This window comes from Pseudomonas sp. QE6 (assembly GCF_041379005.1).
In the GTDB taxonomy this organism is placed as follows: domain Bacteria; phylum Pseudomonadota; class Gammaproteobacteria; order Pseudomonadales; family Pseudomonadaceae; genus Pseudomonas.
The window spans coordinates 6,005,063-6,059,643 of the sequence record NZ_CP166873.1 but is presented as its reverse complement, the minus strand read 5'-3'; the positions used below and the strand labels follow the sequence as shown (position 1 = coordinate 6,059,643).

The following is a 54,581-nucleotide window of genomic DNA, read 5'->3' as shown; positions in this document are numbered from 1 at the left end:
GCCGCTGCTGGTTGCCGGCCTGACCCTGATCGGCGTGTTCGCCGCGATCTACCACCCGGTGGGTACCGCGATGCTGGTGGCCCATGCGCAGAACCGTGGTCACGAGATCGGCATCAACGGCATGTGGGGCAACCTCGGCGTGGCCTTCGCCGCGTTGCTGACCGGCTTTCTCACCGCCCACTTCGGCTGGCGCGCGGCGTTCATCCTGCCGGGCGCCGTGGCGGTGTTGATCGGCATCGGCTTCGCCTGGCAGGTCCGTGCCGAGGCGCCGGTGGCGGTGCAGCATCCGGCGCCACGGGGTGTGGGCGGGCAGAGACTGTCGATGCCCCGGGTGTTCGGCGTACTGGCGCTGGTGACGGCCACCGGCGGCGTGGTGTTCAACGCCAGCACCGTGACCTATCCGCGCCTGTTCCAGGTGCGTCTGGAAGAACTGCTGGCCTCGCCGGAAAGCCTCGGTGTGGTGGTCAGCCTGGCCTATGCCTTTGGCGCCGTGGCGCAGTTGATCATGGGGCGGCTGCTGGACCGCTTCAGCCTCAAGGGCCCGTTCCTGCTCATGACCTTCTGCCAGGGCCCGCTGCTGGTGGCGCTGGCCTATGCCGAAGGCTGGCCGGTGGCGGTGGTCGGTGCGCTGTTCATGTTCGCGGTGTTCGGCCAGGTGACGGTGAACGACGCGATGGTCGCCAACTTCGTCGCGCCGCAGTGGCAGGCGCGGGTGTTCGCCCTGCGGTACTTCGTCTCCTTCGGCGCTAGCGCGGCGGCGATTCCGCTGATCAGCTATATCGAGCCGCGCCAGGGTTTGGCCGGGTTGTACCTGATCCTGGCGGTGCTCGGGGTGGTTACCTTCCTGGCGGCGGTGGTGTTCCCGCGCACGGCGGCACATGCGCCGAAGGTGGCGACGGCCTGAAACGAAAAAGGGGCGCCCGAGGCGCCCCTTTTTCATGCCTGACCGAAGATCAGACCAGCTCGATCGCCACCGCGGTGGCTTCGCCGCCGCCGATGCACAGCGAGGCGACGCCACGCTTGCCACCCTTCTTCTGCAGGGCGTTGATCAGGGTGATGATGATCCGCGAGCCGGTGGAGCCGACCGGGTGGCCCTGGGCGCAGGCGCCGCCGTAGACGTTGACCTTGGCGTGGTCCAGGCCGTGTTCGCGCATGGCGAGCATGGTGACCATGGCGAAGGCTTCGTTGATCTCGAACAGGTCCACGTCATCCTTGCTCCAGCCGGCTTTCTTGAACAGGTTGGTCATGGCGCCGATCGGGGCGAGGGTGAACTCGGCCGGGTCCTGGCTCTGGGTGGCGTGGGCGACGATCTTGGCCAGCGGCTTCAGGCCACGGCGCGCGGCTTCTTCGGCGGTCATCAGGACCAGCGCGGAGGCGCCGTCGGAGATGGAGCTGGCGTTGGCGGCGGTGATGGTGCCGTCCTTCTTGAACGCCGGCTTCAGGCCCGGGATCTTGTCCAGGTTGGCGGTCAGCGGCTGCTCGTCGTCCTTCACCACGGTCTCGCCCTTGCGGGTGGTCACGGTGACCGGAACGATTTCCGAGTCCAGCGAGCCGTCCTTGATGGCAGCCTGGGCACGCTTGAGGGATTCGATGGCGTAGGCGTCCATTTCCTCACGGGTCACGCCGTACTTGTCGGCGGTTTCCTGGGCGAAGGAGCCCATCAGGCGGCCGGTGCGGGCGTCTTCCAGGCCGTCGAGGAACATGTGGTCCTTGATCTCGCCGTGGCCCATGCGCAGGCCGGTGCGGGCCTTTTCGATCACGTAGGGCGCGTTGGACATGCTTTCCATGCCGCCGGCGACCATCACGTCGTTGGTGCCCGCCTTGAGCAGGTCGTGGGCCAGCATCACGGCCTTCATGCCGGAGCCGCAGAGCTTGTTGATGGTGGTGCAGCCGGTGGCGGCGGGCAGGCCGGCGTTCAGCGCCGCCTGGCGGGCCGGGCCTTGCTTCAGGCCGGCGGGCAGTACGTTGCCCATGATCACTTCCTGCACGTCCTCGGGCTGGATACCGGCACGGGCAATGGCTTCGCGGATGGCGACGGCGCCCAGCTCCACGGCGGGAACGCCGGACAGGCTGCCCTGGAAGCCGCCCATGGGAGTACGGGCGCCGCTGACGATGACGATCTCGGACATGAAACTACCTCTTTGCTCTTGTTGTAGGAGCCCGCGTATGACCGGCTGCGCGTCGGCAGAGCTGCGTTGGAAGCAGGCCATACCCGTACTCCGGGTAAGGGGCCGGCCGTGAACGACCGGGCGGGATGGATTCTACCGCGTGACTGGATGTGGCCAAAGAGTCATTGGCAAATCACTCTTTTGACTGATGAACGGACACCGGGAGGCCTCTAGAGTCGCAATCATCCTGATGTATTCCTTCTGGAAATCCAGCCGTGAGAGTGTCCCGCCATGCTGAAAACCCGCGTCATCCCTGCTGCACAGAATGCCTACCAGTACCCGTTGCTGATCAAGAGCCTGCTGCTTTCGGGCAGCCGTTATGAAAAGGGCAGGGAGATTGTCTACCGCGACAGCGTGCGCTACAGCTATGCCACCTTCAACGAGCGCGTGGCGCGGCTGGCCAACGTACTGACCGAGGCGGGCGTGAAGGCCGGCGACACCGTGGCGGTGATGGACTGGGACAGCCATCGCTACCTGGAATGCATGTTCGCCATCCCGATGATCGGCGCGGTGCTGCACACCATCAACATCCGCCTCTCGCCCGACCAGATCCTCTACACCATGAACCACGCCGACGACCGCTTCGTGCTGGTCAACAGCGAGTTCGTGCCGCTCTACCAGGGCATCGCCGCTCAGCTGACCACGGTGGAAAAGACCCTGCTGCTCACCGACGGCGCCGACAAGAGCTGCGCGCTGCCCAACTGCGTGGGCGAGTATGAAACCCTGCTGGCGGCGGCCAGCCCGCGCTACGCCTTCCCCGATTTCGACGAGAACTCGGTGGCCACCACCTTCTATACCACCGGCACCACCGGCAACCCCAAGGGCGTGTACTTCACCCACCGCCAGCTGGTGCTGCACACCCTGGCGATGGCCTCGACCATCGGCAGCCTGGACAGCATTCGCCTGATGGGCACCGATGACGTGTACATGCCTATCACCCCGATGTTCCACGTCCACGCCTGGGGCGTGCCCTACGTGGCCACCATGCTGGGGGTGAAGCAGGTGTATCCGGGCCGCTACGAGCCGGAGCTGCTGTGCAAGCTGATCCGCGAGGAAAAGGTGACCTTCTCCCACTGCGTGCCGACCATCCTGCAGATGATGCTCAACGCCGCCAGCGCCAAGGACTACGACTTCGGTGGGCTGAAGATCATCATCGGCGGCAGCGCGCTGAACCGCGCCCTGTATGACGCCGCCAAGGCCCGTGGCATCCAGCTGACCGCCGCCTACGGCATGTCCGAGACCTGCCCGCTGATCTCCTGCGGCTACCTCAACCAGGAGCTGCGCGCCGGCACCGAGGATGAGCGCACCACCTACCGGATCAAGGCCGGCGTGCCGGTGCCGATGGTAGAGGCGGCGATCATGGACGAACACGGCCAGCTTCTCCCGGCCGACGGCGAATCCCAGGGCGAACTGGTGCTGCGCGCACCCTGGCTGACCCAGGGTTACTTCCAGGAACCTCAGAAGGGCGAGGAACTCTGGGCCGGCGGCTGGATGCATACCGGCGACGTCGCGACCCTCGACGGCATGGGCTTCATCGACATCCGCGACCGTATCAAGGACGTGATCAAGACCGGCGGCGAGTGGCTGTCGTCGCTGGAGCTGGAAGACCTGATCAGCCGGCACCCTGCGGTGCGCGAAGTCGCCGTGGTGGGCGTGCCCGATCCGCAATGGGGCGAGCGCCCCTTCGCCCTGCTGGTGCTGCGCGAGGGCCAGTCGCTGGACGCCAAGGGGCTGAAGGAGCACCTCAAGCCTTTCGTCGAGCAGGGGAACATCAACAAGTGGGCGATTCCGTCTCAGATAGCCGTTGTTACTGAAGTTCCCAAGACCAGTGTCGGCAAGCTCGACAAGAAGCGTATCCGGGTAGACATCGCCCAATGGCAGGAGGCCGGCAGCGCCTTCCTCTCCACGGTTTGAGCGACGACCGGTTGGTCAGTGTGTGAAGCATCCGTGCCAAGCAAGCGCTTGGCGCGGCGCGGGCCAGTGATGACGCCGTCTCTGGCCCGCGCGACTGTCTAGTCAGGGCCTTACTGAGAGAAATCACACTTTCGAGCGATCAAGGTGTGTAACGCCGCCGATATAGTCGCCGCTACTCATAACAAAAATCACATGGAGTAGCGTCGATGAAAACCATGCAACATATCTGGCGACTGGCGCGGTTGCCGCTGGCCGTCAGCCTGGCTTCCTCGCTGGCGACCCCCGCTTCCGCCGTCAGCTTCAACATCGGGGAAATCGAAGGTTCGTTCGACTCGTCGCTGTCCGTGGGGGCCAGCTGGTCGACGGAGAACCCGAACAAGAACCTCATCGGCGTAAACAACGGCGGCAAGGGCCTGTCCCAGACCTCCGACGACGGCCACCTGAACTACAAGGCCGGCAAGACCTTCTCGAAAATCTTCAAGGGCATCCACGACCTCGAGCTGAAATACCAGGACACCGGCGTATTCCTGCGCGGCAAGTACTGGTACGACTTCGAGCAGAAGGACGAGGACACCGAGTTCAAGCCGCTCAGCGATCACAATCGCAAGGAAGCCGCCCAGGCCTCCGGCGCCGAACTGCTCGACGCATTCATCTACCACAACTACACCATCGCCGAACTGCCGGGCACCGTGCGCCTGGGCAAGCAGGTGGTGAACTGGGGTGAAAGCACCTTCATCCAGAACGGCATCAGCGTGATCAACCCGTTCGACGTGACCGCCTTCCGCCGTCCGGGCTCCGAGATCAAGGAAGCCCTGGTGCCGGTGAACATGTTCTACCTGTCGCAGAACCTCACCGACAACCTCTCCGCCGAAGGCTTCTACCAGCTGGAGTGGGACCAGACGGTGGTCGACAACTGCGGCACCTTCTTCTCCCAGCCGGACGTCGTCGCCGATGGCTGTACCCAGAACCTGGCGGTGCTGACCAACAACAAGACCTCGATCAACACCCTGAACGCCCTGCTCGGCCCGAGCCTGGCGCTGACCCCCTCGCCGTGGGACGAAGGCATCGTGGTCAAGCGTGGGCCGGACCGCGACGCCCGCGACAGCGGCCAGTACGGCCTGTCGCTGAAGTATTTCGCCGACAGCCTGAACACCGAGTTCGGCGGTTACTACATGAACTATCACAGCCGCCTGCCGATCTTCAGCGGCCGTGGCGCCGATACCGCCAAGGTGGCGCAGATCAACCAGCTGATCACCAACATCGCCGCCATCAGCCCGTCCCTGGCGGCCCAGGCCGGTGCGGCGGCCATGGCCGGCAACTCCAGCTATTTCATCGAATATCCGGAAGACATCCACCTGTACGGCCTGAGCTTCTCCACCACGCTGCCCACCGGCACCGCCTGGCAGGGTGAGATCAGCTACCGCCCGAACGCTCCGGTACAACTGAACACCACCGATATCCTGTATTCCGGCCTGGACCCGGTGGCCATCGGCGGCAACCACGTCTACAACAACGCCTCGGTGCTCAACGGCAACGCCGGTGAAGACCTGCACGGCTACCGCCGCAAGGAAATCACCCAGCTGCAGACCACCTTCACCCACTTCTTCGACCAGGTCATGGGCGCCGAGCGTCTGACCCTGGTGGGCGAGGTCGGCTGGACCCACGTCGGCGGCCTGGAAAGCCAGAGCAAGGCGCGCTATGGCCGTGACCCGGTGTTCGGCCCCGGCCCGCTGGCCGGTTCCCTCAACGGCCGTCCGACCTGCGAGGCGCTGAACGCCTCCACCCTGGGTACCACCAACGCCAACAACGTCAGCCGCAACTGCGAAAGCGACGGCTTCACCACCGCCGATTCCTGGGGCTACCGCGCCCGCGCCATCTGGGACTACAACGACGTGTTCGCCGGCGTGAACCTCAAGCCGAACGTGGCCTGGTCCCATGACGTGGACGGCTACTCCCCCGGCCCTGGCGGCAACTTCGAGGAAGGCCGCAAGGCGGTCAGCCTGGGTGTCGACGCCGACTACCTGAACACCTATACCGCGAGCCTGGCCTACACCACCTACTTCGACGGCAAGTACAGCACCGTCGATGACCGCGACTTCGTCAGCCTCAGCTTCGGGGTGAACTTCTAAACCGGCCGTTCAACCGGTATCCGGCCCGCACACGCGGCGGGCCACCCGCCGGTCGGTCGAACCGGCCGGCGGTGCAGCAGATACAACCCGCGACCCGTCCCGCAAGGGGCGGCCACCGCGGTGGGCACAGACTCAACGAGGACGATAAACGCATGAGAACAACAAAGATCCTGCTGCACACCGGCGCGCTGGCACTCAGCCTGCTCGCCTCCCAGGTGATGGCGGCCGTCTCCGCCGATGAAGCGGCCAAGCTCGGCACCACCCTGACCCCGATGGGCGCGGAAAAGGCCGGCAACGCCGACGGCAGCATCCCGGCCTGGACCGGCGGCCTGCCCAAGAACGCCGGCACCGCCGACAGCAAGGGCTTCCTCTCCGACCCGTTCGCCAGCGAGAAGCCGCTGTTCACCATCACCGCGCAGAACATGGACCAGTACAAGGACAAGCTGACCCCCGGCCAGCAGGCCATGTTCAAGCGCTACCCCGACACCTACAAGATGCCGGTGTACCCCTCGCACCGCACTGCCAGCGTACCGGACAGTGTGCTGGCGGCGACCAAGAAGAACGCCACCACCACCACCCTGGTGCAGGGCGGCAACGGCCTGCAGAACTTCCAGACCGCCAACCCCTTCCCGATTCCGAAGGATGGCCTGGAAGTCATCTGGAACCACATCACCCGTTACCGCGGCGGCCACGTGCGCCGTCTGGTGACCCAGGCCACCCCGCAGGTGAACGGCTCCTACTCGCTGGTGTACTTCCAGGACGAGTTCGTCTTCCGCACCGACCTGAAGGACTATGACGCCAGCAAGCCGAGCAACGTGCTGTTCTACTTCAAGCAGCGCGTGACCGCTCCGGCGCGCCTGGCCGGCAACGTGCTGCTGGTGCACGAGACCTTGGACCAGGTGAAGGAACCGCGCCTAGCCTGGCTCTACAACGCCGGCCAGCGTCGCGTACGCCGTGCCCCGCAGGTGTCCTACGACGGTCCTGGTACCGCCGCCGACGGCCTGCGTACCTCCGACAACCTGGACATGTACAACGGCGCGCCGGACCGCTACGACTGGAAGCTGGTGGGCAAGCAGGAGCTGTACATCCCGTACAACAACTACAAGCTCGATGATCCGAAGCTCAAGTACGCCGACATCATCAAGCCCGGCCACCTGAACCAGGACCTGACCCGCTACGAGCTGCACCGCGTGTGGCACGTGACCGCCACCCTGAAGCCGGGCGAGCGCCACATCTATGCCAAGCGTGACTTCTACATCGACGAGGACACCTGGCAGGCCGTGGAGATCGACCACTACGACGGTCGCGGCACCCTGTGGCGCGTGGCCGAGGCCTTCAACCAGTACTACTACAACTACCAGGTACCGTGGTACACCGCCGAAACCCTGTATGACCTGCTGTCCGGTCGCTACCTGGTGCTGGGTCTGAAGAACGAGGAGAAATCCGCCTACGACTTCAACTACAGCGCTTCGGAAAGCGACTTCACCCCGGCAGCGCTGCGCCAGGAAGGCGTTCGCTGATCCCCCGATCCCCACGGGTGGTTCCGCGGTGAGAAAAGACCGGCCTTCGGGCCGGTTTTTTTATGGGCGATCATCCAGCGGATGAATGGGGATGCGGAATGTCGGAAGGCTTCTGGTCATCTTGTGGGCAACGGTAACAAAATCGGCTTCAAATACCGCTCGCGAGCGGCTAGGCTCCGTCCACATAGAAACAAGAGCTAGAGCAAGAGCCAGGCTGATGACCGACTTCTCGACTCTGCCACGACTGACCGAGGTTCCCACCAGCACAGGGGGCAGCCGTTTTTTCCGGCCGCCGCTGCCGCATGGCCACGTCTCGCGCTCGCGGCTGTGCGAGCGCATGGCGTCCGGGCTGGAGGGACGGCTGATTCTGGTGTCTGCGCCGGCGGGGTTCGGCAAGAGCTCACTGGCCATCGAGTTCTGTCAGACGCTGGAAAGCCAATGGCGCAGTCTGTGGCTGGGGCTCAGTGCCAGGGACAGTGATCCGGGGCGTTTCCTCGAACGCCTGCTGGAAGGCTTGCGCCTGCACTTTCCCATGCTGGGCGAGGAGGCGCTGGGCATCCTGAAGATGCGTCAGCGGCACCAGCCGTTCGCCTTCGAAGCCTGGCTCGACGACCTGCTCGACGAACTGGTGGACTGCCTGTCCGTCGAGCGCCCGCTGCTGCTGGTGCTCGACGACTACCACCTGGCCCAGGGCGCGGTGCTCGACCGCTGCCTGCAATTTCTCCTCAATCACCAGCCGCCCGGCCTGGTGCTGCTGGTCACCAGCCGCCAGCGTCCCGACTGGCACCTGGCCCGCCTGCGCCTGTCGCGGCACCTGCTGGAATTCAGCGAACAGGACCTGCGCCTGACCGCCGAGGAAACCGCGCGTCTGGTATCCGCCAACGGCGCGCAGCTGGACGACAGCGCCCTGGATAACCTGGTCGAGCGCAGCGAAGGCTGGATCGCCGGCCTGCGCCTGTGGCTGCTGGCCCACGGCGACGAACTGGCGGCGAAGGTGCCCGATCTTTCGGTGCACGGCGCCGAGGAGCTGATCCGCGATTACCTGCTGGAAGAAGTGATCGACAAGCAGCCGCCGGAGGTGCAGGTCTTCCTTTACCAGACCGCGCGCTTCGAACGCTTCTCCGCCGAACTTTGTGATTCCCTTCGCGACTCCCATGACAGCGCTTCGATCCTGCGTCATCTGCAGCAGCACCAGGTGTTCCTGGTGCCGTTGGACGAGCAGGGCCAGTGGTTCCGCTATCACCACCTGTTCTCCGACCTGTTGCTGGCGCGGCCGCTGCCCGGCTCCGGTCCTTCGGCGGCGGCGCTGCATCTGCGTGCGTGCCGCTGGTTCAGCACCCAGGGCTTGTTCGACGACGCCGTGGAGCAGGCCCTGCGCGCCGGTCACCCGGAAGTGGCGGCGAACCTGGTGCAGAGCCTGTCCGAGGAGCAACTGCTGGCCGAACAGAACGTCGCCACGCTGCTGCGCTGGAAGATGGACCTGCCCGACAGCCTGCTGGCCAGCACGCCGCGTCTGATCGTGCTGTACAGCTGGGCGCTGGCGCTGGCCTGCCAGCTGGACGCCGCCGAGGAACTGGCGCTGCAACTGTCGCGCTTCCTGCCGGCGGCCGACCCGGCCACCCAGCGCGACCTGATGGCCCAGTGGCAGGCGCTCGCGGGTGTCGTCGCCCGGGGCCGCGGTGATATCGCCACCGCCGAGCGACATTGCGAGGAGGCCCTGCAAGGGCTCGGGCCGGAGCGCTTCGGCCCGCGCCTGCTGTGCCTGTCGACCCTGAGCAACCTGGCCATTGTCCGCGACGACCTGTGGCGCGCCCGCAACCTGAACCGGGATGCCCTGGAGCTGGCGCAACGTTTCGGCAATCCGCTGTTCGAGGCCATGGTGCATTACGACCGCGCCCGCGTCCTGCAGGCGCGCGGCGAGGTGCTGCGCGCTGAAGAGGAGGTTCGCCAGGGCCTGGCGCGACTCTCCGGGCTGTCAAGCCAGCGCCGCTACGCCGTGCGCGGCCGGCTGATGCTCTATCAGGGCTATCTGCGCAGCCTCGCCCTGCAGCCGGACGAGGCGCGCAAGTGCCTCAAGGCCGGAATCGAGGAAGCGCGTGCCTGCCGGGACATCAGCCTGATCATCGGCTTCTGCGTGCTGGCCAGCCTGGAAGGGCGGCTGGGCAACTACACCCGCGCCTTCGCCCACCTGGCCGAGGTCGAGCGGATGATGCACGTGTGGGACGTGCCGCCGGTCTACTACCTGTCGGCCATCACCCTGATCAAATGCGAGCTCTGGCTCGGCCAGGGGCAGACCGAACTGGCGGCCGCCTGGCTGGAGCGCCTGCGCGACACCTACACCGGCGACGAACCGGCCACGCCGCCGGAGTGTTCGCCGCAGCTGCCGCGCCATGTGGAAATGCTCCAGTCCCAGTTGGAGCGCCGCGAAGGCCGCACGGCCGATGCCGAAGCGCGGCTGCGCGCCGTGGCCAGCGGCGCCCTGCAAGGCGGTGCGCAGTTGCAGGCGCGCTTCGCCCAGGGCCAGCTGGTCGCCTTGCTGCTGCAGGACGGTCGCGAGCGCGAGGCTTCCTTCGAGCTGGGCGAGTGCCTGGATGGCCTGGCCGTGGGCCTGCTGATCCCGTTGCATGAGGTGCTGCTGCAGCATCCGGAATGGCTGCGTGAGCAACTGGCCGTGCGGGCTTCCTCGCCGGCCATGGAGGCCCTGCGTGAACGTTTGCCGGCCCCGCCGGAGCGCTGCGCGGCGCTCACCGACTGCCTGAGTGGTCGCGAGCTGGCAGTGCTGGAACTGATTGCCCAGGGCTGCTCCAACCAGGAAATCAGCGATCGGCTGTTCATCTCCCTGCATACGGTCAAGAGCCACGCGCGGCACATCAACGACAAGCTCGGTGTGGAGCGCCGCACCCAGGCGGTGGCGCGGGCGAAGGAGATGGGGTTGTTGCGCTAGGGGGGATTCCGCTGCCCGTTGGTTCCCTCACCCCAGCCCTCCGGGAGAGGGCTGGGGCGAGGATGGCCAAAGCATGATTGGAGATGGAGCTTTCAGCTCGCTCCACCGGCTTCTTCGTGACTCGGGGCTTGCCCCGGCATCACATCACCCCTTTCTTCTTCTCCGGCTCCGCCGGCGCGCTCAAATCCAGCCCTTTCGGCACTGCCTGCCCCTTGGCTGGAGCGGCCAGCTGTTTCTGCACGTCATCCTGGATCGCCTGCAGCACCGGCAGCAGGTCGCGCATGTTCTCGCGCACCTCGGCATAGGCATGCTTCTGCGCCAGCTCGTCTACCCGCATCAGCAACTGCGCGCGGACTTCCGCCGGCAGGTGGATGAACAGTTCGGGCATCTGCTTGGACAGCTCGGCGCTATAGAGCACCAGGTCCTGGCGGTCGAACTGGGCGGTGAGGCCGAGGTAGTCCAGTGCGCTGCTGGTGAGCATCGAGGCGGCCGCCTTGGCTTCCTGCATGCCCTGCAGGCGCACCGGGTTGCGTTGCTCGTTCTGCGCCAGGGTCATCCAGAACTCCACCGTCAGGTTGAACAGGATCGCCTGTTCGCGCAACGAGTAGCTCATCAGGCCCAGCGCCTCGGCACCGTAGGGCTGCTTGGCGGCGCGGAAGTCGAAGTACAGGCGCATCAGCTCCTTGAGCTTGAACAGCACCTCGCGCGCCTCGTTCTGCCGCAGCTCCAGCGGGGCGTAGATGTTCAGCTGCGGGCGGAAGTTCTCCTCGCTGACCATGCGCTGGTAGATCGGCCCGGTGAACTCGCCGCTGCGTCGGGGCAGGCCATTGGCCTGGGTTTCGTCGATCTTCTTCAGCGCGTCGATCAGCAACTGATAGTCGGCGCTGGTCCAGGGGCGTTTGATGTCCGGGATCTTCTGCCCGAGGTAATACAGGTCGGCGCTGAAGGCGGGGCGGCAGAGAACCAGCAAAAGGATGGCCAGCGGCCAGAGCAGACGGCGTGGTAGGTTCGGCACGAACGGGCTTTCCTTGCGCGGGGAGCGGTCGGCCTAGGTTAGCGATGCCGAAGGTTGGCGTCATCCCGCGCCTTGGTTGGGTGATGCAGGGGAGGGGAGATGGAGTCGGCAGCGGTCAACGCGGTCTTCGAGGACCTCGGCGGTATCGGCGCGGTGGCGCGCCAGAGCGACGGGCCGCTGGTGGGGCATCTGCAACGGGCCAACATCCAGTTGGCGAGCATTTCGGTGTTCGTCGCCAAGGGGCTGGCCGATACCACGGTGAACGACCTGCTGGACGCCGCGAAGGTGTCGCGGCGCACCTTCTACAAGTACTTCCAGAGCAAGCTCGACGTGCTCGAAGGCATCTACCGCACGGCGGTGCAACTGCTCTTGATGCGCTTTCGCGAGATGCGCACCGACGCCGGCAGCACCGACGCCTGGCTGCGGGCGATGGTCGAGCGCTTCTTCGACTATCACCTGGCGGTGGGGCCGATCATCCGCCTGATGCACGAGGAAGCGCTGCGCACCGACTCGCCTCTCGCCGCCCATCGCGCCGAGGCGCACCGTGAGCTGCGGGCGTTGCTCGAAGAGCGCTTCCAGGGCGAAGGCGTGCGGCACGCGGCGCTGACCTACCAGGCGCTGATCTGGGCGCTGGAGGCCACTTCGCTGGAGCTGCTGGGCAAGGGCGGCGACATGCCGCTGGGCGAGGTGAAGCAGGTCATCGGTGACCTGCTGGTGACGACGCTCTGCTCACGCACTACCTAGGTTGGGCGCGGTGGAAAGTGGGTTGTGGTGTGATCCCGGTTCGAGAACAACAAGCACGGGAGTCACTCGTCCATGTCCGCCACCCTGTCTCTGCAACCGCCACTGGCCGAGGGCCTGGCTCGCTACGGCTTCGGCGCCCTGTCGCTGGCCGCGCTGAAGGACCGCTACGCCGCGCCGGAAACCGGCTCGCGCTTCATCAACGTCGACGGCTTCGACATCCATTACCGTGACGAAGGCAGCCGCGACAAGCCGGTGCTGGTGATGGTCCACGGCGTGATGGCGTCGCTGCACACCTGGGACGGCTGGGTCGCCGAACTGGCCGAGCACTTCCGCATCATCCGCCTCGACGTGCCGGGCTTCGGCCTTACCGGCGGCGGCCGCGATCGCGAATACAGCGGTGAGCGCCTGGTGAAGGTGTTCGGCATATTCCTCGACCGCCTGGACCTCAAGCACGTTTCCATCGCCGGCAACTCCCTGGGCGGCTACATCGCCTGGAACTATGCGCTGGCGCAGCCGCACCGGGTGGAGCGGCTGATCCTGATCGACCCGGCCGGCTACTACATGCAGAAGGTGCCGCTGATGATCGCCAGCGCCGTGTTGCCCGGCGCCGGCTTCCTGATGCCGATGTGGATGCCGCGCGCGCTGGTGGCCCAGGGCATCAAGGAGGTCTACGGCGATGCGCGCAGGATCAAGCCGGGTGTGATCGACCGCTACTACGACATCAGCCGCCGTCCGGGTAACCGCCGGGCGATGATCGATATCTTCCGCGTGCTGGTGAAGGCCAACCGCGAGGAGCTGACCGGCACCCCGACCCGCGTGGCGGGGCTCAAGGTGCCGACGATGCTGATGTGGGGCGAGCGTGACCGCTGGATCTCGCCGCGCCACGTGCCGATGTGGCAGCGCGACGTGCCGGGGATCGAGGTGAAGGTCTATCCGGGCGTGGGGCATATCCCGATGGAAGAGATTCCCCAGGAGTCGGCGGCGGATGCATTGCGTTTCCTGCATGCCTGAGCGCTGACCGCTCCATGAAAAAGCCCGGCCAAGTGCCGGGCTTTTGCTTTCCTAGAGCCCCTCACCCTAACCCTCTCCCGCAGGCGGGAGAGGGGACCGTTCGGTTTAGGAGGAAACCTTGGCGTAAGCCGGCACGGTCTGCCCCCTCTCCCTCCGGGAGAGGGCTGGGGTGAGGGGAAATGCCGGCACTGACTTTCCCGAAGAAGACAGTTGCTCCTAAAGGCGCGTCGCACCGGATCGTTTCGTAGGAGCGGATCTTATCCGCGAAACCGGCCGATAGGCCGGCATCTCGAAAACAACACCGCCCCGACAAGGCGGGGCGGCGGTTGCAGCGGCGAACAACTCAGCCCGCGTGTGCCAGCGGCTGCGGGTCGTACTCCCGGCGCACCTCGTGCAGCAGGTCGAGGTTGTTGTGTTGCCAGGGATGGAAGTCGGTCTTGAAGAAGTCCAGGTACTCGCGGACCAGCGGGCGGAACACGCCGTGCTTGCCCCAGCTCCACTTCAGCCCGTCGCGCCAGACCCGCCAGTTCCACAGCAGGCCGTCCTTGCGCAGCATATGGGTGAGGCCACGGAAGGTGTCGAGAACGAAAAAGAAGGTCGCCATGATCATCGCCCGGCGCAGCAGCTTGCGGCTGCCGCAGACCTGGTTGTAGACGTCGAAGGCCACCGCCTTGTGCTCGGTTTCTTCCAGCGCGTGCCAGCGCCACAGGCGTTGCATCACCGGGTCGGCGCCCTCCATCGTGCGCGGCTCGGTCAGCAGCCCGTTGGCCATGATCGCGGTGATGTGCTCCAGGGCGGCGGTGGCGGCCAGCTGGCGCCTGGCGGGGAATTTCTTCTGGGTGAAGCGGATGCGCGCCTGGGCCAGCTTCTCGATGCGCGTGATGTCGTAGCCCTGCTCGCGCAGACGCTGGCTGTATACCAGGTGCTCGCGACTGTGGTGACCTTCCTGACCGATGAAGCCACGGATCTGCTCCTTGAGCACCGGGTCGGTGATGTCCTCGCGGAACTGCCGCACCGAGTCTATGAAGAAGCGCTCGCCGTCGGGGAACAGCACCGACATCGCATCGAACAGATGGGACTTGAAGGCGTCCCCGCCATGCCAGTGGCGCGGCAGCGGATCGGGCAGATCGAAGTCCATATGCCGGGGCTTGATTTCCAGTCCCGCGGGGGTGGTGCTGGCCATGGCGGCTCCATTGTTGTGGTTGTCCATGGTCAGTACTGTGGGCTTGTGGGGAAAGCGTCACAAGGTTATTGTCTGCCAACTTTCCGGTCATATCCGGCCAGCGGTCGACACAAGAAAAACGATGAAACAACCGCTCAATTTCACCGCCGAACTGGTGCCCGTCGCCTATGCGCAGGCCCTGCTCGATCTTGCCGAGGAACTGGGCGTGCCCCGCGCGCGCCTGTTCGAGCTGGCCCGCGTGCGCCCCGAGGTGCTGCAAAGCCCCAATGGCCGCCTGTCTTTCGTCGACTTCCACCAGCTCTCCAGCGCGGCCCTGGCGCATTGTAATGAACCGGCCTTCGGCCTGTTGCTGGGACAGCGGCTGAACGTCTCCACCCATGGCATTCTCGGTTATGCGGTGCTCTCCAGCGCCAACCTCGAACGGGCCATCGGTTTCGCCCTGAAGTATTACCGGGTGCTTGGCCTGGCCTACGACCTGGAAATGGTGGAAGACGGCGGCGTTTCCTATCTGCGCGCCAGTGAGTCGATCCCGCTCGGGCCCACCAGCCGCTTCGCCGCCGAAGGTCTGATGACCAGCCTGCACACCATCGCCCGCTTCCTGGTCGGCGAGCCTCTGCAAGGCGTCAGCGTAGGGTTTGCTCACGCCGAGCCCGACTATGTCGAGCGCTATGCCGAGGTGTTTGGTTGCCAGGTGCTGTTCGACCAGCCGTTTCACTTCATCGGTCTGCCCAGCGAGTACCTGGCGCGGCCCATGGCCCTGGCCAACCCGGCCACCGTGCAGATGTGCGAGCAGCAGTGTGAGGCCCTGCTGGCCACGCTGGACGTGCAGGAGGGGCTGCTGACCCGCATCCGCCGCCTGCTGCTGGCGCGTCCCGGCGAGTTCCCCGACCTGGAGGCCGTGGCCGGCGAGCTGCACACCAGCGGCCGCAGCCTGCGTCGACATTTGTCGAACCTGGGCACCACCTACCAGGAAGTGCTCGACGACGTGCGCAAGCGCCTGGCCCTGCAGTACCTCACCACCACGCACCTGCCGCTCTACGAGATCGCGCTGCTGCTGGGCTTCAACGACCCGTCGAACTTCCGTCGTGCGTTCCGCAAGTGGACCGGCAAGCTGCCCACGGACTACCGTCGCGATACCTGACTCATGACTCGCCAGGGTAGGGTGGAATCGGCGAAAATGCCGGTCCGCCCAAGCCATCGAGTAAGCCTGTGATGAGTGAGCAGCCCGCGCTGATCCGCGAAACCTTCCCCGTCGGCCCGTTGCAGTGCAACTGCACCATCATCGGCGACCCGCTGACGAAGAAGGCCATCGTCGTCGATCCGGGCGGTGACCACGAACTCATCCTGCAGCGCCTCGACGCGCTGGGGCTGAAGGTGGTCAGCATCATCCACACCCACGCGCACCTCGATCACTTCCTCGCCTCCGGGCAGATGAAGGAGAAGACCGGCGCGACCCTGCACCTGCACAAGGACGACCAGTTCCTCTGGGACAACCTGGAGATGCAGTGCCGCATGTTCGGCGTGCCCTACACCCCGGTGCCGTCGCCGGACCAGTGGCTGGCGGATGACGAGGAACTGGCCTGCGGTTGCGGCGTGGCGCTGCACACGCCGGGGCATACGCCGGGCTCGATGAGCTTCTGGTTCCCCAAGGACAAGCTGCTGATCGCCGGCGACACCCTGTTCCGTCGCAGCATCGGCCGCACGGACCTGTGGGGCGGCGACTACGCCACTATCGAGCGCTCCATCCGCGGGCGCCTGTATTCGCTGGACGAAGAGGCCACCGTGGTGACCGGTCACGGCCCGGATACATGCCTGGGCGACGAGATGCGCGAGAACCCCTTCATTCGGGCCTGATGGCGCGCGTTAAGGAAAATTGAATCTTTTCGCTGTTGTATGATCTAACCAGCGCCCAATCGGGCGATTTCGTTATCCAGGAGTCTTCCTTCATGTTCACTGCACGTAGTCTGTCCATGGTTGCGGCTGCCACCGTCCTCGCTCTCATGGCCGGTTGCGCTTCCCAGAACCCCTATGATCCCAACACCCAGGCCCCGGCCGAGGGTGGCATGAGCAAGACCGCCAAGTACGGTGCCCTGGGCGCGCTGGCCGGCGCTGTCGCCGGTGCCGCGATCAACCACGACAACCGTGGCAAGGGCGCGATGATCGGCGCTGCCGCCATCGGTGCCGCCGCCGCCGGTTACGGCTACTACGCCGACAAGCAGGAAGCCAAGCTGCGCCAGCAGATGCAGGGCACCGGTGTCCAGGTCGAGCGCCAGGGCGATGACATCAAGCTGATCATGCCGGGCAACATCACCTTCGCCACCGACTCGGCGAACATCGCCCCGTCCTTCTACACTCCGCTGAACAACCTGGCCAACTCCTTCAAGGAGTTCAACCAGAACAGCATCGAGATCGTCGGCTACACCGACAGCACCGGCAGCCGCCAGCACAACATGGACCTGTCCCAGCGTCGTGCGCAGTCCGTGGCCGCCTACCTGACCTCCCAGGGCGTGGACTCCACCCGCGTGAGCACCCGCGGCATGGGCCCGGACCAGCCGATCGCGTCCAACGCCGACGCCAACGGCCGCGCGCAGAACCGCCGCGTCGAAGTGAACCTGAAGGCCCTGCCGGGCGCGCAGACTCAGCAGTACCAGCAGTAAGCGCCGCCCATGAAAAAGCCCGCCGATTGGCGGGCTTTTTCATGGGCGTCTTTTTTTGGGTAATTCGTGTCACGGTTGTACGCGCTACGTTCCTGGGTTGCACGTGGCACGGGGCTCGCTCCTACAAAAAACTCACGCTTTGGCAGCGGCCGGGAACTCGCGGTGCAGCTGCGCCAGTATCTGGTCCTTGCGCTCCCACAGCTGGTTCACCCACAGCTGGAACTCGGCGCGGTAACCCTCGTCCTGGTCATAGCTCTTGCCGACGAACTGGCGCGGAATCTCCAGCTCCTCGAAGCGCACCACCACTTCGCGCAGCTTGCCGGACAGCAGGCACCAGAAGGTCGGGCGGCCGTCGGGGTAGTGGATGGTGACGTTCACCAGGGTGCGCAGCTGCTCGCCCATGGCGTCGAGGACGAAGGCGATGCCGCCGGCCTTGGGCTTGAGCAGGTAGCGGAAGGGCGAGGCCTGCTCGTCATGCTTGTCCTGGGTGAAACGGGTGCCTTCGAGGAAGTTGAAGATCGACACCGGGATGCGGCTGAACTTGGCGCAGGCCTTGCGGGTGGTCTCCAGGTCCTTGCCTTTCTTCTCCGGGTGCTTGGCGAGATACGCCTTGGTGTAGCGCTTCATGAAGGGGAAATCGAGCGCCCACCAGCACAGGCCGATGATCGGAACCCAGATCAGCTCCTGCTTGAGGAAGAAGCGCAGCAGCGGCACGCGGCGGTTGAGCTGGTACTGCAGGACGAGGATGTCGACCCAGCTCTGGTGGTTGCTGGTGACCAGGTAGGAGTGTTCGTACTCCAGGCCTTCCAGGCCCTTGACGTCCCAGCGGGTGTCGCGGACCAGGTTCATCCAGCCCTTGTTGCAGCCGATCCAGCCTTCGGCGATCAGGCTCATGATCTTGCTGCAGACGCTTTGTGCGGCTGCGAACGGCAACAGGATCTTCACCAGGGTCATGCTGAACAGCAGGGTTGCCCAGCACAGCGTGCTGACGAACAGGATGAGGCTGGCGAGGATGCCGCGCAGGGTGGCAGGAAGAAAACTCAACATCGAGGAATGGTCCTTGTACGTGGGCGCCCGGTCCACCGGGCGCGTGAAGCGTTCTCGGGCACATCCTCGTGCCGTGGTTGTCAGCCGTCCCTGCCGCTGTCGGCCTGGATCGCGGTGAGCGCGATGGTGTAGACGATGTCGTCCACCAGCGCGCCGCGCGACAGGTCGTTCACCGGTTTGCGCAGCCCCTGCAGCATCGGCCCGATGCTGACGCAGTCGGCGCTGCGCTGGACCGCCTTGTAGGTGGTGTTCCCGGTGTTCAGGTCGGGGAACACGAACACGTTGGCGCGTCCGGCCACCGGGCTGTCGGGTGCCTTCTGGCGACCGACGCTGGCGATGGCGGCGGCATCATACTGCAAGGGGCCATCAATCAACAGATCGGGGCGTTTTTCCTGCGCGATGCGTGTGGCTTCGCGCACTTTCTCGACATCTGCGCCACTTCCGGAGTCGCCGGTGGAGTAGCTGATCATCGCCACCCGCGGCGTGATGCCAAAGGCTTGCGCGGAGTCGGCACTCTGCAGGGCGATCTCCGCCAGGTCACTGGCCGAAGGATCGGGATTCACCGCGCAGTCGCCATAGACCACCACCTGGTCGGGCAGCAGCATGAAGAACACCGAGGACACCAGGTTGTAGCCGGGCGCGGTCTTGATCAGCTGCAGCGCCGGGCGAATGGTGTTGGCGGTGGTGTGGATGGCGCCGGAGACCAGGCCGTCCACTTCGTCCAGGGCGAGCATCATGGTGCCCAGCACCGTGTTGTCTTCCAGCTGCTGCTCGGCCATCGGCGCGTTCAGGCTCTTGCCCTTGCGCAGTTCGACCATGGGCTCGACATAGCGGCTGCGCACCAGGTCCGGGTCGATGATCTCCAGGTCCTCGGGCAGCACGATGCCGAGCATCTGCGCCACCGCCTGCACGTCGTCGGGCTTGGCCAGCAGCACGCAGCGGGCGATGCCACGCGCATGGCAGATCGAGGCGGCCTGCACGGTGCGCGGTTCGCTGCCCTCGGGCAGGACGATGCGCTTGCCCGCGCGGTTGGCGCGCTGGGTCAACTGGTAGCGGAACACCGGCGGTGACAGGCGCAGCTCGTGGGGCGCGCCGCAGCGGTCCTTCAGCCACTCGAAGTCGATGTGTCCGGCGACGAATTCGGTGACGCGCTCGGCGCGCTCGCGGTCGTCCACCGGGATTTCCTTGTTCATCCGGGTGAGGTCGCCGGCGGTGTCGAAGGAGCCGGTCTTCACCGTCAGCACCGGCAGGCCGCTCTGCAGCGCGCTGCGGCACAGTTCCATGATCCGTGCGTCCGGCGTCAGCCCCGAGCACAGCAACAGGCCGGCCAGCGGCACGCCGTTCATGGCGGCCAGGCAGGCGGCGAGGATGATGTCGTCGCGGTCGCCCGGCACCACCACCAGCACGCCGGGCTTGAGCAGGTGCACTGTATTGGGCGCCGAGGGCGCGCAGAGGATGATCTTCTGCACGCGGCGTTGTTCGTAATCGCCGGCGTTGAGCACGCTGGCATCCAGCAGGTCGGCCACGTCGCGGGTGCGCGGGGCGTTCATCTCGTCCTGCCAGGGAATGCAGCCGAGCAGGCGCACGTCGCCGTCGCGCAGCAGCGGCGAGTGTTCCTTCAGGCGTTCGCCGAACAGGCGGGCGGCGGCCTCCGCGTCGCGCGGTGCGTCGTCGCTTTCGCCGCCGCGCACCTTGTTCACGATCAGTCCGGCCAGGTTCGGGTCGCGCGGGCCGCCGAACAGCTGGGCGAGGATTTCGATGCGGTCGGACAGTTCCTTCACCGTCTCGTTGTCCGGCGCCGACACCAGGATCACCTCGGCGTCCACGCTGCGCGCCAGGTGCCCGTTGATGCGCGCGGCGTAGCTGGCGTGCTTGGTCGGGACCATGCCCTCGACGATCATCACGTCCTTGCCTTCCGCCGCCTGGTTGAACATCCCGACGATCTCCTCCAGCAGCTCGTCGAGCATGCCGTCGCCGAGCATGCGCTCGACCTTGGCCAGCGACAGCGGAGTGGGGGCATTGAGACCGTGGGTGCGGGCGACCAGCTCGCTGGAGCGTTCCGGGCCATCGTCGCCTGCGTGGGGCTGGGCGATGGGCTTGAAGAAACCGACTTTCAGGCCGGCGCGTTGCAGGGCGCGGATCAGGCCCAGGCTGGTGGACGTCAGGCCGACACCGAAACCGGTCGGCGCGAGGAAGAAGGTGTGCATCCGGGCTCCTTAAGCCGTGCGGGAAAGGGCGCTGCCCTTGTGGGGCAGGCCCTGGAATCTTCAGTCGAGGACGGCCAGGGTGTCGAGTGCGATCTGCCGTTCCTCGTTGGTGGGGATCACCAGCACCCGGGGATGGCCGGGCAGGTGGATCGGCCCGCCGACGCCGCGCACGCAGCGGGCGTTGGCTTCGCCGTCGAGTTCGAGATTGAGTACATGCAGGTGCTTCACCGTGAGGTTGCGCACCAGGGCCGAGTTCTCGCCGATGCCGCCGGTGAAGATGATGCCGTCCAGGCGCGGCAGCGCACAGGTCAGCGAGGCGAGGGACTTGGCCAATCGGTAACAGAATACTTCGATGGCCAGCGCCGCGCCGGCGTGGCCCTGTTCGCGGGCGTGCTCCAGGGTGCGCATGTCGTTGGACAGCCCCGACAGGCCGAGCAGGCCGCTGTCGTGGTTGAGCATGTGGTCGATCTTCTCCAGGCTCCAGCCCAGGGTGCGGGCCAGGTGGCTGTGCAGGTTCGGGTCGACGTCGCCCGAGCGGGTGCCCATCATCAGGCCTTCCAGCGGAGTCAGGCCCATGCTGGTGTCGCGGCTCTGGCCGTTGGCGATGGCGCAGGTCGAGCTGCCGTTGCCCAGGTGCGCCGACAGCCAGTTGCTGTCGCCCACCGCCAGCCCGCTCATTTCCGCGGCCATGTGGCTGACGTAGCGGTGGCTGGTGCCGTGGAAGCCGTAGCGGCGCACGTGCTGCTCGCGGTACAGCGGCTCGGGGATGGCGTAGCGGTAGGCGCGCTCGGGCAGGCTCTGGTGGAAGGCGGTGTCGAACACGGCGATGTGCGGCAGGTTCGGGTAGAGCGCCATGGCGGCGTCGATGCCCAGCAGGTTGGCCGGGTTGTGCAGCGGCGCGAGCGGCGAGGTTTCGCGGATCGCGCCCAGGACTTCGTCATCCAGCCGCGAGGCCTGGGTGAAGCGTTCGCCGCCGTGCACCACGCGGTGGCCGATGGCGTGCAGCTCGCCCTGGGCGGCCTCGTTCACCAGCGGCAGCAGGCGGGCGAGGGCGGCCTGGTGGTCGCCGCCGGGGAGTTCCAGGGTCTGCGGCTGCGCGTCACCCTCGCCCTGCCAGCGCAGGCTGGCGCCGGTGGAGCCGAGGCGTTCGGCCAGGCCGTGGAGGATGAAGTCGTCGCGCCCCTCTCGAACCAGGGCGAATTTGATCGAAGAACTACCGCAGTTGATCACCAGGATGTTGCGTGCCGGCATGCCTACTCCTTGTCGCTGTTCTGTTCCTTGGCGCACCAGCCGCAGGGGAAGAGCCGGCCGATCTGCGCTTGACGTTGCTGCGGGTCCAGCACCCAGGGCCGGGATTGCCAGGGTGGCTGGTGCCGCAGGTGCTGGGTATGGCCGCAGGACAAGACTGCCACCCAGTACCCGTCTTCATCCTGATGAAAGTCAAGCAGGCGCGGGGCGTCCGCGTTGTCCCGTCCGTCCGTCTTCGGGTCGCATTCGGGGGCGTCGCAGCGTAAACTTGCGCGCTCAACTTCTATATCAGAAAGGTTTCGCACCATGCAGATCGCGGCCAACAAGGCGGTTTCCATCGACTATACCCTGACCAACGACGCAGGTGAGGTCATCGACAGCTCCGCCGGCGGCGCTCCGCTGGTCTACCTGCACGGTGCCCACAACATCATCGCCGGCCTGGAAAAGGCCCTGGAAGGCAAGCAGGTTGGCGACGAGCTGGACGTCACCATCGAGCCGGCCGACGCCTACGGCGAGTACAGCGCCGAACTGGTTGCCACCCTGACCCGTGAAATGTTCGAAGGCGTGGACGAGCTGGAAGTCGGCATGCAGTTCCACGCTTCCGCTCCGGACGGCGGCATGCAGATCGTCACCATCCGCGACATCGACGGCGACGACGTGACCGTCGACGGCAACCACCCGCTGGCCGGCCAGCGCCTGAACTTCAAGGTGAAGGTGGTCAACGTGCGTGACGCTTCCGCCGAAGAAGTCGCCCACGGCCACATCCACGGCGAAGGTGGTCACCACCACTGATCGTTTTCACCGGTCGGATATGACCGGGTGAAGCCATCATTGAGCTGCTAAGCTCATCTGGGAAAGGCGCCTTCGGGCGCCTTTCTCATGCAGCCTTTCTAGTGCAACAAGGCCAGGGCATTTTTTCCCGTATCGATTGGGATGGCGCAGAGCGACGGACCCGCTGTCCGCCCCTGCGCGGGCACGCTGTGCCTACCTCTTCAAGGAGTAAGCAATGAGCGCTTTTCACGGTCTGACGCTGCAAGGGCTCGACGGCCAGGATCTGCCGCTGGCCCCGCTCAAGGGCAAGGTCGTGCTGGTGGTCAACGTCGCCTCGAAGTGCGGCCTGACTCCGCAGTACGCCGGTCTGGAGAATCTCTACCAGCAATACAAGGATCAGGGTTTCGTGGTGCTCGGCCTGCCGTGCAACCAGTTCGCCGGGCAGGAGCCTGGCAGCGAAGCCGAGATCCAGTCGTTCTGTTCGCTGAACTACGGGGTCAGTTTCCCGATGTCCTCCAAGCTGGACGTCAACGGTTCGGAACGCCATCCGCTGTACCGGCTGCTGGCCGGTGAGGGCGCCGAGTTCCCCGGCGACATCACCTGGAACTTCGAAAAGTTCCTGCTCGCCCCGGACGGCCGCGTGCTGGCGCGATTCAGTCCGCGCACCGCGCCGGACGATCCCGCGCTGGTGCATGCCATCGAGAAGGCGCTGGGCGCCTGATCCTTCCGGCGGGAGAGGGCGCTTGCGCCAATCCCGCCGGCATTTCTCCCACTCGACTTGTTCCGCGCCGAGCGTGGCGGCTTAATCGGGCGACCTGCCCGAGGAGTCCGTCATGAGCCGTTTCGCCGCCGAATCATCCTGCCTGCCCGCAACCCCCGATGCGTTGCGCGCGCTGATCGAACAGCGCCGCGCGGTGCGGCGCTTCCTCGATGAACCGGTGCCGGACGTCGTGCTGCGCGATTGCCTGGAGCAGGCGGTGCTCGCGCCCAACGCCTGCAACCTGCAGCCATGGAGTTTCCAGGTGATCCGCGATGTCGAGCTGCGCCGCAAGCTGGTGCCGGTGTGCCTGGGGCAGAACGCGGCGCGCACGGCGCCGGTGCTGATCGCCGTGCTGGCGCGCCCGGATACCTGGCGCGAGTCCTGCGCGGCGATCCTCGACCAGTGGCCGGAGCCGCAGGTGCCGGAGAAGGTGCGGGACTTCTACCAGCGCACCGCGCCCTTCCAGTACAACCAGGGAACATTCGGCCTGCGCGGGCTGTTCAAGCGCACCCTCTATGCGTTCGTCGGCCTGCGCCGTGCGCTGATGCGCCAGCCCAACAGCCACGCGGAGATGCGCCTGTGGGCGGTGAAGTCCACCGCGCTGGCGGCGCAGAACCTGATGCTCGCCCTGCAGAGCCACGGCCTCGCCAGTTGCCCGATGGAGGGCTTCGACGAAGTGCGACTGCGCAAGGTGCTGGATATTCCCCGCCGCGCCGTGCCGATCATGCTGCTGGCGGTGGGGCGCGCCGCCGACAATGGCGTCTACAACGCGCGCCTGCGCTTCCCGCTGGAGCAGCGCGTCAGCTGGCACTGACTTCGTCGGGGCGGGTCAGCACGCCCATGCGACCGCCACCGAACGACCAGTCGTCCGCCTCGCTGCTGGTGATCTGTACCATCACGTCCTCGCTGGCGATCCCCAGCCTTTCGCCCAGCAGCGCGTTCAGGTGCCGGTAGAACGCCTGTTTGGTCTGCGCGTCGCGGGGGCGGCCGATGGTGATGGCGATCAGTACGAAGTCATCGCTGCGTGGCCCGCCGAGGTAACCACGGTCGTAGACGAATTCCTCGGGTTCATGCTGGTGGATCATCACGAACTGGTCGTGCGCCGGCACGTTGAAGGCTTCGTGCATGGCGTCGTAGACGGTATCGGCCAGCTCGCGCAGGTACTGCGGTTGCTTGCCTTTGCGCAGGGAGATGCGAACGGTGGGCATGGTGTCACTCCTCGTCGAGACGGTTGAGAGCGGAAGCGGCCGTGGGCCAGCCGCTGTAGAAAGCCAGGTGGGTGATCAGTTCGACCAGCTCCTCGCGGGTCAAGCCGTTGTCGCGGGCCAGTTGGAGATGGAACGACAACTGCTCCAGTCGCCCCTGCGCGACCAGCGCGGCGACGGTCGCCAGACTGCGCTCGCGCGGGCTCAGCTGCGGGCGCTGCCAGATATCGCCGAACAGCACGTCCTCGGTGATCTGCGCCAGTTTCGGCGCCTGGCGCCGCAGGGCGGGGGAAACCCGGGGTGGAAAAGACATTGTGCTGTTCCTCTTCTGTGGCTTGACGGAATCAGGCTAGCGCGGCAGGTTTGTTCGGAAAATCGGGAAATATTTGATCGATGGTTCGATTAATTGGGATGGTTGCCATGGCCCGCATCAACTTCGACCTGGACGTACTGCGCACCTTCGTCACCGGTATCGAGCAAGGCAGCTTCGCCCGCGCGGCGGATCGCCTGGGGCGCTCCACATCCGCCGTCAGCGCGCAGCTGAAGAAGCTGGAGGAGCAGGCCGGCACGCCGGTACTGCGCCGTGAAGGCCGCGGCATGGCGCTGACCGAGGCGGGCGAGACCCTGCTGGCCTATGCCCGCCGCCTGCTGGAATTGAACGACGAAGCGGCCGGCGCCCTGCGCGGCGGCACGCTGGAGGGCCGGGTGCGTCTGGGCCTGCAGGAAGACTTCGGTGAAACCCTGCTGCCCGCCGTACTGGCCCGCTTCGCCCGCGCCCATCCCAAGGTGCGTATCGAGGTGCGCACGACGCGCAACCGGCAACTGATCGAAGGCGTGCGCAACGGCGAGCTGGACCTGGTGCTGGCCTGGGAAACCGGCGAGCGCACGGCGCATATGGAACGCATCGGCGCCGTGCCGCAATGCTGGATCGGCGCGCCCGGCAGCCTGCCCGTGCCCGGTGCGGAACCGCTACCCCTGGTCATGCTGGAGGCCCCGTGCCTGCTGCGCAGCGCGGCGACGGAGGCGCTGGACCGCGCCGGCATCGCCTGGCGTGTGGCGTTCACCAGCGCCGGGCTGTCCGGTATCTGGGCGGCGGTGGCGGCCGGGTTGGGGGTTGGCCTGCGTACGCCCATCGGCTTGCCGGCCAGTGTCGAGCGGCTCGACCCTGAACGCGCTGGGCTGCCGGTCATGGCGCCGCTGGGGCTGTGCCTGCATAGCGGCGAGGCCGAGCCCGAAGCGGTGGTGGCGCGCCTGCGTGAACTGCTCTGCGAAGGCGTTGCCGAGCTGCTGGATAGTCCGGACTTTCGCTGATCCGCTTCTGAGGGAAAATCACCGCGATCAATGATGCTGGGAAAAGCGAGACGACCGGTCATATTCTCGCTCCCCATGAACAGCATCCGACTCGACAAACGCGACCTGATCCTCGCCAAGGGCTCCCTGGCGATGACCCGTTGCGGCTACCACGGCACCGGCGTGCAGGACATCGTCCAGGCCGCCGGCATCCCCAAGGGCTCCTTCTATCACTACTTCGAGAGCAAGGAAGACTTCGCCCTGCAGGCCCTGGAGCACCTCTACGCGCCGCGCCTGGCCCGCTACGCCGAAGCCCTCGGCAACCCGGCGCTGGGCCCGCGTGCGCGCATCCTCACCTATTACCGCGAACTGCTGGCGCACTTCGCCCGCCAGGAAAAGCTTGAATACCACTGCCTCATCGGCAGCCTGAGCTATGAGATGGCCGAGCTGTCGCCGGCCATCGCCGAGCGCATCGACGGCATCCTGCAGCAGTCCATCGATACCCTGCGCGGCTGCCTCGCCGAGGCCCAGCGCGCCGGTGAGTTGCCGGCCGCGGAGAACGTCGAGCACCTGGCTGAGTTCGTCGGCAATGCCTGGCAGGGTGTGCTGGCGCGGCTGAAGGTCAGCGCCTCGCTCAAACCCGTGGAACGTTTCATCGAACGCCTGGAGTACCTGCTTCAGACCTGATCTGCCTGAGTCATCCCAACCCTTCAAAGCCCTTCATAAAAGAATGAGACGACCGGTCGCCTGGCCGTCATGGAGACTTCAATGACCGCATCCGTAGACACCCTGTTCTCGCCCTTCCGCCTGGGCGACCTGGAACTGCCCACGCGCATCGTGATGGCGCCGATGACCCGCAACTTCAGCCCGGGCGGCGTACCCCACGCCCAGGTGGTGGAGTACTACCGCCGCCGCGCCGCCGCCGGTGTCGGCCTGATCGTCACCGAGGGCACCACGGTCAACCACAAGGCTGCCAACGGCTACCCGAACGTGCCGCGCTTCCATGGTGAAGACGCCCTGGCCGGCTGGAAGCAGGTGGTCGACGCCGTGCATGCCGAAGGCGGCAAGATCGTCCCGCAGCTCTGGCACGTCGGCGCCGTGCGCCGCCTGGGTACCGAGCCGGATGCCAGCGTCCCGGGCTATGGCCCCAGCGGCAAAATCAAGGACGGCACCGTGCTGGTCCATGAGATGACCAAGGAAGATATCCAGGACGTCATCGCCGCCTTCGCCCAGGCCGCCCGCGACGCCAAGGCCATCGGCATGGACGGCGTGGAAATCCACGGCGCCCACGGCTACCTGATCGACCAGTTCTTCTGGGACGGCAGCAACAAGCGTACCGACGAATACGGCGGCAGCCTGGCCAACCGTTCGCGCTTCGCCATCGAGCTGATCCGCGCCGTGCGCGAGGCCGTCGGCCCCGACTACCCGATCATCTTCCGCTTCTCCCAGTGGAAGCAGCAGGACTACAGCGCCCGTCTGGTGCAGACTGCCGAGGAACTGGAAGCCTTCCTCAAACCGCTGTCGGACGCCGGTGTGGATATCTTCCACTGCTCGACCCGCCGCTTCTGGATTCCGGAATTCGAAGGCTCCGAGCTCAACCTGGCCGGCTGGACCCGCCAGCTCACCGGCAAGCCGACCATCACCGTGGGTAACGTCGGCCTGGACGGCAGCGAGTTCCTGGCCTTCTTCGGCAACACCCAGGAAGTCGCCCAGCCTTCGGGCATCGAGGGCCTGCTGGAGCGCCTGAACAAGGAAGAGTTCGACCTGGTCGCTGTCGGCCGTGCGCTGCTGGTCGATCCGGACTGGGCGCTGAAGGTGCGCGATGGTCGCCTGGCCGACATCAAGCCGTTCAGCCGTGATGCGCTGATGTCGCTGGCCTGATTCGCGACCTGATGTGAAAAAGCCCCTGGCGCCGACGGTGCCAGGGGCTTTTGGCTTTTCGTAGGAGCGAGGGGGACGCCATCGTTATTGCTCGCGAACCAACCTCCGCTGCGGGGCATGTTCGCGAGCAAGCTCGCTCCTACAGGTCGGCTCCGTGGTTTCGGCTCGCGTAGGAGCGGATCTTATCCGCGATCAGCCGGCAGGGCCGGTGTTGGGGCGGGCGGCCCTGGTATTTCCCTATGGCATTGAGTTCCTGCGCCGCGGATTTCGTGGACAAGCTCCGTTCCTAGATGTGAGGCTCTCTCCCCGGTAATCTGCGTCTGGATTATGACGGTTCATAAATTGTATGAATGCTCTGAAAGCCCCGTCCTAGGCGTTTACAAATCTTTTCCGAGACCCACCTTTCCGCATGCTGACTTAAGGGTCTGAAACGGGCATTGTATGACCGCGTTCACACAACAATAGGCCGGGATACGGCCATAGGAGTAAGCCATGCGGATTGGCTTGGTGGTCGATGCGACCTGCGACCTGCCCCCCGAATTCCTCGCTGCCAACAACATTCGCGTCCTGCCCATCGGCATTCGCCTGGGCGAGCGCCGTATCGTCGATGATCGCGATCCCGACACCACCCTCAAGTTCTACTCCCAGGACCTGCCCAAGGTCGGCCCCGAGGACGGCAGCGAGCCGTTGACGCCGGCGCAGACCCACGACTGGTTCCTGGAACAACTGGTCACCGACTTCGATTACGTCATCTGCCTGACCGTCACCAGCCAGCGCAGCCCGATCTTCGAGCACGCTACCCAGGCGTCCTTCAGCCTGCTGCAGAGCTACAAGGAGCGCCGCACAGCCGCCGGCATCACAGGGCCCTTCGCGCTGCGGGTGATCGACAGCCAGACGGTGTTCGCCGGCCTCGCCGTGCTGGCCGCCGAAGGCGTGCGCCTGCTCGGCGAAGACCAGCATCCCAACGCCGTGCGCACCCGCCTGGAGCAGCTCAGCCAGCAGATGAACACCTTCCTGGTCGCCAGCGACCTGGGGCACATCCGCCGCCGTGGTTTCCAGAAGGGCGACCGCAGCAGCCTCGGCGATCGCCTGCGCGGCGCCTTCCTCGGCATCGGCTCGATGCTCGACATGAAGCCGGTGCTGAGCCTGGTACAGGGCGAGGACAAGCCGGTGTCGGTATCGCCGAACTACGAGAAGTCCGCCGAGCGCCTGCTCAACTTCGCTCGCGCACGGGTCGAGGCGGGCGAGCTGCTGGCGCCGCAGATGTGCCTGAGCTACGCCGGCGATCCTTCCGCGCTGCGCGACCTGCCGGGCTTTTCCGCGCTGGAAGCGGCGTGCCAGGCCAAGGGTGTGCAGGTACACCTGGCGATGCTCAGCCCCACCGGCGGCATCAACCTGGGGGCGGGCGCCATGAGCCTGTCGTTCGCGGCGCAGCCGATCCCCTTCGCCTGACCTCACTTGTTTACGGAAGATCCTCCCACCGGCCCCAGGCGGGTGGTCTTCCCGGACAGCGTCAGGCGGCAGGCTTCCTGTAGATAACTTTCGAAGCGCTCCACCACCGCGTCCCAGGCCTGATGGCTGGCGTGGTGGCGGGCGTTCAGCCGCACCCGGCGCAGGCGCTCGGGGTCTTCCAGCAACCAGCTGGCCGCGTCGAAGAAGCCCTGGTTGTCCCCCGGGCTCGCCAACGCACCGTTGTGCCCATGGCGGATGTGCTGCCCCGCGGCCGCCTGGTCGAAGGCCACCACGGCCAGGCCCGAAGCCAGCGCCTCCAACACCACATTGCCGAAGGTTTCCGACAGGCTGGGGAAGAGGAACAGGTCGCCGCTGGCGTAGTGCCGCGCCAGCTCCTCGCCGCGTTGCAGACCGCAGAACACCGCTTCGGGCAGTTCCTTGTGCAGATGGGCGCGCTGCGGGCCATCGCCGACGATGACCAGACGCAGCTTGAGCTGCGGGTGCGCCGCGCACAGTGCGCGGAAGCTGCTGCCCAGCAGCGTCAGGTTCTTTTCCGCCGCCAGCCGGCCCACGTGCAACACTGCGATATCGCGCTCGCCCAGGCCCCATTCGCGGCGCAGGGCATCGTCGCGGCGGCCGGGCTGGAACAGCTGGCTGTCGACGCCGCGCGACAGCTGCGCCAGGCGCTCGAAGCCACGCCGTTGCAGCTCCAGCGACTGACTGGCGCTGGGCACCAGGGTCTGCTGGGTGCGGTTGTGGAACCAGCGCAGGTAGAGGGTCACCAGGCGCATCAGCGGGCCGAAGCCATAGTGCGCGCTGTACTGCTGGAAATTGGTGTGGAAGCCGCTGATCACCGGAATCCGCAGGCGCCGCGCGGCGCGCAGGGCGGCCAGGCCCAGCGGGCCTTCGGTGGCGATGTAGAGCACGTCGGGGCGCAGCCCCTTCCAGTGGTGCAGCAGCTTGTGCAGGCAGGATTGCCCCCACTGCAACCCCGGATAGCCCGGCAGCGGCCAGCCACGGGTCAGCACCAGTTCGGCGTCGCTATGGCGCCCGCCGTCGCACTGCTGCCGGGGCCGCACCACCTGGATCTGATGGCCCAGGCGCAACAGCCCCGCCGCCAGCCGGCCGAGGGTGTTGGCGACGCCGTTGATTTCTGGCGGAAAGGTTTCGCTGATCAGCGCAATGCGCAGGGGCTTCGTGGTCATGCTCGCAGTGTCGCGACGCGCGGTGGCGCGCCGATGACAATGCGATGATCGATAGGTGACAGGCGGTGACGGGACATCCAGGCAGGAGCCTGTCCGCCTGGATAATTCGCCCTGGTCAGGTGCCGACGCTGCGCCCCTTGCTGGCGATCGTTTCTAGGATTGAGGGTTACCCGGTTGGCGCGGAGCCGGACTCGCTAGCGGCGGCGACGTCGTCCAGCAGGTCGCTCACCTTGTCGAGCCAGCCGGCGCCCTCGGTGGTCTTGCCGGCGTCGTCGACCGCCCCCAGGCTTTGTGCAGCCCTTTCGTTGGCGGCTTCGTGAGCCTGGAGGATCGTCTGCAGTGTCGGTGTGACGGCGGTAGCGGCGCTGAGCGGTTCGGGCAATGGCAGGGCGGCGGCGAGTTTCTGCGCCGGCGCCGTGTCCTTGCTGAAGGCCCGCAGTTCGCTGGCGACTTCCACCATTGGCAGCGCCAGGCCGGTGAGCGAATCGAAGGCGCTGATTTCCGGGAAGCCGACTTTCCCCCGCATTACCGGAATGCCCAGGGAAGGCAGGAACAGGCCCACCAGGTATTTCGGATTTCGGCGTTTGACGCTCAGGCCAATACTGGCGAGTGCGATACCCACTCCGACCACCTGCATTCCTCTCGCCAGCAGGGAGAGGTTTCGGTTGGACTCCTGATCAAAGAAGATGCAGCGATAGCGGAAGTAGTCGCTCCAGAATTCGCGCTCGTTCATCTGGGCGTTCATGAACCAGGCCCGCGAGTCGTGAACCTGATCATCGAACAATGCGATGAGCTGAGCAGATGTCTCGTTGGCCGGGAAGCCTGCCGGGGTAAAGAGCTTCTTATAGGCTTTCTCCCCACCTTCACGCAGCGTGGCGTACTCCTCGGCTTCATCCACGTCGTTGGTCATGTAGATCAAGCCACCCAACAGCACGTTCATTGCCGTGCCGGTACTCCAGCCACCGTCACCACCGAACGACCACTCCGGGATGTAGTCGCGGCGAAACTCCTTGGCGGCATTCGCCAATTGCCGCTGTTCGAGCGGCGGATCGAAGGTCTTGTTGGTGTTCAATGGAGCATTCGCATCGCCGCCGACATCCGCTTCGTATCGCGCCCGAATTGCTTGCGCGTCGTCTCGCTTCTTCTGGTCAGCTTCGCTCAGGACAGGCAAATCTTTGCCGGCTCGGGCAGCGGCATCTTCGGCCAACTGATACTTGTGCAGTGTTTCGAAGGCGTCGACTTCTGCTGGAGTCATATCGCGTTGTTTGCCGCGCGGTTGGGCGTATGGCTGGCGTGCCTGGCCGCCGTAGGCAAATCGATCGATACGCCAACCGGTGATCAGGCAAAGCTCTTTGAACATCACCTGTTCGAGAGGGCCGCTGCTGAGTTGATCGACCCAGGTGTTGAATCGGGTAACCAAACCATCAGCGATGTTGAACTCATCAAATGTGGTCCTAGCCATTACCAACCACGGCCAGTTTTCCTGCTGCTCCGGGTTGAGAGCTATCTGGGGGGCTTGCAATGGTGCTCCTGCCTGATAGGCGGCACTGTACATGTGGTGTAGCGCGACCTGGGACAAAACGAAATTTCCACCAGCGATAGCTTTGCCCTGGTCGCCGGGTGGATACCCACCACCAACGTCGGAGTGCATGCCGGGATAGATGAACTCTTGGGTGCCAGCACGGTAGGTCGAAGGGCAAGCGGAATCGTCGGGGCGCGCCTTTCTACGGATTGAGTCCAGCGGGAAACAGGCTCGTTGCTCGTGGGCGGCGACCAGATGTACACAGCGCTTCAGGAATGTTTCATCGTCAGGCAGTCGCTGTGAGTCATTGGCCCAGCCCATGTGCCCGTCAGCGAACGGAGCCAGATCAGCGACACCTACCGAGGCAACGGTATCGAAGATGCCCAGGAACTCCACACTCAGATCGATGCCGGCAAAGCGGTATCTATCGTCTGCCTGCCGAGTCAGTTCAGCCAGCCAGTTGACGAAGGTACGAGCTTCGGCTGCACCCCGCGAAAAGCCGTAGACATATAACTGAAGACCTAGCAGTTCCGGTTTGGGCCTTGCTGCAATTGCCTGCTCCAACTCTTGCATTTTTGGAGTCATGGCGGCGGCACGGTTGCCTTTGCCATCACTGGCTTGACCCAAGCTAGCCCATTCCAGGGCTTTGCTGGTCGCCATTTCGTCGACCAGCGCCCAAGCATCGCTTTGATCGAGGAACGAGCCGGAAAGGTCCTGATGCAAAACATCCAGAAGGCGTGTCAGCCCCCAGTTAATACGGTTCTCCCCGCCAGTGGCATACATCAGCCCGCCGTCGGATGGCTCAAATTCTTTAATTTCAGGAAACTCCGTGCCAACACCGGCCATGTAGTAGCGGTAAAAGCCTTTCTCGCTGGCGACTTTGCCTTCCATGCCATTGCCGGCTCCAAGAGCTGCGTGATAAAGCCGGGCAACGTTTGTGGTTGTTCTCGGATTGGCTGCGCTGTCCGAAGGCTCGTGGTTGTTGGTGCCATCGAAGAACATGCTTACATGCAACACCTTCGCGCAAGGCAGCATTGTCGGGGAGTCTCCAGCCTTCTGCGCAGCTTCTTTGTCCCGCACGATGGCCTGCGTATAGAGCCGATCCTGCATTCTGCGGTTGGCGGCTACTTCTTTGGGCGTGCGCGGTAGCAGCCCGCCTTCACGCATGTGCAGCGGGCTGCTGACGGCCTGTGCCGCGGTGTTTTTCAAGGGGCTGGGCATGTCGTGGGCTCCTCCATATTGAGCGGTTCTTTGATGGCGTACTGCGGATGCCCGTATGCGTGGAGCGTCGCAATAACTTTCACCTGATCACAGGGAAAGAAGTGCACGACAACAGCACCGACTCTGTCGTAGGGAGGGAGCTCCACCACCGCACGATGTCGGGTGTACTCCGCCTTGGAGGCTTCCATCCTCCGATTCCATGCATCGCTAAAAGGGCGCTCAGGCCATTTCGCATAGGCATAGGGATCAGGGTCCTTCTCCCATTCAATGACTACCTTCAGCCCAGGACGCCATTTCGTCGGTAGAGAAACGCAACACGTCTGGCTCCCGCCCCCTAAATGTGGGCCGAAGTTTGAACCGCCAGCTCCGTTGACGGTGAATCGGTTGATCGCCGCCGAAGTGTGGTTGTAGCCCTCGATAGGGGTTGGAAGATTCTCTGGCGGGGCTGCTGTACAGCCGCCAAACCACGATGTTGCTGCAAGTAGAAGGAGTCGGCGTACGAGGGAACTCAACCGTTTTGGCATGTCGTGGGCTCTTCCATATTGAGCGGTTCGTTATGCCTGTATCCAGGCTGGCCATAGGTGGCATTGCTGGTGGCGACCTTCACCACGTCGCAGGGGAAGAAGTGGACATCGAGTGAGCCGAAGTCGCCGTACGGCTCCAATTCCACTACTGCGCGATGATGGGTGTAGTGAGTTTCATGCTCTGCTGCGGCTTTACTCCAAGCATCCGAATACCTTGGCTGTGGCCAGTATTGGCTCCCATAGGGATCAGGATCCTTCTCCCATTCAATGACTACCTTCAGACCGGGACGCCATTTCGTCGGTAGAGAAACGCAACACGTCTGACTCCCGCCCCCTAAATGTGGGCCGAAGTTTGAACCGCCAGCTCCATTGACAGTGAATCGGTTGATCGCCGCCGAAGTGTGGTTGTAGCCCTCGATGGGCGTCGGAAGGTTCTCCGGTGGGGCTGCCGTGCAGCCGCTGATCCAGACCGCTATTGTGATCAGCAGCGCGTGTTGTACGAGAGAACTCAACCGTTTTGGCATGTCGTGGGCTCTTCCATATTGAGCGGTTCGTTATGCCTGTATCCAGGCTGGCCATAGGTGGCATTGCTGGTGGCGACCTTCACCACGTCGCAGGGAAAGAAGTGGACATCGAGTGAGCCGAATTCGCCGTACGGCTCCAACTCCACCACTGCGCGATGATGGGTGTAGTGAGCTTCATGCTCTGCCATGCGCCTGCGCCATGCATCCGAGAACAGGGGGTCTGGCCACTTCCCGTAGGAGCGTGGATCAGGGTCCTTCTCCCATTCAATGACTACCTTCAGCCCAGGACGCCATTTTGTCGGTAGAGAAACGCAGCAGTTTTGCTTTCCCCCTCCCTGATGTGGACCAATGTTGGGGCCGCCGCCGCCATTTACGGTGAATCGGTTGATCGCCGCCGAAGTGTGGTTGTAGCCCTCGATGGGCGTCGGAAGGTTCTCCGGTGGGGCTGCCGTGCAGCCGCTGATCCAGGACGCTACTGCGATGAGCAGCGCGTGTTGTACGCGGGAGTTCAGCTGTTTGGGCATGTCTTGGGCTCTTCCATGTTGAGCGGTTCTTTAATTGCGTATTGCGGATGTCCATAGACATAGAGCGAGGCGACGACCTTAACTTGATCACAAGGCAGGAAATGCACGACGACAGCGCCGACTCTGTCGTAGGGAGGGAGCTCCACTACTGCGCGATGATGGGTATAGTGAGTTTCATGCTCTGCCATGCGCTTGCGCCATGCATCCGAGAACAGGGGTTCTGGCCACTTCCCGTAGGCGCGTGGATCAGGGTCCTTCTCCCATTCAATGACTACCTTCAGGCCAGGACGCCATTTCGTCGGTAGAGAAACGCAACACGTCTGACTCCCGCCCCCTGAATGTGGGCCGAAGTTTGAACCGCCAGCTCCATTGACAGTGAATCGGTTGATCGCCGCCGAAGTGTGGTTGTAGCCCTCGATAGGGGTTGGAAGATTCTCTGGCGGGGCTGCCGTGCAGCCAGCAAGCCAGGAGCAGGTGATCACAGCCAACGCAGTCTTACAGGCGCGAGTCACGCTGCCTCTGAAATGCCGACTCATACCAGGTCCCTTTGATGTTGTTGTCCGATCCAATCGAGCAGAAACTCATCCCGGTCTGAATCCATGATCTGTTCCCGTTGTGCGGCCCAAATTCCACTGCTGACATGGCGATGCAGCGCATCCTGGCTTGGTAGACCCACATCTCGATGCGTCAATGCCTGGCTGTCGCAGAAGCGCACGGCCTCGCTCCAGGCCACCAGTTCGAACAACTGCGAATCGCTCAGGTGAAGCGCTGGCAAAGGAGAGGGCGTATCTTCAGGGGGCTGCGGCTGTCCGGCCCACTGCTGAGGTTGGCCGGTACTGTCACGCCAGTACCAGGCGATCGCAGGGGCATGGAACCAGGCAGACTGGTTCGGCAGCAAAGTCTCGCAGCAGGTGCGCAAGAGCCTTGGATCGTAGAACCGCAACAACCCGTTATGGCGTTCCTTACCCCAATGAGCCTGGGTGCAGTGCCGCAGATGCGTGGCGAGAGGTTCGAACGGCCATTTGCTGAGCAGGGCAAGTACTCGACCGGCACCCAGCATGTCGATGAGAGAGTGGGCTGCGGCGAGCTGAGCCGGGTCATCCAGACTGATCCGCCGTAAATGCGCACCTTGCTCAGCCAAGGCTTGCTCCGGCGTGTTATCGAATAACCGTGCGTTCAACTGAGGAGTTGATGCCGCAGGAAGCGGTGCGGCCAAGCCCGTGGCGTCGAGCAAAAGGTCAATATGGCCGAGTCGGTTCGCTTGAGCTTCTTCGATCAGATGATCGAACCAGGCCGAGTTTCTGGGTTGCATAGCAGAGTTCTCCGGCCTGAACTTATCGAGGCACCAAGGCTTGTTGCTTGGCGCGTGCCTGCTTCAAGCATTCTTCGCAGACCGCAGGCTGTCCGAGTTTTTCCTCGCAGTTGTTAACCAGGGCCAGAAGGGGCGGTGAGCCCGGTTTGTCGCTGTCGGCTGCGTTAGGCAGAGTGGGTGGCTTGATCGCAATGCCGGAGCCGTTACCAGGCGCTCCGCCGCTGTTGATCTTCACTTGGGCGCCACTGATCGTGACGCCGCCCGGATCGAGCTTGACGAAGCTCCCCCCAGCCTTGAGGGTCAGCTCCATGCCGGCGTCGACGACGATCTTGTCGCCCGCTTTGAGGTGGATTTCATTGCCGGCTTCGATGAACTGTCCGGTGCCGATCCTGATGTGCTGGTTGTTGCCGACGGTGAGATGGTCGTCGCTGCGCAGTTCAACCTTGTGGTCGGCATGGACGGTGCGGTGCTCCTCGGCCTTGAATTCGCTGTAGGTGTTGGCCTCAACGGTATCGTGGCGCTGATGCCCGATGCGGCTGCGCTGATCGTTTTCGACGTTCTCGTCCCAATCCCGCTGGGCATGCACGAAAATCTGTTCCTGGCCCTTGCGATCCTCGATGCGCAGTTCGTTGTAACCGCCGCCGCCGGGATAGCTATTGGTCTTGAACACGCTGCGGGTCTTGTTCGCCGGCAGTGCGTAAGGCACCTGATTCTCGGCGTGATACAGGCAGCCGGAAATTAGTGGCTGGTCCGGGTCGCCTTCGAGGAAGTCCACCAGTACTTCCATGCCCACGCGGGGTATGGCGATGCTGCCGAAACCTTTGCTCGCCCAGGACGATGCCACGCGCAGCCAACAACTGGTCTTGTCATCAGCTTGGCCTTGGCGATCCCAGAAGAACTGCACCTTCACGCGCCCGTATTGGTCGCAATGAATCTCTTCCCCGGCGGGGCCTGTGACCACAGCGGTCTGGCTCCCCAATACGCGAGGCTTCGGATGCCGCAGAGCGGGGCGGAAATACACGTCCCACGGTATCGCCGCAAAGTGGTTGCGATAGCCTTGCTGGAAGTCGCCATGATCACCGCTCTGGTCACTGGTGACCGACTCTTCGAGCACCTGGGGCTGGCGCCCTTCATGATGGACTTCGGTCAGCAGCCAGAGGTCGTTCCATTCCTGCCTGGGATGGTCGGACAGTGGAAGGAAATGGCCTGTCACCAGCATCGGCTGGTCGCTCTCGCCTTCGGCTAGCAGGTAATCGCTGCGATGCCGTTCCAGTGCGCGTTGGTTGAGCTGCCTGCCTCGTTCACGGTCCACGAAGCGGCCCGGGTAGTCGTAGTCTTCCAGGTCGGGCTGCGGCGACTCCTGGGGAGGTCGATAGGTTGCCTCCATCTGTAAGGAGGGTTTCTCGAAGTTGTAGTCACGCCGGGCGACACGGCTGGTTCGGGTATTGAGCTGTACCCCAAAACGCTTGATCACCGGTTCATCGGCAACCAGCCCGGTGTCCTGCACATAGGCAGTTGGGCGGCTTAGTTTCGGGAAGGACGTCTGGTCATCGCCGAAAACCAGCAGATGCTGGTCCGCAGAAAAGACGTGGTGAAAATGGATACCTTCTTCCTCGCAAAGCCTGCTGACGAAAGCCAGGTCGGTTTCATCGTACTGCGTGCAGTATTCGCGAGCGGGGTAGACCGTCGGGCCGAGCTGGAAGCGATAGGTATCGGCCAGGATGCCGTGCCCCTCCAATACCTGGGCAATGATTTCCGGAACCGTGAGGTGCTGGAAGATGCGCTGGTTAACGCTGAAGGCCAGGTATGCCAGCCGGGGAACGATGGTCACCTGGTAGCGGGTCAGGCGTTTGCCGGAGTCGCCCTGGGCGGCACGAAAGACTTGCCCGTGGATGCCCTGGCCGGACTGGGAGAAGGCAAGGTAGGCGGGCTTGTCCAGGAATGCTTCCAGATCGAGGTCGGCTCGTTCGCTGACCAGCTCGATGTCGAAGCCGTACGGTGTATTGAGAGCTTCCTTGCCGGTGAAACCGAGCACCTGGAGATCGTGCTGGAAGCCCTCAATGGTCAGGCTGAAGTGCGGTTGGTTGGCGGGTGCGAACATTCACTGTCCTCTGAGGAGCGCAACCATGCGTCCCGGGGCTGATCGAGCGCATCGGGCCGAAAAGCCCTCGCGTGATGGAGCGCCATGGTAGAGGACAAAAAGTGAGCAACTTCCTGCGCAGTGGTCGTCACTGCCGCGTCAATACTGCTTTTCGTGAGTTTGTAACAAAATAATTCTTGCTGCTCGGCTGCTGAACCTCATCGAGGGAGCGCTCTCACCGCCCCCATCGGCGGGGTGTGCCTCTATTGGCTATTGCACCAGCGCCTTGTCCCCGCCCTCGCGCACCCAGAACAGCACCGCGCCGGCCACGGCGGCGGGCATGGCGACCAGGTTGACCAGCGGGATCAGCAGCGCCAGGTAGGTGATGCCGCCAAAGCCCATGCAGGCCCAGCGCCGCTCGCGCAGCCAGGCGAGCATCTCGTTCCAGCCCAGCTTGTGGTTGTCCGCGGGGTAGTCGATGTACTGCACGGCCATCATCCACACGCCGAACAGTAGCCAGAGCGGCGCGGCGACCAGGTTCAGGCCGGGGATCAGGCTGAGGATGAACAGGCCGAGGGCGCGCGGCAGGAAGTAGCCGAGCTTGCGCAGTTCACGGCCGATGGTGCGAGGCACCATGGCCATCAGTTCGGTCCAGCTGAATTCCGGGAAGTCGTCGGTGCCGCGCACCACCACTTCGACCTTCTCCGCGAGGAAGCCGTTGAAGGGCGCGGCGATCAGGTTGGCGATCATCGTGAAGGTGAAGAACACGATCAGCAGCACCAGCGCGACGAACAGCGGCCAGAGGATGAACTGCAGGAAGCTCAGCCAGTCGGGCAGGCTCGGCATCAGGGCGTCGACCCAGTGACTGAACTCGCTGACCGCGAAGCCGATCAGGCCAACGAACAGGATGAGGTTGATGCTCAGCGGCAACAGCACGAACAGCCGCAGGCCGGGGCGCATCATCAGTTTCAGGCCTTCGCTGAGGTATTGCGGGCCGCTCAGGGTAGACATGGGATTCTCCAGGGGACTCCAGGGTAAAGCGGCTGCGACCTTAGCAGACCCGGCGAAGGGCCGGCGAGCCGTCTGTTTTGCCGGGTGTGTGGTGGTTCAGGCGCGGTGGTAGCGTTGGCAGCGGTTGCGCTCCTGCTTGGCCTGGTACATGGCGATGTCGGCGGCGCCGGTGAGGCCCTCGGCGTCGCTCGCGTCCTGTGGATAAAACGCGATGCCGATGCTCGGGGTGACGAAGTCGATGGTCTGGCCGTTCAGCTCGTAGGGGCTGCCCAGCACCCGCAGCAGGCGCGTGCCCAGGCTTTCGGCCTGCGGCGGTTCGGCGTTTTCCAGGAGCACGGCGAATTCGTCGCCACCCAGGCGGTACGCCTGGTCCGGCTGGCGCAGGCTGTTGTGCAGGCGTTCGCCCACGGCGCTCAGCAGGGCGTCGCCGGTGGCGTGGCCGAAGCGGTCGTTGACCTGCTTGAAGCGGTCCAGGTCGATGTACAACAGGGCGACCCGTTCGCAACGGATGATCGCGGCGGGCAACTGCTCGTCGAACGCCTTGCGGTTGCCCAGGCCGGTCACGGCATCGCGGAAGGCCAGGTCGATCAACTGATTCTGGTAGGCGACGTGCTGGCTGATGTCGCGCAGGATGCCGCGGACGCCGGTGAACACGCCCTGGAGGTCGCGGATCGCCGAGCAGCGCGTCTCGCAGTTGAGCAGGCGGCCGTCGCCGCATTTGAAGGGGGCGGAGAAGGTGGTCTCGCGCTGGTCGTCGCGCACCTGGAGGTAGAGCGCCTGGGCGCGCTGGGCGTCCTCCTCGGGCAGCAGCACGCTGTAGTGACGTCCGACGATCTCCCCGGCCGAGTAGCCGAGCATCCGGCACAGCGCGGCGTTGACGGTGAGCATGATGCCCTTGTCATCCATCTCGAAGTAGCCGTCGCGGATCGCATCGAGGATCGCCCGGTCCCGCGCCTCGCTCTTTTCCAGGCGGTCGAGCATGTGGTTCATCTCGCCGGCGAGCTGGCCGAGTTCATCGTTGCCCAGGCTGCCGAGGCGATGCTGGTTGTCGTCCGGACCTATGCTGGAGACCTCCTGGTTGAGCGTGCGCACGCGGCGGATGATCCAGAATTCCAGCGCCAGGTACGCCAGCAGCAGGGCGGTGGCGAGCAGGGCCAGGGCGAGGTAGAGGAACAGGCGGATCGATTGCCGGCCTTGCAGGTACAGCGGCCGGGGGCTGGTGACCTCGATGCGCATCTGCGGCTGGCCTTTGGAGTTCAGGTACAGCAGCGACATCTGCTGCTTGTTCTTGCCCAGCAGCTCGCGTGGGCTGAGCAGGGTGGCGCCACGGTTGTTGGGGATGTTCAGTGGCCGCCAGCTGCTGTCGGGGCGGGCATCGTCGGCCAGGCGCAGGCGCGCGCCCATCTGGTCTTCCAGGGCGGCCGTCCGCTGCTTGTCGAACAGTACGCCGGCGATCAGCGCGCCGGCGGGTTCGGCGCGCCCGGCGCTGTCGCTGATCGGATAGCTCAGCAGCAACTGCGGCACACCGTCGATCTGCACCAGCTGGTCGATGCTGTGCCGTGTATCGCCCTCCACGTCCAGGGCGCCCAGGTCGAGGGCGGTCTTCAGGATGTCGCGCTGCAGGACGTAAGGGTGGGGCGTGGACGCCCCGGGGAAGCGGCCGGGCAGGTCGTCGAGCTTCCATTGCTGGCCGACGATCCGGCCCTTGCGGTCGACGTACAGCACATAGTCGAAGCCGAGGATGCCGAGCATGTCGACTTCGAGGTTATCGGCGATGAATTTCGCATCGGGGTGCTGCATGAAGGCGTAGCTGCTGTCCCACCAGGCGTAGCTGCGGGCGATGTCGAGGAAGCGCTGCTTCTCGAAGCCGATGCGCTTGTGGACGATACGCACCTCATCGGCCAGGCGCTGGCGATCGCCGCGGTCGAAGCGGTCGAGCAGGATCATGTCCGACAGCATCCAGACCCCGGCCAGGCTGGCGGCGAACAGGGGCAGGAACAGCAGGAGCAGGCGGGCGCGAAGGTTCATGGGGAGACTGGTGGCCATGGGATTTTCTTGATTCTAGACAGCCCGTGGGTAGCTGCAGGTGACATAGGCATGGCCTATGGACGGCATTGAGATTGGCCATTTCTACAGGAGCCGGACGCGGCGGTAAGCTGCGCGCCATGTCCAATCGCACGGGTTCGAGGGTCAATCCGGGCCGCCTTGACCCAAGTCAGGTCGGCCAGGGCTGATCCGGAACTTCCTGACTTATCTCAAGGGTAGTTGGAGATTTCGCAGGACAATGGGTTCCGTGGTTCAGGCCACACCGCATTGCCGAAGGTCTCCAGGCCATGCGGTCCCGCGCGAGAAAACCTTTCAGAGGAGCTGCCGTTCCTCCAACCTTCCCCCTGGTACTTTGGCAGCTCCCTTTTCTTCTGCCTGACGTTCTTCCACCGAGCGTCGTTCTTCAACTGAATACTAGGAGGCTGCGATGTCCGAGAGTCGCCACGCGCGGGTCATCATTCTGGGTTCCGGTCCGGCCGGGTACAGCGCCGCGGTCTACGCCGCCCGCGCCAACCTCAAGCCGCTGCTGATCACCGGCCTGCAGGCCGGCGGCCAGTTGACCACCACCACCGAAGTCGACAACTGGCCGGGCGATCCCCACGGGCTCACCGGGCCTGCGCTGATGCAGCGGATGCAGGAACACGCCGAGCGCTTCGAGACCGAGATCGTCTTCGACCATATCCACGGTGTGGACCTGGCCGGTAAACCCTTCGTGCTCAAGGGCGACAGCGGTACCTACACAGCCGATGCGCTGATCATCGCCACCGGCGCCAGTGCGCGCTACCTCGGCCTGCCCTCGGAAGAGGCGTTCATGGGCAAGGGCGTGTCCGCCTGCGCCACCTGCGACGGCTTCTTCTACCGCAACCGCGAAGTGGCGGTGGTGGGTGGCGGCAACACCGCCGTGGAAGAAGCGCTGTACCTGGCCAACATCGCCAGCAAGGTCACCCTGGTGCACCGCCGCGACAGCTTCCGTGCCGAGAAGATCCTGCAGGACAAGCTTCGCGCGCGCATCGCCGAAGGCAAGATCGAGCTGCGGGTGAATGCCCAGGTCGAGGAAGTGCTGGGCGATGCCATGGGCGTCACCGGCGTGCGCCTGCGCCACAACGATGGCGAGACGTCCGAGCTGAAAGTGGACGGTCTGTTCGTCGCCATCGGCCATACGCCCAACACCTCGCTGTTCGAGGGCCAGCTGGCGCTGAAGGACGGCTACCTGGTGGTCAACGGTGGTCGCGAGGGCAACGCCACCGCGACCAACATCCCCGGCGTGTTCGCCGCCGGCGACGTGGCCGACCATGTCTACCGCCAGGCCATCACCTCCGCCGGCGCCGGCTGCATGGCCGCGCTGGACGTCGAGCGTTACCTGGATTCCCTGTAACGGCCCGAAGAGCCGGCGTGCAGGAAGAGGCCCCGCTTGCGGGGCCTTTTTCTTTGCCTGGCGTTTGCCTCAGGAAAGGCACTCGAACAGCGCAGCCGCACCCTGGCCGCCGCCGATGCACATGCTGACCACGACGTAGCGCGCACCGCGCCGACGTCCTTCGAGCAGCGCGTGGCCGACCAGCCGCGTGCCGCTCATGCCATAGGGATGGCCGAGGGCGATGGCGCCGCCGTTGACGTTCAGCCGCTCGGCAGGGAGCCCCAGGGTCTGCACGCAGTACACAACCTGCGAGGCGAAGGCTTCGTTGATTTCCCACAGGTCGATGTCGTCCACTGTCAGGCGGTTGCGTTGCAGCAGCTTGCGAATCGCCGGGACCGGGCCGATGCCCATTTCGTCCGGCGCGCAGCCTTCCACCACACAGCTGACCAGGCGCCCCAGCGGTTGCAGGCCGTGGCGCTGCAACTGCGCTTCGGACACCACCAGGCAGGCGGCGGAGCCATCCGACAGCGGACAGGCATTGCCGGCGCTGACGGAGCCCTGCGCGAACACCGGCGACAACGCCGCCAGGCCCTCGGCTGTGGTGGCGGGGCGAGGGCATTCGTCCCGAGCCACATCGATCTCGACGAAGGATTGCTCGCCGCTGCTGCGATCCTCGATCCGCTGCATGGTGCGTACCGCTGCGATCTCTTCTTCGAACAGACCTTGAGCCTGCGCCGTGGCGGCGCGTCGCTGGCTTTCCAGGGCATAGGCGTCCTGCGCCTCGCGGCTGACGCCATAGCGCGTGGCGACCACTTCGGCGGTTTCCACCATCGGCATGTAGGCCGCCGGGAGACTCGCCATCAACTGGCGGTCCTGGCGCCGGTAGGCATTCATGTGCGAGTTCTGCACCAGGCTGATGGACTCCACGCCGCCGGCCAGGATCAGGTCCGCGTCGCCGGCCTGGATGCGCTGGCTGGCGATGGCCACGGACATCAGTCCGGACGCGCATTGGCGGTCCACCGTCATGCCGGGCGTGCGCACCGGCAGCGCTGCCGCCAGCGCGGCCATGCGGCCGATGTTGTAGTACTGCGAGCCCTCGGGCAGGGCGCAGCCGAGGATCACGTCGTCGATGAGTTGTGGGTCGAAGTCGCCGCGTTGCAGGACGGCGCGCAGGGCGAAGGCGGCCAGGGTCGGGGCGTCGGTGTCGTTGAAGGCACCGCGGTAGGCCCGGCCGATGGGCGTGCGGGCGTAGCCGGCGATGTACGCCGGGGAGGCAGTCGAGGTCATGGTGGCGGTCCGGGTCAGTGGCGGGCGTCGCGGAAGGGCGCGGTGATCGCTTGCAGTTGCGAAGGGCTCAGGTCGCCGAGGATTTCCCGCAGCAGCAGGCCCTCGGCGTCGATGTCGAACACCGCGTGTTCGGTGATGATCCGCGTCACGCAGCGGCGGGCGGTCAGCGGCAGGTCGCAGCGTTCGACGATCTTGGCGCGGCCGTCCTTGTCGCAGTGCGGCATGGTGACGATCACCTGGCGGGCTTTCTGCGCCAGCTCCGCGCCGCCGCCGATGCCGGCGACTATCTTGCCCGGCACCAGCCAGTTGGCCAGGTCACCGTGCTGGGAGACCTGCAGGGCGCCGAGGAAGGTGATGTCGAGCAGGCCGCGGCGGATGATGCCGAAGGAGGTGGCGCTGTCGACGATGGCGCCGCCTTCGACCACGGTGACGTAGCCGCCGCCGGCGTCGATCAGTTCGGCGTCGAGGTTGTGTTCGCCGGCTTGCGGGCCGACGCCGACGATACCGTTCTCCGAGTGAATCCACACCTGGATGCCATCCGGGACATAGGCGGGAATCGAGGTCGGCAGGCCGATGCCGAGATTCACCAGTTGGCCGTCGCGGATTTCCCGCGCGGCCCGGCGGGCGATGATTTCCCGCGGGTCAGCGAGGGATGGGCTGGTACTCATGGGAGCTCCTTGTGACGGCAACCAGGTGGTGCACGAAGATGCCGGGGGTGTGGATGCTGTCCGCCGGCAGCGCTGCTTCACTGAGGTCGTAGACCTCGGCGATCACGCGGTCGGCGGCCATCGCCATGAGCGGGCCGAAGTTGCGCGCGCTGCCGTGGTAGCGCAGGTTGCCGGCGCGGTCGGCACAATGCCCGGCGATGAATGCGTAGTCGGCGCGCAGCGCCGGTTCGACATAGAGCTGGCGGCCGTCCAGGGACACCGTCTGGCGCGCCTCGCCCAGCTCCTCGGGAATCTCGATGTCGCTGAGGAAGGCCGGCAGGCCAACGCCGGCGCAGCGGATGCGCTCGGCGAACAGGCCCTGGGAGACGAACTCCACTTCCAGTTGGCCGGCGGTGAAGGCCCGCCGCGCCGCGCCACTCAGGCCGAGGTGGGTGGTGATCATCCTGCGGATCGCCCCGGCCTCGATCAGCCGCGACACGCCATAGCCGTCCTGGTTGGCGTCGTTCTTGATGATGGTCAGGTCACGCTTGCCCTGGCGCGCCAGTTCCTCCAGCAGGGAGAAGGGCGTGCCGGGCGAGCCGAAGCCACCGACCATGATGCGGCTGCCGTCCGGCACTTCGGCGATGGCCTGCTCCAGCGAACACAGCTTGTTCATCGGCCGGCCTGCTGCGCCTGGAAGGCGTCGAAGGTGGCGCCGAGCAGTTCGACGATTTCGTCGCACTGTTCGCGGGTGGTGATCAGTGGCGGGGAGATCAGCGTGTGGTCGCCCTGTTCGCCCATCAGCGAGCGGCGCGGGTAGATGATCAGGCCGCGCTCGCGGGCCAGGCGGGTGATGCTGTCGCTGACGTTGGCGGCCAGCGGGAAGGGCGTCTTGCCGGCGCGGTCGGCGACGTATTCCACGGCCTGCAGGTAGCCACGGCCACGCACGTCGCCGACGAACTCGTACTGCGCGCCAAGCGCTTTGAGACGCTCCAGCAGGTAGGCGCCGTTCTCGGCCACCTTGGCCACCAGCCCCTCGTCTTCGATGGCCTGGATCACCGCCAGGGCGGTGGCGCTGGCCAGCGGGTTGCCGGCGTAGGTGTAGCCGTGCTGGAAGCCGCCGGAGGCGAGGATCGGGTCGGTCAGCTCGGCGCGGGTCAGTACCGCCGATACCGGGTAGTAGCCGGCGCCCAGGCCCTTGGCCAGGCACAGGATGTCGGCCTGCACGTCCCAGTGTTCGTAGCCGAACCAGCGGCCGGTGCGACCGATGCCGGTCATCACCTCGTCGAGGATCAGCAGGATGCCGTGGCGCTTGCAGATCGCCTGGATGCGCGGGAAGTAGAGGTCATGCGGTACTTCCGCGCCGGTGCTGGCGCCGCCGATGGGCTCGGCGATGAAGGCGGCGACGTTCTCCGCGCCGACTTCCAGGATCGCCGCTTCCAGTTCGTCGGCGCAGGCGATGGCGTGGGCTTCGGCGCTCAGGCCGGCGGGCACGCGGTACTGGGTCGGCGAGGCGATCTTCGGGTAATGCTGGAACATCGGTTCGAAGGGCTGGGTCAGCGGCGTGTAGCTGGTCATCGCCAGCGCGCCCATGGTCGAGCCGTGGTAGGCCGGCTTGCGGCTGATGAACACCCGACGCTGCGCTTCGCCCTTGGCGTACCAGTACTGGCGGGCGATCTTCAGCGCCGACTCCACCGACTCGGAACCGCCGGAGGAGAAGAATACCCGGTCGAAGCGCTGGCCGGTGAGGTTCACCAGGCGCTCGGCGAGGTCCACCGCCGGCTGGTTCTCGAACTGGGTGCGGTAGGCGAAGGCGACCTTGTCCAGCTGCGCCAGCATCGCCTGGCGCACCGCCGGATGGCCGTGGCCGAGCTGCGCGACGATGGCCCCGGAGCAGGCGTCCAGGTAGCGTCGGCCGTGCTCGTCCCAGGCGTAGATGCCCTGGGCGTGCGCGACGGTCGGCAGGCGCACGGCGGATTGGTAGAACAGGTAGTCGGACATGCGAATCCCCTGGGGGTGAGACGGGTCAGCCGATATCGGCGAGGAAGGAGCGGGTGCGTTGCTGCTGCGGCATGCGGAACACCTCCTGCGGCGTGCCCTGCTCGACGATGTTGCCGTCGGCCATGAACACCACGCGGTCGGCGACCTTCTCCGCGAAGCGCATCTCGTGGGTCACCACCATCATGGTCATGCCGCTGCGGGCCAGGCTTTCCATGACGGTCAGCACGCCGCCGACCATTTCCGGGTCGAGTGCCGAAGTCGGTTCATCGAACAGCATCGCGTCGGGTTTCAGCGCCAGCGCGCGGGCGATGGCCACCCGCTGCTTCTGGCCGCCGGAAAGGTTGCCGGGGTAGACGTCGCGCTTGTCCAGCACGCCGACCTTCTCCAGCAGTTCCTCGGCTTCGGCGCGGGCCTGGCGCGGGTCGATGCCTTGCAACTGGGTCGGGGCGATGGTGATGTTCTCCAGCACGGTCAGGTGCGGGAACAGGTTGAAGTGCTGGAACACCATGCCGACCTTCATGCGCAGACCGTTGAGGTAGTGCTCCTGGGCGCGGTGGCTGCGTCGGCGGTCGTTGATCAGCTGGCCCTGGAAATGGATCTCGCCGCGGGTAGGCTGTTCGAGCATGTTCACGCAGCGCAGCAGGGTGCTCTTGCCCGAGCCGCTGGGGCCGATCAGCACCATCACCTCGCCTTTGCGCACGCTCAGGTCGATGCCCTTGAGCACCTCCAGCGGGCCGTAGTGCTTGTGGATATCTTTCAGCTGGATCTGTACGTCGGCGGTGTTCATGCCCGTCCTCCCTTGAGCAGCAGGCGTCGCTCGAACACTTGCAGCAGCAGGCTGGTGATAGTGGTCAGCAGCGCGTAGATCAGCGCGCAGGCGAAATACAGCTCGAATGGCTTGAAGGTCGCGCCCACCAACTGCTGGGTGCGCATGAACAGCTCGGCCAGGGTGATGGTGGAGACCAGCGAGGTGTCCTTGATCAGGATGATCAGGTTGTTGCCCAGCGGCGGCACGATCAGCTTGAAGGCCTGCGGCAGGATGATCAGGCGCATGGTGCGCACGGTGCCGAAGCCCAGCGAGCGCGACGCCTCGATCTGCCCGTGGGGGATGGCCTGGATGCCGGCGCGGATGGTTTCGGCGTTGTAGGCGCCGACGTTCAGCGCCAGGCCGATCACCCCGGAGGTGAAGGGCGACAGTTCCAGGCCGAACTGCGGCAGGCCGAAGTAGATGATGAACAGCTGCACCAGCAGCGGCGTCGAGCGGATCAGCCAGATGTAGCCGGCGGCGATCCAGCGCAGCAGGGCGTGGCGGGACAGGCGGGCGAGCGCGGCGAGCAGGCCGATCAGCAGGCCGAAGACGATGGCCAGCAGGGTCAGCTCGACCGTGACGCCGGCTGCCTTGAGCAGCATAGGGAGGTAGTGGAGCACCAGGTTGAAGTCGAACATTCTTATTCTCGGGATGGGTCTCTGGAGCCATTCGTGGTGGGCGAATGGCGATTCCTACAAATTATTTTAATACCCAGGTGTTCGATCCAAGACCCATGCCTTGCAAGGGTTTCGGTTGTTCGAGAACACGGGGCGAGTCTTGCATTGACAAAAAAGAGCGTCAATTTATGATCTTTTTTCATCATTTGACCGGCCAGGATGCATCCCCACCATGCGTACCGAGTTCAGCCTGCGCGACCTGGAAATCTTCCATGCCATCGCCACCACCGGTTCGACGCGCCAGGCCGCGGTGCAACTGGGGCTGACCCAGTCGGCGGTGAGTCACGCCCTGGCGCGGCTGGAGGAGTCGCTGAAGATTCGTCTGTTCGCCCGCGAGAACCAGCGCCTGCAGATCACCGCGGCGGGGCGCTACATGCTCAACGAGGCGATCCTGCTGATGGGCAACCTGGCGCGCATCGAGGAGGACCTGTTCGTCCTTCAGGACAGTGGCGTGGCGTCATTGAAGCTGGGCTGTGCGCCGGGACTTGGCCACCGTTTCGGGCCTGGTCTGGTGCAGCGTTACCTGCAGGCCCATCCGGGCATCGCGGTGTCGCTGGACGTGGCGGCCAGCGGACGACTGATCGCCGAGGTGGAGGCTGGGCGGCTGGACATGGCGCTGGTCTCCTACGAGGTGCACGAGCCCAACCTGCTGTTCGCGCCCATGGTCTCGGCGCGCATGCGCGTGCTGATGCCGGCGGCAAGCCCGTTGGCGGAGAAGGCGGAACTGGAACTGGTCGACCTCGACGGGCAGACGCTGATCAAGCCGATCCAGTCCGACCACCTGATTTACCGTGACAACAGCCTGCGCCGCCTGCTGCGCCATGAGCTGCAGTCGAGCCTGTCGTGCATGGGGACGATGATCGAGATGACCGGCGGGCTGAGCCTGGTCAACGCGATCACCGCCGCCGACCTGTGCGAGAACCCGAAGCTGGTCAGCCGGCCCTTCGCGTTGGAGCAGTGGTTCAATTTCTACCTGGTCTACAAGCAGGAGCTGAAGAGCAACCGCCTGATCGGCGACGTGCGTCTGGCGCTGGCGCAGGTGGTCGAGGCGATGCAGATGCGTGAGGATTGTGCCGGGGCGTTGCGCCTGCCGGCAGTGTAGAGCGGGCGGCCGAGGCCGCCCGTCGACATCACGCCTTGCGCCGGGGCGCGAGGAAGCCGTTGAAGAACTGCTCGGCGTTGTCCTGCAGGCTTTCCAGGTGGTAGCCACCCTCCTGCACGATCAGTGTCGGCAGATTCAGCTCGCCGATCGCTTGGCCGAGGCGGCGGAAGCCGTCGCCGGTCACCGCGACCTGGGACTGCGGGTCGAGCTCGTAGATGTCGAAGCCCAGCGACAGCACCAGGGCGTCCGGCTCGAAGCGGCGCAGCGCGGCGATGGCCTGTTGCAGACGGTCGAAGAACACCGACTCGGGCGAGCCGTGGGGCATGCCCAGGTTCAGGTTGTAGCCGTAGCCGGTCCCGGCACCGCGTTCGTCTTCGTAGCCGGCAACCACCGGGTAGAAGTTGGTCGGGTCGCCGTGGATCGACACGTAGAGCACGTCGTCGCGCTCGTAGAAGATTTCCTGGATGCCTTGGCCGTGGTGCATATCGGTGTCCAGCACGGCGACGCGGGCGTGGCCCTTGCGCAGTTCCTGGGCGGCGATGGCGGCGTTGTTCAGGTAGCAGAAGCCGCCGGCGGCGTCGCGCCGGGCATGGTGCCCCGGTGGGCGGCAGAGTGCGTAGGCCTCGGGCTGGCCGTCGAGCAGCGCGTGGGCGCCGGCGATGGCGCTCTGCGCCGACCAGTAGGCGCCGCGCCAGGTCTGCTCACCCACCGGACAGCTGCCGTCGGCCAGGTAGCGCGCGGCCTTGGCCAGGATGCCGCGCAACGGATTGGGTTCGCGGATGAAGACGTTGGAGATCACCTCCTCGCCCCAGTCCTGGCCGGTGGCTTTCCATTCGCCGTGGGCTTCTTCGAGGAAGCGCAGGTACTCGGGGCTGTGCACCGCGCTGAGCGGTCGCATGCCGTAGTCGTCGGGCTGGCGCAGATCGAAGCCCAGCCGTTCGACCGCCTGCAGCAGGCGCCGAGGGCGCTCGGGCACCTCCTGCGGCACCCGCATCTGCCCACGGGACAGGTAGGTGCGGGGATGGTGGAGGTACTGGTCGGGATGGAAGTAGGTCAGCATTGCGCGGTGTCCTTCAACGGATGTCGGTGCCCAGCCATTTCTCGCTGATGCCCTTGTAGGTGCCGTCCTTGTCGAGGTCGGCGAGCGCCGCATTGATCGCGGCCTTCAGCTCGGGGCTGTCCTTGCGCACGGCGATGCCCATTTTCTCCGGGTAGAGCAGGGCGCCTGCCGGGCGCGCGTCCAGGTGGCGGTCGCGAATGGTCAGCAGGCCGGCGATCTTGTCGGTGACGAAGCCGTCGATGCGCTTGTTCTGCAGGTCGAGGAGGATGTCCGGCAGGCCCTTGTAAGTCTTCAGGGTGACGTTCGGCTTGTGCTCGCGCAGCCAGGTTTCGTAGGTCTCGCCCAGGGTGATGCCGATGACCTTGCCGTCCATCTCGTCGATGCCTTGCAGCGGGCTGTCCTTGCGCACGAAGAGCTGCGCGCCGGAGAGGTAGTAGGGCTCGGAGAAGTCCACCGCCTTCATGCGCTCGTCGGTGATCGCCAGGCTGCCGATGATGGCGTCGTACTTGCCGGCGAGCAGGCCGCCGATGATGCCGTCCCAGGCGGTGGTGACCGGCTTGGCGGTGACGCCCAGGCGTTGGGCGATACCGTCGCCGATGTCGACGTCGAAGCCCTGCAGCTTGCCGTCCATGTCGATGAAGCTGAAGGGCGGGTATTTACCGGTGAGGGCGAAGCTCAGTTCGCCTTTCTGCCTGATGCCGTCGAGGTCGCCGGCGTGGGCGGAGAGGTGGGTGAGGCAGGCGGATGCCAGCAGCAGGCAACCGGCCAGGGCGCGCATTGTTCTTGTCATTGGCGGAGCTCCCGGTGGTGGGTGAGGAAGTGCCCGGGAGTGTTCCAATCGCCTCTTTTCGCGTCAATCTATGTTGTTTTTCAATCACATGAGTCGTTTGGCTAAGCACCCGCGCAGGGCTTGGCCCGGACATGAAAAAGCCCCGCATGGGCGGGGCTTTTTCATGGAGCCAACGAACTCAGCCGCGACGCGACAGCGGCTGGCGCTCGAAGTTGACGCCGGCCAGGCCGGTGCTCTGCAGGGCGCGGATGTTGGCGTGGTCGGTGCCATCGGGGTTTTCACGCACGGCGCGGTAGTGCTCGCCGAACGCCAGCAGCGACTCTTCCTGGCTCAGGCCTTCGAGGATGGCGAAGCCCAGGGTCTTGCAGGAGCCTTCGTTCTGCCCGGCGGGGTTTTCCACGGTGCCGTTGCTGAAGGCGCTGGGGGTGTAGCTGTAGTGCTCGGCGATGTACGCCAGGGTGTCGGTGAACAGGTGCTGCTCGCTGCGCAGGCGCGCGCGAAAATCGTTGAGGGTCATCAAGGCAAACTCGTTAGTGCTTCTTCGCGTTATCGAAGGCCGCCTGCTGGGCTGGCGACGCTTCCGTCTGATACTTGGCCTTCCATTCGGCGTAAGGCATGCCGTAGATCTCTTCGCGGGCCTGGTCGGGGCTGACCGCCAGCCCCATGTCGTCGGCCGCGGCCTTGTACCACTTGGACAGGCAGTTGCGGCAGAAGCCGGCAAGATTCATCAGATCGATGTTCTGCACGTCCTTGCGGGTGCGCAGGTGCTGCACCAGGGTGCGGAACGCGGCGGCTTCAAGTTCGGTGCGCTGTTCGTCGGTCAGGTTCAGGGGCTCGGTCATGGCGTATCTCTCATTGGGCGCAACAGAGGCGCATGGCGGGGCTGGCGCGATTCTATAGAGCGAGGCGATCGGCCAGCAACGCCCGTTGGCCGACTGGTACGAGCGTACGGCTTGCGCGACCGACCGGTCAGCGTCGGGCGGCCAGCGCGATGGACACCGACTCGGCGAAACGCAGGGCGTGCGGCTTGTCCACTTCCACTTCAGCGTAGTGCACCGCCGGGTTGCTCATCACCAGGTCGAGCAGTTCCTGGGTCAGGCGCTCGAGCAGGGCGAAGCGGTTTTCTTCCACGTGGGCGATGATCGCCTTGGTGATGGTGCGGTAGTTCAGGGCATGATCGATGTCGTTGACCTGCACCGCATCGCCGGCCGGGTAGAGGATGGTGAGGTTGATCAGCACATCCTGCTTGTTGAGGATCTCGTCCTCCTTGATGCCGATGTAGGTGCGCACGCGCAGATCCTTGACCCGGATTCGCGCCATGCCTGGCTCCAGCTGCGTCATTTCACTTGCTCCGTCCGATCAGTTGCAGGAATTCCTGGCGGGTGGTGTTGGACTCGCGGAACGCGCCGAGCATCACCGAGGTGTTCATCACCGAGTTCTGCTTCTCCACCCCGCGCATCATCATGCACATGTGTTGCGCCTCGATCACCACCGCAACGCCGGCGGCGCTGGTGACCTGCTCGATCGCCTCGGCGATCTGCCGGGTCAGGCTTTCCTGGATCTGCAGGCGTCGGGCGAACATGTCGACGATGCGTGCCACCTTCGACAGGCCCAGCACCTTGCCGGTGGGAATGTACGCCACATGGGCCTTGCCGATGAAGGGCAGCAGGTGATGTTCGCACAATGAGTAGAGCTCGACGTCCTTGACGATGACCATTTCGTCATTGTCCGAGGCGAACAGCGCGCCGTTGACGATCTCCTCCAGCGTCTGCCCGTAGCCGTGGCAGAGGAACTGCATGGCCTTGGCCGCGCGCTTGGGCGTGTCCAGCAGGCCCTCGCGGTCGGGGTCTTCGCCGAGCCCTTTGAGAATCTCACGGTAGTGGCGAGACATGTCTTCGATCATTGGGGGAATCCTCGCGCCCGCGCCGGGCGGGTCATTTCAGGTGCCGGCCGCCGTTGATGGTCAGGGTGGTACCGGTCACATAGGGGCTGTCGAGCAGGTAGCGCACGCTCTGGTAGATCACGTCGGGGCCGGGCTCGATGCCCATGGCGGATTTGGCCAGGGTACGGGCCCGGTAGGCGTCGTCGTCGCCCGGGTTGAACATGATCAGTGCCGGCGCGATGCCGTTGACCTTGATATGCGGGGCGAAGCGCGCGGCGAAGGACAGGGTGAGGTTGTCCAGGCCGGCCTTGCTGGCGCAGTAGGCGATGCGATTGGCGCTGCCCTTGCGGGCGACGTCGTCGGAGAGGTGGATGATGTCCGCCGGGGCGCCGCGCTCGGCCGCGTCGCGTTCGAGCAACGGTGCGCAGCGCAGGTTGATCAGGTAGGGCGCGAGCATGTGCAGGCGGAACAGTTCGCCGAAGGCGTCGGCCTCATGGCCGGGCGCTTCGGTGATCCAGGCCGAGGCGTTGTGGATGATCGCGCGCAGGCGGTCGGTATGGGAATTCAGGGTATCGATGAAGGCGAGGATGCCGGCTTCGTCGGCCAGCTCCGCGTGCAGGCAGGTCGCGCCCAGCTGGCGCAACTCATCGACGCCGGGTTTCTCCTGGCGGTAGGTCGCGATCACTGGATGGCCGTCCTGCAGCAGGCGTTTCGCGCAGTGCAGACCGATGCGTTGGCTGGCGCCGGTGATCAGGATGGGAGCCGGGGTATTGCCCATGCGCGCCTCGTGGAATCGGGGAAAACGGCGCTGCGGGAAATATCCGAGCGGCCGGGTAGGGCAAAACTATACCAGCCCCGGCGCGGCCCGGCACGGATGGGGCATAATGGGTGGCCTTGTCTTGCCTTGTGGGAGTGAACATGAAAGTCGCCATTCTGTCCGGCTCGGTCTACGGAACCGCCGAAGAGGTCGCGCGTCACGCCAAGCGCCTGCTCGAAGCGGCCGGTTTCGAAGCCTGGCACGACCCGCGCGTCACCCTCGATGGCCTGCTGGCGTTCGGCCCCGAGGCGCTGCTGGTGGTGACTTCGACCACCGGCATGGGCGACCTGCCGGACACCTTCCAACCGCTGTACTACGCACTGCGCGACCGCCTGCCGAACTGGCGCGACCGTCCGGGCGGCGTGATCGCCCTGGGCGACTCCAGCTATGGCGATACCTATTGCGGCGGCGGCGAGCTGGTGCGCGAGCTGCTGGTGGAGCTGGGCATGCGTGAAGTGGTGCCGATGCTGCGCCTGGACGGCAGCGAGACGGTGGACCAGGAGACCGACGCCGAGCCCTGGATCGCCGAGTTCATCGCCGCGCTGAAAGCCTGATGCACCCCCGCGCCCGTTATCTGATCGATACCCTGGGGCTCGCCCCGCACCCCGAGGGCGGCTTCTATCGCCGGGTGTTCGATTCGTCCCTGATGGGCGCCAATGGCCGCCAGCAATCCTCGGCCATTTTCTTCCTGCTGCCCGGCGGCACGGTCAGCCGCTGGCACCGCATCGATGCCGACGAACTCTGGCACTACCACGAAGGCGGTCCGCTGGAGCTGCTGGTGGCCGAAACACCGGAAAGCCTGCGCATCGAACGCCTCGGTCCGGTGGGCGAGGGCAGCCTGCCGCAACGCGCGGTGCCCGCCCACGCCTGGCAGGCGGCGCGTTGCCTGGGGGATTACGTGCTGGTGGGCTGCACGGTATCACCGGCGTTCGAGTTCGCCGGGTTCAGGCTGCTGGCCGATGATGCCGATGCGCAGCGGGAGTGGCCGAAGCTGATCGGGGCGTTTCCCGAGTTGCTGTAAAGCGGTTCGCGAGCAAGCTC

Annotated in this window: 53 protein-coding genes (1 of these 53 cut by a window edge); 21 read left to right on the top strand and 32 right to left on the bottom strand. The window is 65.2% G+C overall.

What is annotated here, in order from left to right; translation table 11 throughout:
* Positions 1-904, top strand: the 3' portion of a protein-coding gene (locus tag ACAW63_RS27655; RefSeq protein ID WP_343577449.1) for an MFS transporter. Its footprint begins 281 nt before the window's first position; 904 of the gene's 1,185 nt are visible here — the last part of the coding sequence; the start codon falls outside the window, past its left edge; the stop codon is at positions 902-904.
* Between the two features lie 49 nt (positions 905-953).
* On the opposite strand, the gene ACAW63_RS27650 is transcribed toward ACAW63_RS27655, so the two are convergent.
* Positions 954-2,129: an acetyl-CoA C-acyltransferase gene (locus ACAW63_RS27650; protein WP_371230681.1), complete on the bottom strand. Its 1,176-nt coding sequence runs from the start codon at positions 2,127-2,129 to the stop codon at positions 954-956.
* A 270-nt stretch (positions 2,130-2,399) separates the two neighbouring features.
* Between ACAW63_RS27650 and ACAW63_RS27645 the strand changes: the two genes are divergently transcribed.
* From ACAW63_RS27645 to ACAW63_RS27630, 4 genes are all read left to right on the top strand, one after another.
* Positions 2,400-4,082: a fatty acid--CoA ligase gene (locus ACAW63_RS27645; protein WP_371230680.1), complete on the top strand. Its 1,683-nt coding sequence runs from the start codon at positions 2,400-2,402 to the stop codon at positions 4,080-4,082.
* Positions 4,083-4,288: 206 nt separating this feature from the next.
* Positions 4,289-6,211, top strand: coding sequence for a DUF1302 domain-containing protein (locus ACAW63_RS27640; protein WP_371230678.1), 1,923 nt, complete (start codon positions 4,289-4,291; stop codon positions 6,209-6,211).
* A 152-nt stretch (positions 6,212-6,363) separates the two neighbouring features.
* Positions 6,364-7,731, top strand: coding sequence for a DUF1329 domain-containing protein (locus tag ACAW63_RS27635; protein WP_371230677.1), 1,368 nt, complete (start codon positions 6,364-6,366; stop codon positions 7,729-7,731).
* Positions 7,732-7,948: 217 nt separating this feature from the next.
* Positions 7,949-10,675 (top strand): LuxR C-terminal-related transcriptional regulator, encoded by a 2,727-nt coding sequence (locus tag ACAW63_RS27630; RefSeq protein ID WP_371230675.1) that lies wholly within the window; start codon positions 7,949-7,951, stop codon positions 10,673-10,675.
* 139 nt (positions 10,676-10,814) lie between these two features.
* On the opposite strand, the gene ACAW63_RS27625 is transcribed toward ACAW63_RS27630, so the two are convergent.
* Positions 10,815-11,690, bottom strand: coding sequence for a hypothetical protein (locus tag ACAW63_RS27625; RefSeq protein ID WP_371230673.1), 876 nt, complete (start codon positions 11,688-11,690; stop codon positions 10,815-10,817).
* Positions 11,691-11,789: 99 nt separating this feature from the next.
* On the opposite strand from ACAW63_RS27625, the gene ACAW63_RS27620 reads away from it, so the two are divergent.
* Positions 11,790-12,434 carry a TetR/AcrR family transcriptional regulator gene (locus ACAW63_RS27620; RefSeq protein WP_371230671.1) on the top strand — a complete coding sequence of 215 codons (645 nt, stop codon included), beginning with the start codon at positions 11,790-11,792 and terminating at the stop codon, positions 12,432-12,434.
* 72 nt (positions 12,435-12,506) lie between these two features.
* Positions 12,507-13,445 (top strand): alpha/beta fold hydrolase, encoded by a 939-nt coding sequence (locus ACAW63_RS27615; RefSeq protein ID WP_371230669.1) that lies wholly within the window; start codon positions 12,507-12,509, stop codon positions 13,443-13,445.
* Positions 13,446-13,788: 343 nt separating this feature from the next.
* Here the strand turns inward: ACAW63_RS27615 and ACAW63_RS27610 are convergent, their stop codons facing one another.
* A complete protein-coding gene (locus ACAW63_RS27610) occupies positions 13,789-14,628 on the bottom strand; it encodes a metal-dependent hydrolase (RefSeq protein ID WP_371230668.1) in 840 nt (279 codons plus the stop codon).
* Between the two features lie 121 nt (positions 14,629-14,749).
* On the opposite strand from ACAW63_RS27610, the gene ACAW63_RS27605 reads away from it, so the two are divergent.
* The 3 genes from ACAW63_RS27605 (at position 14,750) to ACAW63_RS27595 (ending at position 17,285) form a co-directional block, all read left to right on the top strand.
* Entirely contained in the window at positions 14,750-15,769 is a 1,020-nt protein-coding gene (locus tag ACAW63_RS27605; RefSeq protein ID WP_371230666.1) for an AraC family transcriptional regulator, read from the top strand.
* A gap of 71 nt (positions 15,770-15,840) precedes the next feature.
* Positions 15,841-16,482, top strand: a complete 642-nt coding sequence (locus tag ACAW63_RS27600; RefSeq protein ID WP_371230664.1) for an MBL fold metallo-hydrolase — start codon at positions 15,841-15,843, stop codon at positions 16,480-16,482.
* 92 nt (positions 16,483-16,574) lie between these two features.
* Positions 16,575-17,285: an OmpA family protein gene (locus ACAW63_RS27595; RefSeq protein WP_275608519.1), complete on the top strand. Its 711-nt coding sequence runs from the start codon at positions 16,575-16,577 to the stop codon at positions 17,283-17,285.
* A gap of 132 nt (positions 17,286-17,417) precedes the next feature.
* On the opposite strand, the gene ACAW63_RS27590 is transcribed toward ACAW63_RS27595, so the two are convergent.
* From ACAW63_RS27590 to ACAW63_RS27575, 4 genes are all read right to left on the bottom strand, one after another.
* A complete protein-coding gene (locus ACAW63_RS27590) occupies positions 17,418-18,332 on the bottom strand; it encodes an acyltransferase (RefSeq protein WP_371230662.1) in 915 nt (304 codons plus the stop codon).
* Between the two features lie 80 nt (positions 18,333-18,412).
* Positions 18,413-20,539 carry a phosphate acetyltransferase gene (gene pta / locus ACAW63_RS27585; RefSeq protein ID WP_371230660.1) on the bottom strand — a complete coding sequence of 709 codons (2,127 nt, stop codon included), beginning with the start codon at positions 20,537-20,539 and terminating at the stop codon, positions 18,413-18,415.
* Positions 20,540-20,599: 60 nt separating this feature from the next.
* Positions 20,600-21,790, bottom strand: coding sequence for an acetate kinase (locus ACAW63_RS27580; RefSeq protein WP_371230659.1), 1,191 nt, complete (start codon positions 21,788-21,790; stop codon positions 20,600-20,602).
* 2 nt (positions 21,791-21,792) lie between these two features.
* On the bottom strand, positions 21,793-22,125 hold the full coding sequence (locus ACAW63_RS27575; RefSeq protein ID WP_243806424.1) for a DUF3565 domain-containing protein: 333 nt from the start codon (positions 22,123-22,125) through the stop codon (positions 21,793-21,795).
* Here ACAW63_RS27575 and ACAW63_RS27570 point away from each other — a divergent pair.
* The 3 genes from ACAW63_RS27570 (at position 22,094) to ACAW63_RS27560 (ending at position 24,132) form a co-directional block, all read left to right on the top strand.
* Positions 22,094-22,579, top strand: a complete 486-nt coding sequence (locus tag ACAW63_RS27570; RefSeq protein WP_275608515.1) for a peptidylprolyl isomerase — start codon at positions 22,094-22,096, stop codon at positions 22,577-22,579. The two genes, ACAW63_RS27575 and ACAW63_RS27570, sit on opposite strands and share 32 nt — an antisense overlap.
* 214 nt (positions 22,580-22,793) lie before the next feature.
* Complete coding sequence (locus tag ACAW63_RS27565; protein ID WP_331319233.1) at positions 22,794-23,279, top strand: glutathione peroxidase; 486 nt, start codon at positions 22,794-22,796, stop codon at positions 23,277-23,279.
* Positions 23,280-23,391: 112 nt separating this feature from the next.
* On the top strand, positions 23,392-24,132 hold the full coding sequence (locus tag ACAW63_RS27560; RefSeq protein ID WP_371230656.1) for a nitroreductase family protein: 741 nt from the start codon (positions 23,392-23,394) through the stop codon (positions 24,130-24,132).
* On the opposite strand, the gene ACAW63_RS27555 is transcribed toward ACAW63_RS27560, so the two are convergent.
* Both ACAW63_RS27555 and ACAW63_RS27550 read right to left on the bottom strand, forming a co-directional pair.
* Entirely contained in the window at positions 24,119-24,526 is a 408-nt protein-coding gene (locus tag ACAW63_RS27555; RefSeq protein ID WP_371230654.1) for a tautomerase family protein, read from the bottom strand. The two genes, ACAW63_RS27560 and ACAW63_RS27555, sit on opposite strands and share 14 nt — an antisense overlap.
* Before the next feature lie 4 nt (positions 24,527-24,530).
* The gene (locus ACAW63_RS27550) at positions 24,531-24,836 is read right to left on the bottom strand and encodes a carboxymuconolactone decarboxylase family protein (protein ID WP_371230652.1); all 306 of its coding nucleotides are present in this window, start codon (positions 24,834-24,836) and stop codon (positions 24,531-24,533) included.
* 107 nt (positions 24,837-24,943) lie between these two features.
* Between ACAW63_RS27550 and ACAW63_RS27545 the strand changes: the two genes are divergently transcribed.
* The 4 genes from ACAW63_RS27545 to ACAW63_RS27530 all read left to right on the top strand — a co-directional run bounded on the left by ACAW63_RS27545 (position 24,944) and on the right by ACAW63_RS27530 (position 29,146).
* A complete protein-coding gene (locus tag ACAW63_RS27545) occupies positions 24,944-25,834 on the top strand; it encodes a LysR substrate-binding domain-containing protein (RefSeq protein ID WP_371230651.1) in 891 nt (296 codons plus the stop codon).
* A gap of 75 nt (positions 25,835-25,909) precedes the next feature.
* The gene (locus ACAW63_RS27540; protein ID WP_371230649.1) at positions 25,910-26,500 is read left to right on the top strand and encodes a TetR/AcrR family transcriptional regulator; all 591 of its coding nucleotides are present in this window, start codon (positions 25,910-25,912) and stop codon (positions 26,498-26,500) included.
* An 81-nt stretch (positions 26,501-26,581) separates the two neighbouring features.
* Positions 26,582-27,694, top strand: coding sequence for an NADH:flavin oxidoreductase (locus tag ACAW63_RS27535; protein ID WP_371230648.1), 1,113 nt, complete (start codon positions 26,582-26,584; stop codon positions 27,692-27,694).
* Positions 27,695-28,186: 492 nt separating this feature from the next.
* Entirely contained in the window at positions 28,187-29,146 is a 960-nt protein-coding gene (locus tag ACAW63_RS27530) for a DegV family protein (protein WP_371230647.1), read from the top strand.
* Positions 29,147-29,148: 2 nt separating this feature from the next.
* Here ACAW63_RS27530 and ACAW63_RS27525 read toward each other — a convergent pair whose 3' ends face one another.
* From ACAW63_RS27525 to ACAW63_RS27480, 10 genes are all read right to left on the bottom strand, one after another.
* Positions 29,149-30,351: a glycosyltransferase family 4 protein gene (locus tag ACAW63_RS27525; RefSeq protein ID WP_371230645.1), complete on the bottom strand. Its 1,203-nt coding sequence runs from the start codon at positions 30,349-30,351 to the stop codon at positions 29,149-29,151.
* A 166-nt stretch (positions 30,352-30,517) separates the two neighbouring features.
* Positions 30,518-33,094, bottom strand: a complete 2,577-nt coding sequence (locus tag ACAW63_RS27520) for a DUF2235 domain-containing protein (RefSeq protein ID WP_371230644.1) — start codon at positions 33,092-33,094, stop codon at positions 30,518-30,520.
* Entirely contained in the window at positions 33,079-33,618 is a 540-nt protein-coding gene (locus ACAW63_RS27515; protein ID WP_371230643.1) for a DUF3304 domain-containing protein, read from the bottom strand. Before ACAW63_RS27515 ends, ACAW63_RS27520 begins: the two co-directional genes overlap by 16 nt.
* A complete protein-coding gene (locus ACAW63_RS27510; protein ID WP_371230642.1) occupies positions 33,603-34,142 on the bottom strand; it encodes a DUF3304 domain-containing protein in 540 nt (179 codons plus the stop codon). Before ACAW63_RS27510 ends, ACAW63_RS27515 begins: the two co-directional genes overlap by 16 nt.
* Positions 34,127-34,666: a DUF3304 domain-containing protein gene (locus ACAW63_RS27505; RefSeq protein ID WP_371230641.1), complete on the bottom strand. Its 540-nt coding sequence runs from the start codon at positions 34,664-34,666 to the stop codon at positions 34,127-34,129. The genes ACAW63_RS27510 and ACAW63_RS27505 overlap by 16 nt, the downstream gene beginning before the upstream one ends.
* Positions 34,651-35,202 (bottom strand): DUF3304 domain-containing protein, encoded by a 552-nt coding sequence (locus ACAW63_RS27500; protein WP_371230639.1) that lies wholly within the window; start codon positions 35,200-35,202, stop codon positions 34,651-34,653. The genes ACAW63_RS27505 and ACAW63_RS27500 overlap by 16 nt, the downstream gene beginning before the upstream one ends.
* Positions 35,199-35,978: a DUF4123 domain-containing protein gene (locus ACAW63_RS27495; protein WP_371230637.1), complete on the bottom strand. Its 780-nt coding sequence runs from the start codon at positions 35,976-35,978 to the stop codon at positions 35,199-35,201. Before ACAW63_RS27495 ends, ACAW63_RS27500 begins: the two co-directional genes overlap by 4 nt.
* A gap of 22 nt (positions 35,979-36,000) precedes the next feature.
* Positions 36,001-38,079 (bottom strand): type VI secretion system tip protein TssI/VgrG, encoded by a 2,079-nt coding sequence (tssI, locus tag ACAW63_RS27490; protein WP_371230636.1) that lies wholly within the window; start codon positions 38,077-38,079, stop codon positions 36,001-36,003.
* A gap of 249 nt (positions 38,080-38,328) precedes the next feature.
* Entirely contained in the window at positions 38,329-39,069 is a 741-nt protein-coding gene (cysZ, locus tag ACAW63_RS27485; RefSeq protein WP_371230634.1) for a sulfate transporter CysZ, read from the bottom strand.
* A gap of 96 nt (positions 39,070-39,165) precedes the next feature.
* A complete protein-coding gene (locus ACAW63_RS27480; RefSeq protein WP_371234814.1) occupies positions 39,166-41,097 on the bottom strand; it encodes a diguanylate cyclase domain-containing protein in 1,932 nt (643 codons plus the stop codon).
* Between the two features lie 445 nt (positions 41,098-41,542).
* Between ACAW63_RS27480 and trxB the strand changes: the two genes are divergently transcribed.
* Positions 41,543-42,490 carry a thioredoxin-disulfide reductase gene (gene trxB / locus ACAW63_RS27475; protein WP_371230632.1) on the top strand — a complete coding sequence of 316 codons (948 nt, stop codon included), beginning with the start codon at positions 41,543-41,545 and terminating at the stop codon, positions 42,488-42,490.
* Between the two features lie 69 nt (positions 42,491-42,559).
* Here the strand turns inward: trxB and ACAW63_RS27470 are convergent, their stop codons facing one another.
* From ACAW63_RS27470 to ACAW63_RS27445, 6 genes are read right to left on the bottom strand one after another with little or no spacing between them, the layout of a single operon-like run.
* Positions 42,560-43,756, bottom strand: a complete 1,197-nt coding sequence (locus ACAW63_RS27470; protein WP_371230630.1) for an acetyl-CoA C-acyltransferase — start codon at positions 43,754-43,756, stop codon at positions 42,560-42,562.
* 14 nt (positions 43,757-43,770) lie between these two features.
* Complete coding sequence (locus tag ACAW63_RS27465; RefSeq protein ID WP_371230628.1) at positions 43,771-44,424, bottom strand: 3-oxoacid CoA-transferase subunit B; 654 nt, start codon at positions 44,422-44,424, stop codon at positions 43,771-43,773.
* Complete coding sequence (locus ACAW63_RS27460) at positions 44,399-45,079, bottom strand: CoA transferase subunit A (RefSeq protein WP_371230626.1); 681 nt, start codon at positions 45,077-45,079, stop codon at positions 44,399-44,401. Before ACAW63_RS27460 ends, ACAW63_RS27465 begins: the two co-directional genes overlap by 26 nt.
* The gene (locus ACAW63_RS27455; RefSeq protein WP_371230624.1) at positions 45,076-46,404 is read right to left on the bottom strand and encodes an aspartate aminotransferase family protein; all 1,329 of its coding nucleotides are present in this window, start codon (positions 46,402-46,404) and stop codon (positions 45,076-45,078) included. Before ACAW63_RS27455 ends, ACAW63_RS27460 begins: the two co-directional genes overlap by 4 nt.
* A gap of 25 nt (positions 46,405-46,429) precedes the next feature.
* Complete coding sequence (locus ACAW63_RS27450) at positions 46,430-47,191, bottom strand: amino acid ABC transporter ATP-binding protein (RefSeq protein ID WP_371230622.1); 762 nt, start codon at positions 47,189-47,191, stop codon at positions 46,430-46,432.
* Positions 47,188-47,850, bottom strand: coding sequence for an amino acid ABC transporter permease (locus ACAW63_RS27445; protein WP_371230620.1), 663 nt, complete (start codon positions 47,848-47,850; stop codon positions 47,188-47,190). The genes ACAW63_RS27450 and ACAW63_RS27445 overlap by 4 nt, the downstream gene beginning before the upstream one ends.
* 211 nt (positions 47,851-48,061) lie before the next feature.
* Here ACAW63_RS27445 and ACAW63_RS27440 point away from each other — a divergent pair, with 211 nt between their 5' ends.
* Positions 48,062-48,991, top strand: coding sequence for a LysR family transcriptional regulator (locus ACAW63_RS27440; RefSeq protein ID WP_371230619.1), 930 nt, complete (start codon positions 48,062-48,064; stop codon positions 48,989-48,991).
* A gap of 28 nt (positions 48,992-49,019) precedes the next feature.
* Here ACAW63_RS27440 and ACAW63_RS27435 read toward each other — a convergent pair whose 3' ends face one another.
* The 7 genes from ACAW63_RS27435 to folM form a co-directional block, all read right to left on the bottom strand.
* Positions 49,020-50,051, bottom strand: a complete 1,032-nt coding sequence (locus ACAW63_RS27435; RefSeq protein ID WP_371230617.1) for a histone deacetylase family protein — start codon at positions 50,049-50,051, stop codon at positions 49,020-49,022.
* 13 nt (positions 50,052-50,064) lie between these two features.
* Positions 50,065-50,841 (bottom strand): ABC transporter substrate-binding protein, encoded by a 777-nt coding sequence (locus ACAW63_RS27430; protein ID WP_371230615.1) that lies wholly within the window; start codon positions 50,839-50,841, stop codon positions 50,065-50,067.
* Between the two features lie 178 nt (positions 50,842-51,019).
* Complete coding sequence (locus ACAW63_RS27425) at positions 51,020-51,358, bottom strand: HopJ type III effector protein (protein ID WP_371230613.1); 339 nt, start codon at positions 51,356-51,358, stop codon at positions 51,020-51,022.
* Between the two features lie 13 nt (positions 51,359-51,371).
* The gene (locus ACAW63_RS27420) at positions 51,372-51,683 is read right to left on the bottom strand and encodes a DUF1244 domain-containing protein (protein ID WP_275608502.1); all 312 of its coding nucleotides are present in this window, start codon (positions 51,681-51,683) and stop codon (positions 51,372-51,374) included.
* Between the two features lie 127 nt (positions 51,684-51,810).
* Positions 51,811-52,182, bottom strand: a complete 372-nt coding sequence (folX, locus tag ACAW63_RS27415; RefSeq protein WP_275608501.1) for a dihydroneopterin triphosphate 2'-epimerase — start codon at positions 52,180-52,182, stop codon at positions 51,811-51,813.
* Between the two features lies 1 nt (position 52,183).
* A complete protein-coding gene (gene folE / locus ACAW63_RS27410; RefSeq protein WP_371230611.1) occupies positions 52,184-52,744 on the bottom strand; it encodes a GTP cyclohydrolase I FolE in 561 nt (186 codons plus the stop codon).
* Between the two features lie 31 nt (positions 52,745-52,775).
* Positions 52,776-53,501 carry a dihydromonapterin reductase gene (folM, locus tag ACAW63_RS27405; protein WP_371230609.1) on the bottom strand — a complete coding sequence of 242 codons (726 nt, stop codon included), beginning with the start codon at positions 53,499-53,501 and terminating at the stop codon, positions 52,776-52,778.
* Positions 53,502-53,641: 140 nt separating this feature from the next.
* Between folM and ACAW63_RS27400 the strand changes: the two genes are divergently transcribed.
* The gene (locus tag ACAW63_RS27400) at positions 53,642-54,094 is read left to right on the top strand and encodes a flavodoxin (RefSeq protein ID WP_371230607.1); all 453 of its coding nucleotides are present in this window, start codon (positions 53,642-53,644) and stop codon (positions 54,092-54,094) included.
* Positions 54,094-54,561 (top strand): cupin domain-containing protein, encoded by a 468-nt coding sequence (locus ACAW63_RS27395; protein ID WP_371230605.1) that lies wholly within the window; start codon positions 54,094-54,096, stop codon positions 54,559-54,561. The genes ACAW63_RS27400 and ACAW63_RS27395 overlap by 1 nt, the downstream gene beginning before the upstream one ends.
* Positions 54,562-54,581 lie beyond the last annotated feature (20 nt).

What these genes read in the sequence shown, in the direction of transcription:
- ACAW63_RS27650 (WP_371230681.1), bottom strand. Translation starts at nt 2,129, where the DNA reads ATGTCCGAGATCGTCATCGTCAGCGGCGCCCGTACTCCCATGGGCGGC.
- ACAW63_RS27645 (WP_371230680.1), top strand. Translation starts at nt 2,400, where the DNA reads ATGCTGAAAACCCGCGTCATCCCTGCTGCACAGAATGCCTACCAGTAC.
- ACAW63_RS27640 (WP_371230678.1), top strand. Translation starts at nt 4,289, where the DNA reads ATGAAAACCATGCAACATATCTGGCGACTGGCGCGGTTGCCGCTGGCC.
- ACAW63_RS27635 (WP_371230677.1), top strand. Translation starts at nt 6,364, where the DNA reads ATGAGAACAACAAAGATCCTGCTGCACACCGGCGCGCTGGCACTCAGC.
- ACAW63_RS27630 (WP_371230675.1), top strand. Translation starts at nt 7,949, where the DNA reads ATGACCGACTTCTCGACTCTGCCACGACTGACCGAGGTTCCCACCAGC.
- ACAW63_RS27620 (WP_371230671.1), top strand. Translation starts at nt 11,790, where the DNA reads ATGGAGTCGGCAGCGGTCAACGCGGTCTTCGAGGACCTCGGCGGTATC.
- ACAW63_RS27615 (WP_371230669.1), top strand. Translation starts at nt 12,507, where the DNA reads ATGTCCGCCACCCTGTCTCTGCAACCGCCACTGGCCGAGGGCCTGGCT.
- ACAW63_RS27610 (WP_371230668.1), bottom strand. Translation starts at nt 14,628, where the DNA reads ATGGCCAGCACCACCCCCGCGGGACTGGAAATCAAGCCCCGGCATATG.
- ACAW63_RS27605 (WP_371230666.1), top strand. Translation starts at nt 14,750, where the DNA reads ATGAAACAACCGCTCAATTTCACCGCCGAACTGGTGCCCGTCGCCTAT.
- ACAW63_RS27600 (WP_371230664.1), top strand. Translation starts at nt 15,841, where the DNA reads ATGAGTGAGCAGCCCGCGCTGATCCGCGAAACCTTCCCCGTCGGCCCG.
- ACAW63_RS27595 (WP_275608519.1), top strand. Translation starts at nt 16,575, where the DNA reads ATGTTCACTGCACGTAGTCTGTCCATGGTTGCGGCTGCCACCGTCCTC.
- ACAW63_RS27590 (WP_371230662.1), bottom strand. Translation starts at nt 18,332, where the DNA reads ATGTTGAGTTTTCTTCCTGCCACCCTGCGCGGCATCCTCGCCAGCCTC.
- pta (WP_371230660.1), bottom strand. Translation starts at nt 20,539, where the DNA reads ATGCACACCTTCTTCCTCGCGCCGACCGGTTTCGGTGTCGGCCTGACG.
- ACAW63_RS27580 (WP_371230659.1), bottom strand. Translation starts at nt 21,790, where the DNA reads ATGCCGGCACGCAACATCCTGGTGATCAACTGCGGTAGTTCTTCGATC.
- ACAW63_RS27570 (WP_275608515.1), top strand. Translation starts at nt 22,094, where the DNA reads ATGCAGATCGCGGCCAACAAGGCGGTTTCCATCGACTATACCCTGACC.
- ACAW63_RS27575 (WP_243806424.1), bottom strand. Translation starts at nt 22,125, where the DNA reads ATGGAAACCGCCTTGTTGGCCGCGATCTGCATGGTGCGAAACCTTTCT.
- ACAW63_RS27565 (WP_331319233.1), top strand. Translation starts at nt 22,794, where the DNA reads ATGAGCGCTTTTCACGGTCTGACGCTGCAAGGGCTCGACGGCCAGGAT.
- ACAW63_RS27560 (WP_371230656.1), top strand. Translation starts at nt 23,392, where the DNA reads ATGAGCCGTTTCGCCGCCGAATCATCCTGCCTGCCCGCAACCCCCGAT.
- ACAW63_RS27555 (WP_371230654.1), bottom strand. Translation starts at nt 24,526, where the DNA reads ATGCCCACCGTTCGCATCTCCCTGCGCAAAGGCAAGCAACCGCAGTAC.
- ACAW63_RS27550 (WP_371230652.1), bottom strand. Translation starts at nt 24,836, where the DNA reads ATGTCTTTTCCACCCCGGGTTTCCCCCGCCCTGCGGCGCCAGGCGCCG.
- ACAW63_RS27545 (WP_371230651.1), top strand. Translation starts at nt 24,944, where the DNA reads ATGGCCCGCATCAACTTCGACCTGGACGTACTGCGCACCTTCGTCACC.
- ACAW63_RS27540 (WP_371230649.1), top strand. Translation starts at nt 25,910, where the DNA reads ATGAACAGCATCCGACTCGACAAACGCGACCTGATCCTCGCCAAGGGC.
- ACAW63_RS27535 (WP_371230648.1), top strand. Translation starts at nt 26,582, where the DNA reads ATGACCGCATCCGTAGACACCCTGTTCTCGCCCTTCCGCCTGGGCGAC.
- ACAW63_RS27530 (WP_371230647.1), top strand. Translation starts at nt 28,187, where the DNA reads ATGCGGATTGGCTTGGTGGTCGATGCGACCTGCGACCTGCCCCCCGAA.
- ACAW63_RS27525 (WP_371230645.1), bottom strand. Translation starts at nt 30,351, where the DNA reads ATGACCACGAAGCCCCTGCGCATTGCGCTGATCAGCGAAACCTTTCCG.
- ACAW63_RS27520 (WP_371230644.1), bottom strand. Translation starts at nt 33,094, where the DNA reads ATGCCCAGCCCCTTGAAAAACACCGCGGCACAGGCCGTCAGCAGCCCG.
- ACAW63_RS27515 (WP_371230643.1), bottom strand. Translation starts at nt 33,618, where the DNA reads ATGCCAAAACGGTTGAGTTCCCTCGTACGCCGACTCCTTCTACTTGCA.
- ACAW63_RS27510 (WP_371230642.1), bottom strand. Translation starts at nt 34,142, where the DNA reads ATGCCAAAACGGTTGAGTTCTCTCGTACAACACGCGCTGCTGATCACA.
- ACAW63_RS27505 (WP_371230641.1), bottom strand. Translation starts at nt 34,666, where the DNA reads ATGCCCAAACAGCTGAACTCCCGCGTACAACACGCGCTGCTCATCGCA.
- ACAW63_RS27500 (WP_371230639.1), bottom strand. Translation starts at nt 35,202, where the DNA reads ATGAGTCGGCATTTCAGAGGCAGCGTGACTCGCGCCTGTAAGACTGCG.
- ACAW63_RS27495 (WP_371230637.1), bottom strand. Translation starts at nt 35,978, where the DNA reads ATGCAACCCAGAAACTCGGCCTGGTTCGATCATCTGATCGAAGAAGCT.
- tssI (WP_371230636.1), bottom strand. Translation starts at nt 38,079, where the DNA reads ATGTTCGCACCCGCCAACCAACCGCACTTCAGCCTGACCATTGAGGGC.
- cysZ (WP_371230634.1), bottom strand. Translation starts at nt 39,069, where the DNA reads ATGTCTACCCTGAGCGGCCCGCAATACCTCAGCGAAGGCCTGAAACTG.
- ACAW63_RS27480 (WP_371234814.1), bottom strand. Translation starts at nt 41,097, where the DNA reads ATGAACCTTCGCGCCCGCCTGCTCCTGCTGTTCCTGCCCCTGTTCGCC.
- trxB (WP_371230632.1), top strand. Translation starts at nt 41,543, where the DNA reads ATGTCCGAGAGTCGCCACGCGCGGGTCATCATTCTGGGTTCCGGTCCG.
- ACAW63_RS27470 (WP_371230630.1), bottom strand. Translation starts at nt 43,756, where the DNA reads ATGACCTCGACTGCCTCCCCGGCGTACATCGCCGGCTACGCCCGCACG.
- ACAW63_RS27465 (WP_371230628.1), bottom strand. Translation starts at nt 44,424, where the DNA reads ATGAGTACCAGCCCATCCCTCGCTGACCCGCGGGAAATCATCGCCCGC.
- ACAW63_RS27460 (WP_371230626.1), bottom strand. Translation starts at nt 45,079, where the DNA reads ATGAACAAGCTGTGTTCGCTGGAGCAGGCCATCGCCGAAGTGCCGGAC.
- ACAW63_RS27455 (WP_371230624.1), bottom strand. Translation starts at nt 46,404, where the DNA reads ATGTCCGACTACCTGTTCTACCAATCCGCCGTGCGCCTGCCGACCGTC.
- ACAW63_RS27450 (WP_371230622.1), bottom strand. Translation starts at nt 47,191, where the DNA reads ATGAACACCGCCGACGTACAGATCCAGCTGAAAGATATCCACAAGCAC.
- ACAW63_RS27445 (WP_371230620.1), bottom strand. Translation starts at nt 47,850, where the DNA reads ATGTTCGACTTCAACCTGGTGCTCCACTACCTCCCTATGCTGCTCAAG.
- ACAW63_RS27440 (WP_371230619.1), top strand. Translation starts at nt 48,062, where the DNA reads ATGCGTACCGAGTTCAGCCTGCGCGACCTGGAAATCTTCCATGCCATC.
- ACAW63_RS27435 (WP_371230617.1), bottom strand. Translation starts at nt 50,051, where the DNA reads ATGCTGACCTACTTCCATCCCGACCAGTACCTCCACCATCCCCGCACC.
- ACAW63_RS27430 (WP_371230615.1), bottom strand. Translation starts at nt 50,841, where the DNA reads ATGACAAGAACAATGCGCGCCCTGGCCGGTTGCCTGCTGCTGGCATCC.
- ACAW63_RS27425 (WP_371230613.1), bottom strand. Translation starts at nt 51,358, where the DNA reads ATGACCCTCAACGATTTTCGCGCGCGCCTGCGCAGCGAGCAGCACCTG.
- ACAW63_RS27420 (WP_275608502.1), bottom strand. Translation starts at nt 51,683, where the DNA reads ATGACCGAGCCCCTGAACCTGACCGACGAACAGCGCACCGAACTTGAA.
- folX (WP_275608501.1), bottom strand. Translation starts at nt 52,182, where the DNA reads ATGACGCAGCTGGAGCCAGGCATGGCGCGAATCCGGGTCAAGGATCTG.
- folE (WP_371230611.1), bottom strand. Translation starts at nt 52,744, where the DNA reads ATGATCGAAGACATGTCTCGCCACTACCGTGAGATTCTCAAAGGGCTC.
- folM (WP_371230609.1), bottom strand. Translation starts at nt 53,501, where the DNA reads ATGGGCAATACCCCGGCTCCCATCCTGATCACCGGCGCCAGCCAACGC.
- ACAW63_RS27400 (WP_371230607.1), top strand. Translation starts at nt 53,642, where the DNA reads ATGAAAGTCGCCATTCTGTCCGGCTCGGTCTACGGAACCGCCGAAGAG.
- ACAW63_RS27395 (WP_371230605.1), top strand. Translation starts at nt 54,094, where the DNA reads ATGCACCCCCGCGCCCGTTATCTGATCGATACCCTGGGGCTCGCCCCG.